This window comes from Duganella callida (assembly GCF_004614165.1).
In the GTDB taxonomy this organism is placed as follows: domain Bacteria; phylum Pseudomonadota; class Gammaproteobacteria; order Burkholderiales; family Burkholderiaceae_D; genus Rugamonas; species Rugamonas callida.
In genome coordinates, this window is record NZ_SPVG01000178.1 from 1 (window position 1) to 51,167 (window position 51,167).

Here is a 51,167-nt window from a genome sequence, read left to right on the forward strand (position 1 = left end):
GCGTGACGGCGGCGCCATCCCTGCCGGCGTCGCCACCGGTGAAAGAGCGCGGCAAGGCGGCACCCTTGCCATCCATGCACGAGGCGGAAACCGGGCAGCCCGGCGAAATCAAGGCGGCGGGGCAGGCGCGCAAGTCGGCCCAGGCCGCCGCCTCATCGCCGGCCCCTGGCGCGTCCGAGGAGGCGGGCGAGCCGCAGCGCATTGCCGGCGTCTGGGTTTCGCCGTCCGGCAAGCCGATCAAGGCGCCCGCCCCGGCGACGGACGCTGCGGTACCGACCAACATCGCCCAGGCGCTGATGCCGCTGGCGCCCTTGCCGCTGCCCAAGGGCGTCAAGCGGCCGGCGCCGGTATCGTGTGCGCCGGGCGGCATGCCGGCCAAGGAATGCGTGGCGCTGGACCGTCACAACGAAGAACTGACGAGCAAGCTGAGCGAGCTGGAAGGCAAGCTGAAGGCGCTGCAAGGCGCGCTGGGTGGCGCCGCCGCCGCGGCCGCGCCGGCCTCTGCCGCCAAACCGGCGACGCCATCATCCGCCCCGTCCGTCGCACCGCCTGCGGCGTCGGGCCACGGCGAGGCGCCAGCCAAGGCCGACGCGCATGACAAGGATGCGCCGGCAGGCGCGAGTACGGCGGCCAGCCTGTCCGGCCATGGCGAGCAGGAAGCCCATGCGGCCAAGGTTGAAGCTCCGGCAGGCGCAAGCGCGGCGGCATCAGCCGCAGCCGGCGAGGCGGCGAGCGCTCCCGCCAAGCCGCCGGTGCCGACCAAGCAGGTGCGTGTCCTGCCCAAATTGAAATACAAAAAGGAAAAGCCGCCAGAAGAGCCGAGCAGCATGCTGCCGCTGGCCTTGGCTGGCGCCGGCGTGCTGGCGCTGCTCGGCGGCGGCGTCTTCTGGTGGCGCCGCAAGCAAAAGCAGGCCGGCAAAGGCCCGCTGAAAATCTGGCAAGGCTTCCGCAAGAAAAAAGCCGCGGAACCTGTCCCCGCCGAAGAAGAAATCACCCCCGAATCCGTGATGCAGTAGATCGGGGGCAGAGCCGACTTGGGCATAAGCTTATAGCTGTAAGCTCTGACTCGGCGGTTGCTTCTCGGGTATAGTGTTTGGCGCCATTTTTCCCATCCTTGAAAGAGCCACAATGAGCGCAGCAGATCAGTATCAAGCATTCAAGCAACTCGGCCTTAAACTCGATATGTCGCGCGGTAAGCCGGCGCCGGAGCAGTTGAACCTGTCGAATGCGCTGCTCGACGCGCTCGACGGCTATAAGGGCGCCGATGGCACCGATCTGCGCAATTACGGCGGCACCGTCGGTATTCCCGAGGCGCGCGCGCTGTTCGCGCAGCTGCTGGATGTGCCGGCCGCGCAGGTGGTGGTCGACGGCAGCGCCAGCCTGTCGCTGATGCACGATGTGATCGTCTACCATCTGCTGAACGGCGCGCCCGGCCATGCGCCGTGGGTGCGGGAGCCGGTCACCTTCCTGTGCCCGGTCCCCGGCTATGACCGCCACTTTTCGATCTGCGAGGCGCGCGGCATCAAGATGATCAATGTGCCGATGAACCAGCAGGGTCCGGACATGGATCTGGTCGAGCAGTTGGTCGCGCAAGACGCCAGCATCAAGGGCATGTGGATCGTGCCCAAGTATTCCAACCCGGGTGGGGTGGTGTTTTCCGATCAGGTGGTCGCGCGCCTGGCGGCGATGAAGACCGCCGCGCCCGATTTCCGTCTGATGTGGGATGACGCTTACCGCTTCCATCACCTGGGCGAGCACAAGCTGGCCGTGGCCAATATCCTGGATGCCTGCGCCAAGGCCGGCAATCCGGACCGCGCGTTTGTGTTCGCGTCGTCGTCGAAGGTAAGCTGGGCCGGCTCCGGCATCGCCGCGCTGGCCGCGTCGCCGGCCAACATCGCCTGGTGGACCAAACATGCCGGCATCCGCAGCATCGGCCCGGACAAGATCAACCAGCTGCGCCACGTCCAGCTGCTGAAGGATGTGCCGACCCTGGAAGCGCTGATGGAACAGCATCGCCAGCTGCTGAAACCGAAGTTCGATGCGGTGCTGGAACAGTTCCAGCAGCATCTGGGCGAGGTGCCCGGCGTCTCGTGGACCCGTCCGGAAGGCGGCTATTTCATCGATCTGGTGACGCCGGACGGCGCCGCCAGGCGCACGGTGGCGCTGGCCAAGGAGGCCGGCATCACGCTGACTCCGGCCGGCGCGGCGTTCCCCTACGGCGTCGATCCGAAAGACCGCCACATCCGCATCGCGCCGAGCTTCCCGTCGCTCGACGAGATCACCAAGGCGGCGCAGGGCATTGCGCTGTCGTTGAAGGTGGCGCTGGCCAGCTGATAAAACAAAAGCGACCCGCGGGTCGCTTTTTTGTTGGGGCGATGATGGCTTATTGGCGCGCCATGCCGGGAATCTGGTTCATCCACGGATCGGCGATGTCGCGGATTTCGCGGTCGTTGGCCAGGATCTGTTTCAGCAGGTCGATCTTGCGCAGACGCTGGGCGCCGCTCAGGGCCGGCACGCCGGTTTCGCTGGCGCGCGCCTGGTCGGCGCACTGGCCTTCCAGTTTGCTCAGGCCATTCCAGTCTCCCATGCGCGCGGCGGCCGCCATCTGGTTGGTCAAACCGGCAATGTTTTCGTACATCGAGAGGACTTCGGAAGAGGTCATTCTGCTCACCCTGGCTTTGAGTTATCCTGCGGACGGATTACCGCATGTCTGGATTAACGTCGGCTTAACGGGGAACTTTAGGGTTTTTTGAAAAAAAATCGAAAAAAATCCGCCTGGGGCAAAACAGGCGGATTTTGATGTGGAAAAAATAACTTCAGGCGACCAGCTCATCCAGGCCGGCGGCCAGTTCGTCCGGCGGCGGCATGTCATCGATCAGGGCATCGTCGTCCAGGCCCAGTTCCTCGGCCAGATCGACCGGGTAGCAGGCTTCGATTTCCTCGTCGCTCAGATCGGCCTGGGCCACGCGCGCGCGCCAGGCCGCCAGGGCGACCACCGCGGCCAGCCGGTTCAGCTCGCCGTTATGCATCGGTTCGGGGTAGGCGGCGATGGTTTCCGAGAAGGTGGGCGGGAATTTCCAGCGTTTGGCCAGTTCGGCGCCGACGTCGGCGAAGGTATAGCCCAGCGATGCCCGTTCGGCGTCGAGGCGGCGCGAATCCATCGGCCCGGCCACTTTGTCCAGCGCCATCGCCTGTTCCGGCGCGGCCGAGTGCAGCACCAGCTGGCCGATGGCGTGCATCATGCCGATGGTGAAGGCGAGGTCAGTGTTTTCCTTGGTCTTTTTGGCAATCCACTTGGCGCACACGGCGGTGTGCAGGCTGTATTTCCAGAACTGCTTGAGGTCCAGGCCCGGCACGGTCTTGAAGCCGCTGACCAGGCCGGAGCTGATGACCAGCGTGCGGACGGTGACGAAGCCCAGCATCAGCACGGCGTCCTCGACGGTGCCGATGCTGCGCGAGACGTGGTAGTAGGCCGAATTGGCCAGACGCAGCAGCTTGGCGCTCAGCACCGGATCCGTCGACAATTTCTTCGCAATCTCTTCGGTCGAGACGCTGGCCTTGTCGAAACTGCTGATCAGCTCTTCCACGACCTTGGGCGCGGTAGGCAACGCAGTTGGATTCTGGAACAGGGCATCAAGTTTCATATTTATCTCCTTGGTGATTAGCGCGTTGCTATAGGCTAACTATATAGCGATTCCAGCGGCGATAGAAGTGCTTTGATGGCGATTCGTCGCTTTTCAGTGCTAGCCCATCCTCCTATACTGCCGGCATGGAAATCGAAAAAATCACCCAGACCACGCTCGATCATTATGAACGCACGGCCGAGCAATTCTTCGCCGGCACTATCGACCACGACGTCAGCCAGAACATCGCCGCCTTGCTGGATGCGATCGACACGCCGGCGCCTTGCACCTTGCTGGACCTCGGTTGCGGGCCGGGACGCGACTTGAAGGTGTTCCGCGAAAGGGGGCACCACGCGATCGGCATCGATGGCGCCCAGCGCTTCGTCGACATGGCCCGCGCCTACAGCGGTTGCGAAGTCTGGCGGCAGGACTTTGTGCAACTCGAGCTGCCGGCGCAGTATTTCGACGGCATTTACGCCAACGCCTCGCTGTTTCATGTGCCGAGCGCGGCGCTGCCGACAGTACTGAAGGCGTTGCACGCCGCGCTCAAGCCGGGCGGCATCCTGTTCAGTTCGAACCCGCGCGGCCACAATCAGGAAGGCTGGCATGGCCCGCGCTACGGCAGCTATTACGATTACGAGACGTGGGAACGTTACCTGACCGCAGCAGGTTTTATCCCGGTGCACCATTACTACCGTCCCGCCGGTTTGCCGCGCGATCAACAGCCTTGGTTGGCCAGTGTTTGGAAGCGCACAGAAGCTCGTCCATGAAGCGACTATAGTGAACTCCATGCATGCAGCACTTTGCTGTGTGTCCTTTAGCTTCAACACTTATCAAGGAGTTCATCATGAACAAGGACCAAGTCAAAGGTAAAGCCAAAGAAGTCGGCGGTAAAATCCAGGAAGAAGCAGGCAAGCTGGTCGGCAGCTCGGAGCAGCAAGCCAAGGGCCTGAACAAGCAGGCTGAAGGCAAAATCCAGAAAGGCTATGGCGACGCCAAGGACGCCGCTGAAGATATCGTCAAAGGCAACCGCAACTGATTGCGGCAGCGCTTAAAAAAACAGCCGCTGAGATCAGCGGCTGTTTGCTTTTTTACTTGCCCGATTCCGGCATCAGATTCTTCTTGAAGAAGGCTTCGATGTTGCCGTACACGTGGCGCTGCGGCGCGCGGCCGGAGATGCCGTGCTTGGCGCCCGGGTAGGTCATCAGATCGAAGTGCACGTTGCGCTTGACCAGCGCGTCGATCATGCGCGTGGTGTTGGTGAACAGCACATTGTCGTCGGCCATGCCATGCATCAGCAGCAGCGGCGATTTCAGTCCGTCCACGTGCGAGTATACGCCGCTGTAGTCGTAGCCGGCCGCGTTTTCCTTCGGCGTGCCCATGAACTGCTCGGTGTAGTGGGTGTCGTACAGCGACCAGTCGGTCACCGGCGCCACCGACACGCCCATCGCGATCTTGTCCGACGCTTCCGACAGCAGACGCAGGGTCATGAAGCCGCCATAGCTCCAGCCGAACACGCCGATACGCTTGGCGTCCACGAAACTCTGCTTGCCCAGCCACTCGATACCGGTCAGCTGGTCTTCCACTTCCACGCGGCCCAGCTGGTGGTAGTTGGCATCGGTGAAGGCGCGCTCGCGGCGGAACGAACCGCGGTTGTCCAGGCGCCAGACGATGAAGCCCTGCTGCGCCATGTACTGGTCGAACAGGTTGCCCCACTTGCGCGAGACGTGCTGCGAGTGCGGGCCGCCGTAGGTGGACAGGAACACCGGATACTTCTTCGACGCATCGAAGCCGGCCGGCTTGACCATCGAGTAGTACAGCGTCTGGCCATCCTTGGCCTTCATGGTGCCGTACTCGGTCTTCAAGTGCGCGTCGAGGAACTTGTAGTACGGATGGCTGGCGTTCAGCTCGTTGTGCTCCAGCCAGTCGATCATCTTGCCGTCGGGCGCGCGGATGCTGACTTGCGGCGGCGTGTCCGGATTCGAATAGGTGTCGACGAACACTTCGCCATTGCGGGCGAAGGCCGAATCGTGCCAGCCGTCGCCCTGGGTCACGCGCACCGGCTTGTCGGCGCTGCTGCCGTCCAGCTTGAGCATATAGGTCTGGCTGTCGACCACGTTGTCGCGGTTCGACTGCACGAACACGCGGCCGTTCTTTTCGTCCAGCGCCAGCAGGCGGTCGATGCCCCATTCGCCCTTGGTGACGGCGTGCTGCAGCTTGCCGTTCATGTCGTACAGGTACAGGTGCTTGCGGCCGCTGCGCTCGGACGACCAAACGAAGCCCTTGTTGTTCGACAGGAAGCGCAGGTCATCGAAGATGCTGACCCAGGTCGGCGAGGTTTCGGTGATCAGCACCTTTTGCTGCAGCGAGGCGGCATCCACCGACACCAGCTCCAGCTTCTTCTGGTCGCGGCTCTGGCGCTGGAACAGCAGCGACTTGCTGTTGCCGGCCCAGTCGGCGCGCACCAGATAGATGTCCTTGTTGGCGCCCAGGTCGACGTCGCGGATCGCGCCGGTTTCCGGCGAAACGATCTTCAGCTCGACCAGGACGTTCGGATCGCCGGCGGCCGGGTAGCGCTGCTCGACCACCTCGGTGCGGTCGGCGAAGATTTCAAAGCGGCGCACCACCGGCACCGGCGCCTCGTCATAGCGCTTGAAGGCGATGGCGGAATCGTCCGGCGCCCAGTAGTAGCCGGTGGTCTGCGCCATTTCCTCCTGTGCCACGAATTCGGCTTCACCGTTGTGGATGGTGCCCTTGCCGTCGGTGGTCAGCTGCTTTTCCTTGCCGGTGTTCAGGTCGATCACGAACAGGTTCTGGTCGCGCACGAAGGACACGTAGCGGCCTTGCGGCGAGATTTTCGGATCGAACACGTTGCCGGAAGCGACCATGCGCGCGCTGTCCGGTTTGGCCACGTCGATCAGGTACAGATTGCCGGCGATCGGCACCAGCAGGCGCTTGCCGTCCGGCGACCAGTTGTAGCTGAGGATGCCCTTGAAGGCGGCGATGCGCTCGCGCTCGCGGCGCGCCTTCTCGGCGTCGGACAGGTTTTCTTCCGGCACCAGCGTCTTGGAGTCGACCAGGCGGTGGGTGCTCTTGTCCTTCAGGTTGAATTCCCACAGGTCGAGCTGGAACTGGTTGTCTTCGCGGCCGCGCAGGAAGGTGACGCGGGCGCCGTCCGGCGAGACTTTCAGGCTGCGCACGCCCGGACCGCTCAGCGACGGATCGCTGTGGATACGGTCCAGGGTCAGTTTTTCCGCCGCGGCGGTGCCCGACAGCAGGGCGAGGAAGCAAAATATGAAGCGCATGGGGTCTCTCTCATTGGCAGAATCCGAGACGATACCAGACGCACACGGCCATGGCGAGACGGCAAGATTGGGAATCCTGCCCGGAAAACCGTTTTTCCTTCGGCGTCAGCCTTCCCGCACGCGTTCCAGCGCCAGCCGGTGCAGCGCCCAGCTGAGCAGTACGGCGGCCACCGTCAGGCCGATGGTCAGGCCGATCCAGAAGCCGGCCGCCGCCATGTCGTGGCCCAGGCCCAGCCAGCAACCGAGCGGCAGCGCGAAGCCCCAGAACGCCAGCAGCTGGATCTGCATCGGCTGGCGCGTGACCTTGTAGCCGCGGATGGCGCTGGAGGTGGCGACCTGGGTGGCGTCGGCCAGCTGGAACAGGGCGGCGAACAGCAGCAGGTAGACGCACAAGGTCTGCACCGCCAGGTCGGACGTGTAGGCGGCGGCGATCTGGTGGCGGAACAGCACCACGCCCAGCGCCGACAGCACCCCGAACGCCATCGCCATGCCGACCCCGACCCAGGCGACGAAGCGCGCGCGCACCGGCTGGCCTTCGCCCATGGCCTGGCCGACGCGGGTGATCAGGGCGATGCCGAAGCTGAGCGGCACCATGAAGGTCAGCGAGCTGAAATTCAGCGCGATCTGGTGCGCCGACACCTCCACCACGCCGTAGCGCGCCACCAGCAGGCTGACCGCGCCGAACGCGCTGACCTCGGCGAAATAGGTGACGCCGATCGGCAGGCCCAGGCGCAGCATGGAGCGGATCTCCGGCCAGTGCGGGCCTTCCCAATGCGTGAACGGATAGGTGGCGCGATACTGCGGCGCCACGCGCATCCAGAACAGCATCGCGCCCAGCATCAGCCACATGCACAGGCCGGTGGAGACGGCGCAACCGACCCCGCCCAGCGCCGGCAGGCCCCAGTGGCCATAGATCAGCAGCCAGTTGACGAAGATGTTGAAGCACAAGCCCATCAGCGCGATCACCATCACCGGCCGCGTGTAGTCGATGCTGGTGCTGTAGCCGTACAGCGCACGGTAGGCGGCAAACGGCGGCAGGCCGATGCTGATGATGTGCACGAACAGCGCCGCCTGCGCGTGCACGTGCGGCGTCAGCTGCAGATGGTCGAACACCAGCGTCGCCAGGTTGGCCAGCAGCGCCGCCACCAGGCCCACGCCGAGCGCCTTCCACAGTGCCTGGCGCACCGCGTGCGGCACCCTGTCCAGCGCACCGGCGCCGACATCGTGGGCGACGATGCTGTTGGTGGCCATCATCACCCCGGTGACGGTGACCAGGATGATGGCCCACACCGAGGCGCCCAGCGACACGGCCGCCAGCTCGTCGGCGCTGGTGTGGCCGGTCATGGCGACGTCGGCCACGCCCATGCCCACATTGGCCAGCTGGCCGATCAGCACCGGCCAGGCCAGCCGCCACAGGGAACTGACTTCGCGGCGGATGTTGGGCAGGGTGAAGGTGTGCGGCATAAGGACGTAACTAAATGTAAAGCTTGAATTTTACTGTGTTGGCAACACTTTTGCGCGGTATGATGCGCACTGCCACCGTACCGGAGCTTGTCCCATGAAAAAAGTGTTAGCCGTCGTCTGTCTGATGTCCTGCTCTGCCGTCTGGGCAGGTGACATCACGCTCTACACGCGCGACCATTTCGGCGGGCCGGCCATCACCCTGCATGAAACCGTGCCGGACCTGGATCTGCAGGGCTTCAACGACAAGACTGCCAGCGTGGTGGTGCAGAAGGGCACCTGGGAAGTCTGCGCCGAGAAGCATTTCAAGGGCAAGTGCATGATCCTCAAGGAAGGCCAGTACGCCGAACTCAAGGATTTCAGCAACATGATGTCCTCGGTGCGCGAAGTCGAAAATGCCAAGGAGAAGCGTCCGGCCGCAAAGTGAGGAAGCGAACCACGCCGCGGCGCGTTTTTCGCTAGACTGAGGACATCGCCAAACGGGAGCGTGCAACGTGGAATACAAGGATTACTACCAGACCCTGGGCGTGGCCAAGACCGCGTCCGAGGATGAGATCAAGAAGGCTTACCGCAAGCTGGTCCGCAAGTACCATCCGGATGTCAGCAAGGAAGCCGACGCGCAGGCGAAAACCCAGGAAATCAACGAAGCCTACGGTGTGCTCAGCGATGCTGAAAAGCGCGCCGCCTACGACGACCTGGGCCGCGGCCACCAGTACCGTGCCGGCCAGGAATTCCGCCCGCCGCCGGACTGGGGCCGCGGCTTCGGCGGCGGCGGTGGCGGCGCGGGCGGCGGTTTCGAAGACGCCATGGGCAGCGATTTCTTTGCCGACCTGTTCGCCAATCTCGGCGGCGGCCGTCGGCGCCAGGCGCCGCCGCAGCGCGGCGACGACCGCCATGCCACCATCAGCATCGATCTGGCCGACGCCTACAACGGCGCCACCCGCACCATCAATATGATGGTCGCCGATCGCGACGCCCAGGACCGCATCGTCACGCGCGAGCGCAACTTCAGCGTCAACATCCCGAAAGGCGTGATGGCCGGCCAGCAGTTGCGGCTGGCGGGACAGGGCCAGGCCGGCCCGGCCGGGCCGGGCGACCTGTATCTGGAAATCCAGTTCAACCCGAATCCGCGCTACCGCATCGACGGTCGCGACGTCTACCAGACCGTGCCGGTGGCGCCGTGGGAGCTGGCGCTGGGCGGCGAGATCGAGGTGACCACGCCATCGGGCAAGGTCAATGTCACGGTGCCGGCCGGTTCGCAGAGCGGGCGCAAGCTGCGCCTGCGCGGGCGCGGCATTCCGGGCAAGGAGACCGGCGACCTGTATCTGCTGCTGGAAGTGGTGCTGCCGCCGGCCACCAGCGACAAGGCGCGTGAACTGTATCAAACCATGGCGCGCGAGCTGGCCTTCAATCCGCGCGCGGGAGGATAAGCATGGGACAAACGATCATAAGCGCAGTGCTGGTCGATGACGCCGCACTGACGCTGGAAGAACTGGCGCAAGCCTGCGCCGTGGAGCCGGACTGGGTGGTGGCGCGCGTGCGCACCGGGATCTTGCTGGATGCCGGCGGCGGCGCGGACGACAGCGGCGGCTGGCGCTTCACCAGCGCCGACCTGGTGCGCGCGCGCCGGCTGTGCCAGATCGAGCGCCAGTTCGAGGCCAATGATGACGTGGCGGCGCTGGTGGTCGACCTGTCGGAGGAAATCCGCCGCCTGCGCTGCAAGCTCAGCGCGGCCGGAGTGAAATAGGCGCGGCCACTGCCAGCCCGGCCGGTGCGTCGGCCGCCGGCGGCCGGGGACCACGTTCGCTCGCCGTTGCGCGGGTGGCCTTGCCGGCCGCGCGGCCGCTGATGCCGCCGCTGGCGTTGGCTTCGGCCGCGGCTTCAGCATCGCCATGCTTGCCGATCAGCGCGTGATAGGCGTGCGCCTGCGCCGCCATCTGTTCCTTGTGCGCGGCCAGTTCCGCCGCTTCGCGCTCGCTCATCGGATGCAGATCGGACTGCGCCAGATCGAGGAACTGCTGCATCAGCCAGCGCGTGGCCGGTCCCGGTTCCTCGTCGCCACGGCGGATCACGTACAGCGGGAAGCTGAACGAGCTGCCCTCGGCGATTTCCAGCTGCACCAGCCGGCCCGCGTCGAGGTCCCATTGCACGAATTCCAGTGGCATATTGCCCCAGCCGATGCCGTTGCGCAGCAGCGCATGTTTGGACGACAAATCGCCCAGGCGCCAGTCGCGCAGCGCCAGCACGCCGAAATCCTGGCCCTTGGTCAGCGGACTGCGGTCGGTCAGCACCAGCTGCGTGTGTTCGCGTAAAATCGCGCTCGGCACCTGGCCCTCGATCTGCGCCAGCGGATGGTCGGGCGCCACCACCGGCACCATGGTGACGAAGCCGCAGGCCTGGCGCTCGATCACGTCGGGCGTGCCCGGCATCCAGCCGCTGATGCCGATGTGACATTCCTTGTTCATCACCAGCTGGGTGACGGCGCCCAGCGCCTCGGTGCGCAGGCGCATGGAGACGGTGGGGAATTCCTTCTGGAACGCGTGCAGGATGCGCACCAGTTTGCAGGTAGAGAACATCACGTCGACCACCAGCGAGACCTCGGCCTCCAGCCCGGCCGACAGGGCCTTGGCGCGGGCGCGCATGCCGTCGACCTTGAGCGAGACGGCACGGGCGTCGGCCAGCAGCGCTTTGCCGGCCTCGGTCAAGGTCGGCTTGCGCTTGCTGCGGTCGAGCAGGGCGACGTTGAGCTGTTCTTCCAGGTTGGCGATGGTGTAGCTGATCACCGACTGGGTACGGTGCAGGGCGCGCGCGGCATGGGCAAAGCCGCCATGGTCGATGACGGCAATGAAGACGCGCAGCTGGTCGAGGGAGGGGAGGCCGGGATCGCGCATGATCTAAAAAATCGATAGATAAAATTGAAATTTCCTGTATTCCATCGATATTAAACCCGTTCTATGATGCCTGCAACTTCCCTCACACCCAAAGGATAGCATCATGGCAAAAGTTCTCCACATCGACAGCAGCGTACGCAGCAGCGGCTCCCTGAGCCGTCAACTGGGCGGCGAATACATCGCCAAGTTGAAAGCGCGCGATCCATCGACCACCGTGGTGACCCGCGACCTGGCCGCCAATCCGGTGCCGCATCTGACCGAGACCATGATGGGCGCCTACTTCACCCCGGCCGAGCAGCGCAATGCCGAGCAAGCTTTCGCCATCAAGACTTCCGACACCCTGGTCGACGAACTGCTGGCGGCCGACACCATCGTCATCGGCGCGCCGATGTACAACTTCTCGGTCACCTCGGCCCTGAAAGCCTGGATCGACCACGTGGCCCGCGCCGGCCGCACTTTCCAGTACGGCGCCAACGGCCCTGAAGGCCTGGTCAAGGGCAAGAAAGTCGTGATCTTCGTCGCCAGCGGCGGCGTCTACAGCGAAGGTCCCGCGGCCGTCTACGATCACGTGACCACCTACCTGCGTTCGGCGCTGGGATTCCTCGGCATGACCGACGTGACCTTCGTGGTCGCCGAAGGCGTGGCCATGGGCGAAGAAGCCGTCAATAACGCGCTGAGCAAGAGCCGCGCACAGATCGAAGCGATCGCCGCCTAAATTGCGCCTTCGTCTGGCAAAGCCCCGCCGCCGCGCGGGGCTTTTTGCATTTGCGCGGTGTATCATGAAGGCCTACAGCCCTGGAGCCCTACATGAAACGGAATCTGCATCTGTTGATGATCGATCCGCAAAACGATTTTTGCGACCTGCCTGACAATTACCGTCCGCTCGACCCGGTCAGCGGCAAGCCGCTGGCGCCCGCGCTGCCGGTGCCCGGTGCGCACCAGGACATGCTGCGCCTGGCCAGCCTGATCAACCGCGGCCGCGCCGGCCTGACCGCCATGAGCATCACCCTCGATTCGCACCACCGCTTCGACATCGCCCACCCGACCTTCTGGCTCGCCGCCGACGGCGAGGCGGTCAAGCCGTTCACCGAAATCAGCGGCGCCGACGTGCGTGCGCAAAAATACCAGCCGCGCCATCCGGCCGGCCTGCCGGTCGCGCTCAACTACCTGGACCGGCTGGAAGCGGCCGGCCGCTACAAGCTGATGGTGTGGCCGGTGCACTGTGAAATCGGCAGCTGGGGCCATAACGTCCATCCCGACGTGCGCGCCGCCTACGGCCACTGGGAAGAAGCCTCGCTCGGCATCGTCGCCAAGCTGGCCAAGGGTTCCAACCCGTGGACCGAGCACTACTCGGCGGTGATGGCGGAAGTGCCGGACGCGGACGATCCCGACACCCAGTTCAACCACAAGTTCGTGCGCGGCCTGGCCGAGGCGGACCAGATTTACATTGCCGGCGAGGCCGGCAGCCACTGCGTCAAGGCCACGGTCGAACACATCGCCGACTACTTCGAGCAGGAATACGGCGCCGCGTCGCTGGCCAAGCTGGTGCTGCTGACCGACTGTATCAGCCCGGTCACCGGCTTCGACGCCCAGTACCAGGCCTTCCTGGCCGCCATGCAGGCGCGCGGCGTGCAGCTGATGCAATCGGCCGACGTGCTGCCTGAGCTGCTGGCCAACGCCAGCCGTCCGCTGGCCGCGGAGCCCGCATGAAGCCGCCCATCGTCCGCAGCCTGCTGGAAACCGACCTGTACAAATTCACCATGTGGCAGGCGCTGCTGCATGGCCATCCCAACTCGTACACCGAATACGAATTCGTCTGCCGCAACACGCCAGCGTTTCCGCTGACCGAACTGCTGCCGGAGATCGAGCGCGAACTCGATCACCTGTGCTCGATGAGCTTCACCGACCAGGAGCTGAGCTATCTGCGTTCGCTGCGCTACATGAAAAGCGACTTCGTCGACTTCCTGACGGTGTTCCGCTTCCAGCGCAAATTCATCGAGGCGCGCGCCGAGGGCGAGCGACTGATGATCCATGCCTCCGGCCCGCAGGTGCACGTGATGGGCTTCGAGATCTACGTGCTGTATATCGTCAACGAGCTGTATTTCCGCCGCTTCGACCAGGAGGCCGCGCTGGCGGAAGGGCGCGCGCGCCTGGGCGCCAAGATCGCCCGCTTGAGAAAGTTTGGCCGCGACGAGCCGGCGCGCTGGTATCCGTTCGAGTTTTCCGACTTCGGCACGCGGCGCCGCTTCTCCAGCGCCTGGCATGACGAAGTGGTGCAGCGCCTGGCGCGTGAAGTGCCCGAGTATTTCCGCGGCACCTCCAACGTCTACCAGGCCATGCAATTCGGCCTGATCCCGATCGGCACCATGGCGCACGAATACATGCAATCGTTCCAGGCCTTCGGCGTGCGGCTGCGCGATTTCCAGAAGGCGTCGTTGGAAGCCTGGGTGCAGGAATACCGGGGCGACCTCGGCATCGCATTGACCGACGTGGTCGGCATGGACGCCTTCCTCGACGATTTCGACCTGTATTTCGCCAAGCTGTTCGACGGCCTGCGCCACGATTCGGGCGATCCGGTGGTGTGGGGCGAGAAGGCGCTGGCGCACTATGCGGCGCTGCGCATCGACGCCAGGACCAAGCGGCTGGTGTTTTCGGACGGTCTCAACTTCGAGATCGCGCTGCAGCTGTACCGTCACTTCGCCGACCGCATCATGACCGGCTTCGGCATCGGCACCCACCTGACCAACGACATGGGCCTGCCGACGCTGAACATCGTCATGAAGCTGGTGTGCTGCAACGGCCAGTCGGTGGCCAAGCTGTCGGATTCGCCCGGCAAGACGGTGTCGCGCGACGAGACCTTCCTGGCCTATCTGCGCCAGGTGTTTCACCACCCGGCGTAAAGGCTGCGGTCAGGCTTCGGTGGCGCCGTAGCCGCCCATGATGGAATCGGCCTTGTCGTGATCGTCGTCATCGTAGACGTCGACCGACAGCATGGCGCCGGCGCGGTGGCGCGCCGCCGCCGCCGCGGCCGGACCGCCCGGCGTCAGCGAATCGAGCAGATTGCCGACCGTGCTGGTGGCCACGCTGGGCGGCAGCTCGGCATGCTTGGTCAGCTTGACGCTGGACTGCGGAAAGCCGCTGGACAGCAGCGCGCTGCGGGCGCTCTCGGCATCGGACATCTGCGGGAAATTGCGGTGAATGGTGCGGGTCATGATGGCCTCCTTTGTTATGGAGTGGCGGCGTCTCAGAAGCCGGCCACCACGGTTGAGAAATGCTCCACTTTCGGCGGCTGGGCGAAATACTGCCCGACCAGCGCGCGCCAGTCCTGGAAGCCTTGGCTGCCGCGGAAATCGACCGTATGGTTTTCCAGCGTCGCCCAGCCCACCACCAGATGGTATGTGTTTCCCGATTCGATGCCGCGGTCCAGGCGCATCGAGACGCAGCCCTTGGCAGCCTTGAAGATGGATACCGCCTGATCGACAGCGGCCTCAAAGGCCGAGTGCGCGTCGGGCTGGATGGTGATTTCGGCGATCTCGTAAATCATAAGGGCGATCCTGTGCAGTGGAGATGGCCCTATTGTGCCTCAACTGCGGAAGGCTTGCGCAGGATGAAGCGCATCGCTTGTGCGGCCAGCTGCGGCACGTCGGCGCCGACGCCGGGCTTGTACCATTGCACGGTCCAGTTCAGCGCGCCGAAGATCAGCAGGCGGTCGAATTGCGAGGGCATGTCCCAGTCGCCGGAATGGTGCAGGGCGGCGATGGCCTCGTCCCAGACATCCTCGTAGCGGTCCTTGAGCGCGATCAGACGCTCGCGCGCCGGGGCATCGAGCGAGCGCCATTCGTACAGCAGCACCGCGATGAAATGGTGATCGGGCGCCAGCAGCGTCTGCAGATGCGCTTCCACCAGGCGGTGCAGGCGGGCGCTGGGCGACAGCGGCGCGGCGGCGATGGTCTCGACCTCGGCGAGGGCGCGCTCCATGCCCTGTTCCATGATCGCGGCGAGGATTTCCTGCTTGGTCTTGAAGTGGTAAAACCAGCTGCCGGCCTGGATGCCGGCCGCGGCGGCGATATCACGCACGGTGGTGTTTTCGTAGCCCTTGGTGCGGAACAAGCGGGCCGACTTCTCGATCAGCTGCGCGCGCAGACCGCCGCCTTCGCCCTTCTGAGGGCGCCCGCGTTTCTTCGCGTGAGGAACAGCATCAACAGCGGCATCGGACATGGCGGCGACGGACGTGAGTGATGATAGTGTCATTCTAATCCAGCGCCGCTTTAATGGCGGCAACAGCACACAAACTGTGCTGCGGCGCAACAACATCCCCCTTGCGCACGTTTGCGTGGAAGCAGAAAAGGGTGTAATCGGCGGCTTAAGTTGGGCCGATATCGGGAGGCGGCCAGCAACGCGCAGCTGAAGGAGGGCGGTATGGACAACACGGCAGTGGAACTGCTCCGCAGCGAGATGGACGTTGCATTCCGCGAAGTCAGTGTCCGCATCTCTGTGCCCACCACTGCCCTGATATCAATGTGCACTGAAGGGAATATGGTGCCGGTATATTTCCCGACCGCCGGCGCCGGTAGTAGCCGCCGCTGAGGACGGCTAAACAGGTGGTTCTATGTGAGAACTGGCGTCATCTTATCGCCCAAATGTGACGGGCGTTTGACGTCCGGCACATCCCCATGGGGAGTGCGCACCGCCTCTTGTGCGCCGGCGGGTCCCCGACAGCGCGTTCCTCGTCTCTGGCGCCCGATTGGTGTTATACTGCAGTTCTGTGGGGACGACCTGGTTTCGACGTGGGTTGCAAAGCAGAACAGGGCATACCGAGGGCTGGTTACCTCGTAAATACACCCAGAAATCAATAACTGCAAACGATAACTCGTACGCACTGGCAGCCTAAGGGCTGTTAGCTCCTAAACGCTTCTTCCCTGGGGCGGGCCGTTAAAAGCTATGGAGTCATTTACAGGGAATCGCGCTGTAACGGGTCACTTGAAGCAGCGCTAAATCTAAGGTGAATCGCCTGTCCAAAACGTGCACATCCGTGTTGTACAGGTTAAATTAAATGATAGTGCTAAGTATGTAGAACTGTCTGTAGAGTGCTTGCGGACGCGGGTTCGATTCCCGCCGTCTCCACCACCGAACACTGCAATACCATCCAACGCCGTCCAAGTGACGGCGTTTTCTTTTGCGCTCCCTATGAGCAGCCCTCCAATCCAGTCTTGCCAACTCCAATGCCATCCAATCATACTGGGGGTATTAACGGGGGATTCCTGTAGAAACGAACGGAAAGGGAAATGATGGCTGGGGGTATTGGATTATCGAAGCTGACGGACAAGGCTGTAAAAGCGTTTGCAGCCAAGGCAGAACGGGGTAAGAAGCTCGCAGACGGCGGCGGCCTGCATATGTTCATCACACCTGCTGGTGGTGCTACATGGCGCATCAAGTATCGTGTGGACGGCAAGGAAAAACTTTATTCCATAGGCCCATATCCGCTTGTAACGCTCGCCGCAGCTCGGATTGAGCATGGAGAAGTTAAGAGCCTGCTGCTGGAAGGCAAAGACCCGGTAATCAATCGACGACTGAACAGGGCAGCTACCGCCGCCGCCAGCGACAATACATTTGAAGTAGTGGCTGGTGACTGGTTTGCAATGAAGAAGAAGGAATGGAGCAAGACCCACTTCGACAAGTCGTTACGAGCATTTGAACGCGACGTTTATCCATCGCTAGGCAAGTTACCCGTTGCCAACATCACGCCCGCTATGGTGGCCGTGACAGTGCAAACGATCCACAAGCGTGATGTGCTGGAAACGGCCACACGTATCCTTCAACACATGAACGGAGTATTTCGGTTTGCGCAAGCGACCGGACATTGCCGGGACAATCCAGCGGCGCCAGTCCGTGAAGTTCTGCCTCGTAAAAAAAATGCAGGTCGGATGCCTGCACTGCTGGACTACGCATCACTCGGAGATCTTCTTCGCCGTGCCGAGATGGCCCGACTGTCGCCCGCTGTTCTTATGGCGCACCGGCTTTGTGCGTTCACCGCCGCCCGCATCGGAAACATCGTGGATGCAAAGTGGAGCGAATTCGATTTAGACGCGGATCAACCATTGTGGACGATTCCCAGGGAGAAAATGAAGGTGAAGGAACGTGAAATGGATCACCGCTTGCCACTTTGTGAAGAAATCGTAACGGAGCTTCGCCGCTGGCGAGGAATGGTCGGTGGTCGGGGTTACGTATTCCCATCTCCCCAAGATAACGGCAAACACATTACCTGTGAGTCCATCGAAAAAGTGTACCGGGTGACGTTGAAACTAGCGAAGAAGCATACTCCGCACGGCTGGCGAAGCGCTTTCACCACACTGGCCCGCGATGCTGGTTTTGATCGTGATGTGGTGGAACTGGCACTGGATCACGCCCACGATAACGAGGTTGTCCGAGCCTATGACCGGGGGGAGCGCTTTGTCCAGCGAATTGAGTTGTATGACTGGTGGGGCGCACAGCTAGTCGCTGCAAAATCAGGAGCCAAGATCGTACCTTTTGGAAGTCCGGTATTGCCTGTCGCGGCGTAGAGGGCGTGCCCCTTATGTGGGAGTCATCGCATTCCAGGTGGTGACTCCTTTACACATTCATCGGCAGGATCACTAGTAGGGCCATTTATTTCCCCTTGATCTCCGCAATCAATTCCGCTACGGCCAAAGCGGGAGTGACGCGATGGACCATAGCATGACAATTTGCACATAAAGGAATTAGATCCTTAACTGGATCGACGACATAACTTTCCTTGATTTCTGCCAAGGGCTTCACGTGATGTACATGAATAAACGCCTTGCCCAGTTCACCGTACGTTTGCTCAAAGTTAAAGCCGCAGCACTTACAGGAATAGCCGTGATACTGAATGCATCGCTTTCTGGCGACAGCATTGCGCTCGTATGCGTTGACAGAGATAACTTTTGTTGTGCCTTCAGTTAGTCCATCCGTTGCATCAACCTCCTCAATTGCAGGAAAGTCTTTTTGATTTGCACCAGCCGCGTGCTTATATATCCCGTGTCCTGTGCGAACAAACTTGGCCTCCCGCTTGGTAGCATCAAAGCCTTCGGCTTGCGGGCAATAGTCCTCCATCTTTCGCTGGATAGTTTGTCGGAACGACCTCTCGTGCTGATAATTCTCCGGCAGAGATCCGCCGCAATAGATTCGAAGTACATAGTCTTGAATTGCCTTCGCCCGAGCCTCCCCGCCCAATGCGATCAATGCGTGCTCAATATGTTGAATATTGACTGTGTACTTCATAGTGCGGCCTCATTCTCAGTTTAGATTTTTAGCTTCAACGGCTATCACATCAAGCATCGTACAGATATCTTCACAGCAAGCAATCATCGAGTGTCAAAAATAAAAAAATGGCCTCAGATTCAAAAAAATGTGAAATCAGCTCCCTCCCAAGAAATATTTTCCTTCGTACCTGTTAATGTAGACCGGAGAGTCGTCGGTTGTGACGCGCCAGCGCGGCGGGATTTCGCTTTAGCGCCGTGGAGCCCGAAGGGGCGACATCACACGCTACGAGAGGCATGTAGGAGCGCATTGCGCCGTACAGGCGCAGCGACGATGCCGAGCTCACGCAATACGCGCATCAGTTGTTTTTGACTTGTACATAGTCCCACCAGTGGGACTATGTGGGCCTAGCGGGGGACTGCGACGACCGAGAGGGAGTCGGAGTATCTCGCTAGGCCACCCCTCACGGGGTCGACGTGCGAAGCGCGGCGGGGGTGGTTGGTGTGGTAGTCGAGCCTTCTGGCGAGACGGACACATGCAGTAGCACTATGAACATACGAGGCTTAAATGGCGAGATTCAAAACCAAAATGCGGCATCTTGCTCCGGCATGGGCTGACAAACTATGGGACGCGGCACAATCCCGCAATCGCGGCGCTGGTGCTGAATGGCTGTTACCACTCGCAGCGCTGGCGGTAACGGGTGTCAGACCTGCGAGCCTTGAGCGAGGGATCACATTTGACCTCGTTCATGACCGTAGCGGCGCAGAATATATTCGGGCCAGAAGCTTCGGTGCAAAAATCCTGAAGGACTTTGACGGCACTACGATTCGCGGCCAGGACGAAGTACAAGTCTGTTGGCGGATATGCCCGCCGGCGGATACGCCGCATCGCCCCCAAGAGTTATCGGCTATCTTGCATGCACTTCAGCGCAACGAGCAGAAGCGAATCACGGTCACCTATGATGCCGAGGGTATATCGACACGGATTCGCGAACTTTCCAAAGAGATTTGGCCTCGAAAACAGTATCAGGTATCAGCGATCTGCTACCGCGAGCTACTTTCTCGTTGCTGTAAGGACGCGGGTATGTCAGCCAGCGACATTGCAAAAGTCATGGGGCATCTGAGCACTGAAAGTCAGGGGCGCTATTCATCTGGCACACGCCGTTCGTCGCTGCCACCGGGACAGCGAGCGCGTTTGTTTAGCCATATTGCAGCTTCGAACGCTGTTCGCACACATCGCTCCCCTATGCAGAGATTCAAAAATGCTGCTGCGAACATCAAACGAAAAAAACTGGCCCTATCAACTCCTTGCTGACGGAATCCGATGCCATGCGAAAACTCAAGAGACCAACCAATCACGCGAGACGACAGAGTCTATTCACGATGTACCAACACGACTCAGCAATGATCGACAGTATTGCTGACGTGGCGAGTAAGCGGCTCCAGATCAGCGATCCGGAAAAACTGGCGGCATGGGCCATGCAACAGAAAGAGCAAAAGCTACTTTGGTTATCGTACGACGAAGAGCGCTTGGCCTTCGATAACAGATATGATCTCACCTGTGAGGGGGCAGCAATGCCAGAGGAACCTGTGCAGCCACTAGATGGCACCGGAAGACTGCTAAAGCGAAATGCCGAGCTAGCATCGCCGCTTGGTGCTGTGGGAACGGACAACTACGTTTTTCTTAAACTGATTGTTGAGATATGCGCTTTATCTGCGAAGTCCGCAGCCCTCGAAGTCAGGGCCGATTTCAGCGACCTCTTGCTGAAAATCTTTGATGAATTCAGCGGCAAGCACTCATCGTTTTTAACTACCAGTTCGCCCGTGCCTTCTACCGGAAAATCGACCCGGGAGGGGAAGATTAGTGGCGGCCTTACGCCGAAGCCTTCTAAGCCGCACTGATAGAAATGCTGCGCCATGAAACAAGCCAGGCGCAGCTACAAGGTGAAGGCTTTCTTAATTTTGCGTGGTGAATGTCCACTCTTTGGAAAACGCTATGCCGTTATTTGTACCAACGAACTTAACCCGGTACGCCGTACCAGGCTGAAAAGGGGCATTGCCAATAGCAAATGCAACGTTCCTATCCAAGTAAGCATTAGGGTCATTCGAACGGGTCATAACACGAGTGCTCAACGGCGTGTTCTGCCCTACTTGAGTAATCGTAAAGCTGCTTACTGCAAGGGTATTGCCGCTGACAATGGAGACGCTGATCGGGAATGCAGTTTTAGTCGGGAAGTCGCTATTCGAAGTGGACAGCTCCGGGAATGGGTTCGGGGACTCGACGTAGGCGTGCAAGGGAACACCGATCTGATCTGGGCTCGGATAGACACCAACATAGTCGGAGCTAACGGATTGTGCGGTCTTCAGTCCCATCTCAAGCACGGCCGTCTGGGACCGATCGGCTCCTACTGCTATTCCTAATTCGCGAACATTTTGAAGCATCAATCCGGCGCGGTGATATACCGTCTGCGTCAGCGTACTCAATGCCGCTGCTCCTCCGTGGCCGCCGCCAAACGTTACCTCCTCTCCAGTATAAGTACCCGTGTAACCAGTCACTTTTGAGCGATCCTGTTCTTGGATGCCAGTAAATTTTGGCAAGTTTGCATTTTCGATATGCAGGGCGGAACGTCCTGTTGATGCGTCGATCGCGTTGAAATCAACTGTACCGCCATTGTTCTTGTCATTTACCAGTAAGTAAGACAAATGATTCGCAGCAGCCGCATCCAGCGATGTGTCTTGCGCTAGCAGTCCGAGGCCGACGCTCTTGCGGAAGTCGTTTAACGCAGTCGCGAATGCACCTTCTTCTGATTTGGAAGCGTAGCTGAACGGCGGGACGCTAGTTTGCGTATCGCCTGGCGTGACTGCTGGAGCCCCTGGCGTAGCTGGGGTGGCCGGGCTGACTGCAGATGGATTAGCTGCTGAGCCTCCACCACCGCAACCACTGAGAACAACCGAAACTACGGCAGTAGTAAGTATCAATTTTTTCATTAATTATTTCCGTTCGAGTATGTCCTACACATCACAAGCTATTGCGTGCCCGTTCGAAATACCTGTACGCAGCACGCTGAGAGAATTTTTTTGAAAAAAACATCACCCATACAAAAAGTCCACCCCATATCAAGAAAATTGGGCCAAAGGCTATAGAGCCCAAAATAGTCTCAGAGAGGTCGAGACTTTTAAGCAGAAACATAATTGGCAAGCTGATGAAAAATGAAGAAAGCCATGCTATGCAACCGCAGATAAAAGCTATTGGCAGACAAATGATCATCTCAGTCCAAATCAGCGACATCCGAGGCAGTGATTGATCACGGAATATTTTTCCGGCATTGTTTTTTATGGCTGCCAAAATCAGTTCGTTTTTATTCTTTCGATAGAAAGAAAATTCGACCTCTTCTCCCATGCACCGTCGAAGATCGTCATCGAGATAGTTGGATACTTGAACCCCATCAACTCGCGTTTCATCAATCTCAATGAAAGAATAATGATTCATCCCCGAAGCAACCGTGGATGACGACACTCGCGTTAGATGTCCTTTTGATATGAAAACACTTTCCATGCTCCCCCCTAGAAAGGTGTAAATAAAACATGCAACCCAAATTTCCATGAGGAATTATAGTTAGCAAATTTAAATTTGTCACTCATAGTGCGTGTACTCAAAGTGAGTGCACCTATAGAGCGTCGCAACATAGTGGTCGAATTCTTATGATCGAGTACCTCTTCATACTTCGACGAAACCTATGGACTACGATCCTCTAAAGCTGTTTGGGCTACACCTTGTAGAACTTAGAAAGCGCTTAGGCTGGTCTCAAGAGCGGCTTAGCTTCGAGTCAGGGTTGGCAAGATCCTATGTAGGCGGAATAGAACGAGGACAGCGGAATCTTGCCCTTACAAACATCTGTAAGTTGGCAGAGACGCTAGGTGTTTCACCAAGTGAAATGTTGAATTTCAGCAATTTAGATGCCTTATCCAATGAGAATTACCCGGCGAGCTGACCGAAACTTCTCAACAGAACACCAGCTTCCATGTTGAAACTATTGCTAAAAAGTACCAATACGTTGCAGGATGAAGTAAGATGAGTCGCCTAGCCATTTGGCGTTAATTTTTGACAACATACGCCCTTGGCCCACAACCGTACCAGCCCCATGACCGCAACTGCTACCACTCAAGCTTCTCCGCCATCGCTTCTGCCCTTCCTCAAGTGGGCTGGTGGTAAGCGCTGGCTGGCCGAGCATGTACTGAACCTTATTCCTTCAAACTTTTCGACCTACTACGAGCCCTTCCTGGGGAGTGGAGCCATCTTTTTCTCCCTGCAGCCAAAGGCGGCAGTGTTGTCGGATTTGAACAACGACCTGATCAACGCCTACGTGAGTATTCGCGATGATGCTGAAAGAGTGAGCACTGTTTTACGCCGACACCACCGTCAGCATTCTAAGGATTACTACTATGAAGTCCGAGGCCAGGCACTGCGAGCACAGCACACCCGAGCTGCCCAGTTTATTTATCTGAATCGAACCTGCTGGAACGGGCTTTACCGCGTTAATTTGGCTGGAAACTTTAATGTTCCGATTGGAACAAAGACCAAGGTTATTTTAGACACGGATAATTTTCCTGCCACAGCCGAGTTGTTGAACAACGCTGAACTGCATTGCCGAGATTTTGAGGAAACTATCAATCTGGCGGGGAATAACGACGTAATTTTCGCAGACCCGCCTTATACGATCCACCATAATCACAACGGCTTCATAAAATATAACGAAAACATTTTTTCTTGGCAGGATCAGATTCGGCTACGAGACTCTCTTGTTAGAGCAGCCGCACGCGGGGCAAAGGTTATTATGACAAACGCAAATCATGAAAGCGTCCGATCTTTATATGAGAACGGATTCTTACTTACACCAGTTTCCCGCATGAGCGTTATTGCCGGTGCCTCATCTGCCAGAAAGGCATATGAGGAATTACTTATTGTATCCGAGTGAAGTAGCATGAATCTGTCGAAAGCTCGCACACTCATGGCTTACGGTCTAAGAAAAATTGCTGACGTTTTCCGCGCGATAGTTCGGCCACTACCGCTCATCGGCGGCTTAGCCGACTGCAGTGGGAAAGACCATGTTCAGGCTTTGAAAGAGTTTTTTTTCGCTTTAGCTTTCTCTACCACCACCTTTTGGGTGACGGTAGTAATCATGAGCGTCCTCATTGATTATCAAAAAGCATCCTTGCTCGACATGATCCTGAAAACGGTATCGAACGGCGAGCTTTTAATTTTTTCAGTATCTTTTGCCGGTCCGATCTTGCTTGCTGCCATGCAAGATCGCAAGGGAAAGAGTCCGTTCCCGGGGGCAATCTGGCATGTCTATGCACTGTGGGTCTTTGCAGTAGTAGCGGCAGTGATCTTCGGCCTGCTTCGCCTGCAGACCATTGCCCCAAGTCTCAATCTAAATGTAAGTTTGAACATGAACGCGATACGACAATGGTCATACTACATCTTTGGGCTTGCGTTATTCTTACGCTATACGGCAGTGGTCTACCAAAAAATGCTGGCGTCCACGGACGCGTCTGGACAAAAACAAGATAAAGCCTTCGCTGATCAGTGGGCGGCGCACGCAGAAGGACAACAATCGTGAAACAACAAAGCATCCTGACGAATAAATTCGAGGAGTCCTTTCCATGCCTAAAGCTGCGACAGCCAATCGGGGATTTTTATATCGCAACTATCGATGCGAAAACTCTTTGCCAAATAACGTATGCAGATGTTCGTCGAATGGAGCAAGAGGATCGTGAGTTTGAGCAATACCTAGGGATCCAGCGCCCGCTATCTTCTTCTCGCGTGAAAGAAATTGGCCAATACGTAAATACGGTTGACGCTTGCTTCCCTACCGCAATCATACTTGCCATCAACGGTAAATACGTTGAATATATAGAAAAAGAGAATCGTATGATTCTCAGAAATTTCGCCGATGAAAACAATGAAGATCAAAATTTGGAGTCGTCGCGTATTGCACAGGTTTTAGACGGACAACATAGAATTGCAGGTCTCCAAACTTTCAGCGGTGAGCAATTTGATGTGAATGTCAGCATCTTTGTCGATATGGATGTTGAGAGCCAGGCTTATGTATTTTCAACAGTTAATCTCGCGCAAACGAAAGTAAACAAGAGCCTTGTTTATGACCTGTTTGAGTTATCTAAGGCAAGAAGTCCACAGAAGACCTGCCATCAAATTGCTGTCGCGCTGAACTCTTACCCAAAAAGCCCGTTCTATTCAAAGATAAAACGCTTGGGGACCGCTACCGCAGGAAAATTTACAGAAACTTTGACTCAAGCCACTTTCGTTGAGGCCCTCATTGGCTACTTGACGGATGATAAGGTTTTGGACAGAGATATTTACCGTCGCCACAAAAAACCTAAAATTGATGAGTCGAAATCTGAAAAACTGATCTTCCGCTCCCTATTCATTCAAGAAAGGGATATGGAGCTTACTGACCTTATTTCAAACTATTTTAGTGCAGTTGCCGAACGTTGGCCGACTGCTTGGGTTACAGGTGGAGAAGGACTAATCCTTAATAAGACGAATGGATTCCGAGCCCTCATGCGTTTCCTTAAACCGGCTTACTTAAGCTTGCGCTGGAAAGCTGAGATTCCGTCAAAATCGGATTTCCTAGCGATATTCAACAAAGTGAACATTAATGACGATGACTTCACTGTTGCCCGGTTTAATCCGGGCACTAGTGGCGAATCCAATCTGTTCAAAACATTTATGTCTGATTCTGGTCTTGAGCCAAACCATAAATTATTCTAGTGGGAGAAGTTGGGGGTCTTGGATAACTATGACTAACTGCATTGTTGTCTTGTTAGCCATTCTTTGGCCTAACTCCCCACTTCTTTTCACGAGTGGAGATGTCAATAAAGTCAACACGAACGCCCTTGATGAGCTTGTGGCCAGTTTCGTCCTTCTCGTACAAAATTTTGGTGCGGCCTGTTTCACTCATTGATTTCAGAATCGTCAAAAAGTTGCAGTAGTTATTGCTTACGGCGCACGCATGTAAATCTTTCCCTATTGGGGTTAAGGAGCTCCACTGTTGAGCATCGACTTTCAGCCGTCGAAGCTCATCCCATATTGTTGAACTACCCTTAAGATCTGAGATCTGAATCATTCGCCCTCCCCATGTTGCACGATGAGCGTCGGCAAGCTCGGCGGTCTCTGCATGCATCGCAGAACCGGTGCCAAGGGTTGCCAAGACGTACTTAGACAAATAGCTTGTACCGGTTCCTTTCGATAAGTCGATCTTACGGATATCGGCAGCCGGGGGCATGCCGAAATGTTGAGCGAACTTCTTGAGAAGCAGAGCTTCATCTTCCGGCTTAATCCAAACCAAAATATGCCAATGGGGTGTTCCGTCTTCATGCTGCTCTTCTACGCGAACAAACATCGTTTTACCAAAGACGACCTGCCAGTTTCGCCACTTCCGTTGCAACTCCCGGTGCCCATCTCCAGGGCTGGCCCCTTCCCATGAATTGTTTCCATTTTTAGGATTGGGATGCCACTCAGGCGGTAAAGTCAACGTCAGAAAGTAGCCAATCAACGACTGTTCTAGGCTGAACTTCTCAAGGCCCTTCATTCGGACATAGTGCTTTCCAAATATTTTGCGTGGCGTCTTATAAATATCCGCGCACGTAATCGCAAGTTCCTCTCCATCGGCTCCGACAACGAAAACCTCGGTATTTTCCAGGTATGCCATCTGCTTTGCGCGTTGATACCGACGTGATGCCAATACCGGGCTAGAAACGATGCGGCTTTTCTCTGCGCCAATTAAGCGCTGCTCGTGATGGGCGTAGTCCAATCGCTGCCGGGCGTCACGCAACAAGCTACGACGATACCAGCGCGGCACATTTTTTACCTTCGAGTTTGGAAAGCCGACACGCTTGAACTGCCGCGAAAAGGCTGTCAGCTCTGGCGCAAAGACTTCCCCCTCGGCCTTGGTATTCAGGTAGAGCCGCGCCATCGCATTCGCCTGGATTTCAATCATTGCGTGATTGATGTACCCGTTCTGTATCGCATCGGTGGTTGGCATTCCCTCCGACTTCGGGGTAGGCCATTCATTCTCCATGAGCCAAGCTTCAGGAATCTTTTCCTGAGGTTTCCGCTTGTGTGCCATGATATGCGGCACTTATTTTGCCGTGGCCAAAAGGGCACGGATATCTTCAACCCTGTAGAAAGTTGACCATGCGCCGAACCGAACTGGCTGTGGAAATTTCTTTGCTTTGACACCTGCAAACCACGTAGATTTGGATACAGGAATGATTGGAGGGATAGGTGGGGAGGCTTTCAGATCACCTAAGATTTGGGAAAGTTTAAGAAAGCCGGTTTCTGGAAGTTCGTTCATTGATCTGCATCCTCTTTCGTTGGATCCCGTTGGATCGAGGAGTGCATCTTATTTTTCTGAGAGGCAACTTGGAACCATGATGCTGAGCATAGTTCCCACCCTGCTGAGCACAGTTCCTACCCTGCGTAGCAGGAGGATTTCTATGTCATCAAATTCTAGGACAGTTGCCTTTTCCACTTTGGTAATAGCCGCTTGAGCAATGTATCGAAGGCGTAAACTGGCTCTCCGTCGCTGTCGGTAGGGATTTTGTTAAACATATCTTCAGCAAATGCGGAATCGCCCCTATATAGACTTGGATTGGCGCGCCATTTCTCCAACAATTCGACACATAACTCCGTTGCCTCTGCGCGGAGCGCTGTCAAGGGATGACGCTTCCATTTTGCGGCGGCTCCGGCCTTACAACGCTCAACAATTTTTTCGTGTTCATCCGCCCGGCGATATGCTTCCTCGCGTACCGCAGCGTCAAATCCTCGACGATGATACTTGTCAAGTAGTGCATTCAACTCCGACTCGCTCAGCAAGCTTTCGGCCTGGCAGATAGTCTGCATAGCGCTTGACAGTAGTTCCGAAACGATAAGGGCACATCGGAGATCCTGTTCGTTGGTATCCAATTTGTCTTGGATGCAATGAGAGTCATCCTCCAGATCGACGTCATTTGGATCACTCATCAAATGAATGAACATTGCCGCATCATCAAGAATTTTAAGTGACCAGATAGCAAAAAGTTGACTTGCATTGAGAACGATGCCCTCCGATGTTTCAAATTTCGCCCCATCCCTAATCACTTCCTTTAACCACATGGCCTCTGAAAAATCGCTGCGGCGTAATGGCGCGTTCTGAGCAGATTCGGTGGATAGTTCATGAAATTTTTGGCCGATGGACTTGTCAATCTGATACGCAATGGCTGCGATATTCTGATATCCAACGGTTAAGGCGATTGTGTCTGCACGCCATTTTATGTCTCGAAATTGAGGAAAACGGCTGGCCTTCACAATAAGCGTTGCTATGTTTTCAAAATTTTGAAAGTATTGATTTGTTTGCATCTTACGGGCTAATACTCAGTTAAGTTTGGTTGCTTTTGGGAATCTGCATTATGGGCCGCCCCTAGTTTGCTGTATAGGAGTGCTAGACAGCCAACTTCCGAGAAGGTGTCAGATCATGTTTCCGCTGGGAGGAGTGAGGAACGAGAAGTGAAAGGCTACAAATGTCGTAACCCTGCAACGAAGTTTGCACGATTTTTCCAGCTAAAAAAACGCTAACGGTCAAACAATCTGCATCTCAATTGCAAAGAGTCGAGTGTATAGGTGGGGGTGTTATTGGGGGTGGTGTAAGAAATCAAACGAATGAAAACCTTCGTAAGTTACTGATATTTATAAAAAATAGTAACTTGGTTTGATTGCCGCCGTCCCACCAAAAATCACATAAGCCGTTGATTCGTCAACGGCTTTTTCTTTTTTCCCTGTCCGATTTGGCTTTGAACCCCAAATCAGAACCCGAAAACGGATCAGGCATGGCAATCAAGCTCCCCTCTCACCTTCACCGCAGCCGGTCAGGAACTTTACATTTCCGCATTGCTATCCCGCGCGACCTTCGCCATCATTTCGCCTCTCGAGAAATTTACCGCAGCCTGCGGACCCCAAACGTACGCGAAGCCGCCAGCGCTGTCCAAGCGTTATCAGCCGTGTTCAAGCGCGTGTTCGAACGCCTGCGACAAGAAAGCATGTCCAACAAAAGAATGCCCAACGACGGTATCGCCAAAGTCGGCCTGATCATGGAACTCAACTTTGACGAGTTCATGAAGCCCAAGAGCGTCAAACTTCAAACCGAACCTCATGACACGCCAGAGTCAATCCGCGCAGCAGTAGAGGGGCTGACAGCCGCTGGCTCTGGCGGGCTGTCATCACGTGCCGAATCTGCCAGAAAGCCCTCCCTGCTATTCTCTGAATTGGTTCAAGATTACAGGCGCGACCGACTTGCCAAAGGCCGTTGGCTTGCATCAAGCGAAAAGGAGTATATGCCGATCTACAAGCTATTCATTGAGATCGTTGGGGACCTTCCGCTTAGCGAGATTAATGACGACGTGGCGCTGACCTATGTTGAAACCCTGAAAAAGCTTCCCGCCAACATGAACAAGATACCGGCATATAGAGGAAAGACTATAGAGCTGGTGGGGGCCATGATGTTGGAGCAGAACGACGAATGGTCGCTGCAGCGGCGCTACATGCAGCTTGAAGGATTACTGAGCTTGAGCGACAATCAGTCCGCACGGCTCTCTGCCGTGATCAACTAACCGGGGACCCAGCCCTTTAGAATCACTTCTCATACACCACTTCTGGGGACACCATCCAGAAGCAATAGTCCTAGAAGCAAACGGTCCCGCGTTGCCCTATGTGAGTGCAACTGGGGAGCAAATTTGAAAATCGGGGCCAGTAGACCTGATCTTCGGCATATGGAAAGGCCGGGCAGTGGCGAACAAGCAGACGGCGGGAACACGAGAAAGTGGCGGTTTTATTTGTCGTGACGTTATCTTGGAGTTCCTTAAATAACTTTTAGGAGCAACAAATGGCAACGAACTTACCTGACCACACCATTGATCTCATGCTGGCGGCCGTGGATGATAAGGCGAATCCGGCACGGGCGGCCGCCGCGCTTGCCAAGATCGAACAATGGATTATCGAGGTAGATGCGGGCATTGTAGTTGCCTCTGCTTTGAAGGTGGCAGAGATGCGGCAATTGCTCGGCCTCTATCCTTATAGATCGGCTTCGCCCCGCGCCAAAGCGTTTGAGGATCATAGAGATGTTGACTATGGCTTGTTCTGGCTAGGAGCTGAGCGGTCAGGCACTACTGAGAAGGTGGGCTGAAGAACGGTTCTAATGATGCCTTGCCGAGCACTTTTCGCTCAAGGTGCTCGCTCATGGTTTCCGCAAAAATTGTTACGATTTTGTTGGAATCGTATTCAGGCGGATGTTCCAGTAGAACAGCATCATGCATGGGTAACAAAATCCTTACCTCCGTCTCATTACGCATATTCAGTAGTGCTTTCTTAAATATTAACGCAGCCGTTCCCTGAACTACTTGGCTTACTCCAGCTCGTTTTTCTTTCTCACTAAGAGGCCCCTCGGATTCTCGATTTTGATAATTTCCAAACCCTGAGCTGATCCTCCCTGAGGCTTGAAAATCTTCTATGGTTTTCTTTTTCCAAGATTCAAATACCTTAAATTCGGCAAAAAAATCTTTTACCTTCTTTCGATCTGCCCCTTGTTCGACAGCGGCATCGATCAATGATCTTGTTTTCATACCATACGCATAGGATAGAAATAATCTTTTGGCAATTTTTCTTTTTTCGTTTCCACCGAAAATATCCAGCGATAGTGCGGTGTATATGTCATCGGAATTATAGAGCCTCAGCAACTGTGGGTCCATTGACAGTGCCGCCATAATGCCAACCTCGAATTGATCATAGTCTACATAGGACAATGTTTTTCCGGGTGATGCGGTTATAATGTCTCGATGGCGTTTTGCTAAATTTTGAAAAACAGGATCTTTAAAGTAAATCCTAGATGTAATGGAGCCAAATATGTCAATGATCGGAATTATCCGACGTCTGGATAACGGCAATGCCGCCAGAACCAATCTCGACGCCGCAATTCGTCGCAATCTCATTATGTCGGATGCGAAATTATTTGGGGTGGATAGAAATTCCAGAACGTAGTCGATAGAGATTCCAGAGAAATCATAACCTAAGGGTTCAAGATACTCTTTAATAGAGTTATCACTTGGAACTTCCAGTGGGAGGTTGTGTTTTGCGGAAAAGTTCTTTAGTTCAGAATAATATTGATAATCTATTTGAGATTTATGCCTGCGAAGTATGTTTGTCTCAATATCTATGCCTGAGATGATATGCTTGTATAGTAAGTTGAAAACAGGTATTTCAATAAAGAATTGTCGAGAAATTTCACCGTTGGCTGCGGCTTTAGTTATTAAGTTGCCCCAAAACTCAAAAAGAAATTTTCCAGTTTGTTCATAGACGGAAGCGTCATATGCAGATATACGATAGAAGATATCTGAGTATTTCTTTGCCAGCTCTTTGCTCTCAACAATATCTGCCATAGCTTCTGGAATGCCTCGTCTATCCCTATATCGCCGGGCTTCCCGAGAGCCACTTGTTCCTGCTTTAAATTCGTCAAGATCCATTACGCAAGGAGGTAACGCGCCTGCCGTTGCATGAATTGACGGAGCAATTAGCCAATAATCATGACACACCAGTAGACCTTTGGTCGCTACTAGCTCCGCAGCGGAAATTTCTGTCAATGCCTCATCTCTATACAGAAAGTATCTGTCTACGCCAGTTTCCGAATAATCCTTCAGGAATAGAAATATCGATGTGACTTGATTAATCATAAGGACTTATATGCTGGTAAATGTGTGAGACCGAAGATCTTTCTCGCCGCCCCAGAGGTTGTCCGTCTGGCGCAAAGTGCTGCGCGGCGCGGCGAACTGTTCCTTTTACTTTGGTGCCGAGAACGGCATAAAGCGGCTTAAGTTCCTCAGGTGAGAAATTTTTGGTTGCAAACAGGAAATATCTCTGATGCATATATGGCCAAGTAGGTTTGAGCTTTTCTATGTAGGGCCTGAGTAAATCTGTTTCATCGACGCAGTAGAGATATATAAATATCGCAGGAGTTTCATTTGATAAAATGTTACTCTCCATTTTTCTTTTTGCTGTATTTATGAGGTTATCGGTTTTGTATTTTTTTCTGGCTAACACGAACCACAAGTGATAGTTTTGCCACTGATATATGGATTGCTCTTCGTCTGAAAGATAATTTTCGATGCTTGTGAGAGCTTGAGGAGAAAGCTCAAACATCGATAGAAGTTTACAATATTGATCAGTAGAGGCGGCCTGCTCCTGCAGGGTATTTAAAAGTAGTTGAACCAAGTCCGCTGATAGAGCCGATCCGACGTCAAAAAGATCAGCGTCGATTAACATTGTTAGTCGGTTGACAGAAAAACGGAATTGCCTAGATTGAGTTTCACCCTGCTCAATACAAGTCTTAAGAATTTGATGAATCAAAGGAACTGATCGTGCTATCACGCGCCTGCTTCGTGATTTCCACATCATATCGATAGCTGAGGTTCTGTCATCATTGTTCGGAAAGAATTCAGCTATGGTCTCTGGAATATCTTCTGCGCTGAGAATCCTGGTCTTGGCTGAATTAATATTCATGCCAACAGTGCGTAGCTCTGCAATTAATTGATGAAGTGCTTTCCTAGCTTGTTGGGGATTGTCACAAATAATTCGTATGTCATCCACGTATCGGTAGTAGTCGTAGCCAAGATCTACCATTTTACGATCAACTTCGGAAAGAACAACATTCGCTATAAATGACGATGCGTCACGATTTTGTGGCAGTCCATGTCTATCGCTAAAACTCCAACGTGTTAAGAGATCACATAATGTGTCGATTGCATTCCTTATTTGAAACCTTTCTTTTCCGTTGCCTTTTACCTTGTCCAATTTACTTTCGAAGGCTACACGGATGGATTCAATAGTAATATTTTCAAAATAATTGATAAGGTCCGTAGTAAGTAGAACTTTTTTATCTTTAAAAGCAGTAAATGTAACTCCTTCGAACGTTTTCCATAGATCAATTCTATTTTTGAAAAGATATCTATTATCTTTGCTCTCCCTGTTGTAGCGATGACCCAAGGCTCTGTGCGAAAGCAAGGGATCATAGTGCTTGATAAGGAAAGAACAAATTGCTTGATAAATGAATCGATCATAAAAGTCAGTTTCAAGGGAATAGCGTATTCCCAGACCCTTCTTCGGGATATCGCATATCTGGCGGGAGCTGGCACTGTAGCGACCGTTTCCTTCAAGCAGAAGTTCGGAGATTAGAGTCTTCAGATCGTGTTTTCCAGCGAAGAGGTCTTTGTAAAGAATGGTGTCAAAGAACCAATCGTCTCGCATGTCCTGGCCCAATTGCGCAAGCACGTCGTCACAGTTGATTGGAAAGCTGAGAATGCCGTCTTTGCCCCACACATCCTGTTCTTCGTCGGCCATGGCTTCCCTTGTTGTCAATTTATAATTCGATAGGACCATAGTAGCTTATCGAGTTATTCCTGATCAACAAATGATGCAATACTTGTAATTTGGAAGTTACCCTGCTTGCGCCTAATCAACGGAAGCTGCAATGCGGTTGTGAACTGTAAGGTGAGGGACTGATATAATCCCCGCTCGGGCACCCCAAGTGGGATGTGCCATCGAGCCAAACTGATGTGACGACTATAGAGAAATCAACAGCTTAGGAATGTTGATGGTGGAGATTGCAGATTCCCGCCGTCTCCACCACCAATTCGGAAAGCCGCTGATTCCTCAGCGGCTTTTCTTTTTTGCCCGTCCGGTTTGGGACGTGTAGCAGCGACGCCGTCTCCGCCATCCGAAGGCAACAACAAAGGCTCCGACGCCTACGCGCCGGAGCCTTTGCATTTTCAATTACGCCTGACGTTGCTGACGACGGCGGGCCATGGCGCCGACCAGGCCCAGGCCGCCCAGCAGCATGGCGTAGGTGGACGGTTCCGGCACGGCGGCGACCGACAGCTGGAAGTTCTCCACCGTCGGCCAGACATAATCCGCGTCGCCGTGGATGGAGCTGACCGACACCGAGATCATGTGGCCGGTGGTGACGAAGCCCAGGAATGAATTCACCTGAGAATTCTTGATCTCGTAGCTCAGCGTGGCGCCGGTGCTATCGACGCCGGTCACGAGTACCGAGAATCCCGGTTCGGAATAGCCGCCCATGTCGGTAGTGAAAAACTGGCCGCCGGCGCCCTTGATGTTGCTGCCGAATTGGCTCATGGTCAGGGCGTCACCGTCATTGCTGGTGGTCAGCCACCAATCGCCATCGATGTCGCCGCCAGGATACATGTGCGGGTTTTTCGGACCGGCGCTGACGCTGTAGGCGTAGTCGCCCGCCATGCGCGCCATGGCGGAATCGTAACGGTCAAAAATGTCCAGATCGTTGAAGGTATCAACGCCGGTTTTGCCCACGGCCGCCTGGTAGGAAGCCTGGCTCGTAAAAACGGTGAGTTCCGCATGGGCCGCGGTGGCGGCCAGCAACATGACGGCGGATGCAAAAACGGATTTAACGGATGGAAACTCCATGTGAACAAACTCCTCATAACTAGGATTAAGTGAAAGTCGGTTTGTTCAGGCCTGAAGCTCAAATGTATCTTGTCTGCGACAGTGATGCAACAATTATGTCAAAAATATATTAATTTTTGTGCACTGCACTGGAAACCTCTTGTATATAAGACTATGGGGAGTTGTGGCCTTCGTCACCGATGCAAGCCAGCTCGGCGGCTGTTTCCACCAGTAATTGCCGGAACCAGCGGTGCGCCGCGTCCTGGCGGTAGCGGACGTGCCAGGCCATTTGCACCGGGAATGTGCCGAGGTCGGCGGGCGAGGGCAGAATTTTCAGCCGCGTGTCTTTGGCGAGATGATTGCAGATCAGCCGCGGCAAAGTAGCGCAGTAGTCGGTGATGGCGATAATTTCCGGTACGGCAAGAAAATGGGTCACGGAAATCGCCAGCTCGCGCCGCAGTCCCTGCCGCTCCAGCGCCTGGAACAAGCCGGCCTTGAGTCGTCCCGGCGGCCGCACGTTGACGTGGCGCAGCTGTTCGTATTGCTCGCGCGACAGGCTGTCGCCGATCCCGGGATGGTGGGCGCGCACCACGCAGGCCAGGCCGTCGTCCATCAGGTGCTGGACGATCACGTTTTCCGGCGGATCGACGATGCGGCCCAGCGCCATGTCGGTCATGCCGGAAATCACGCCGGCTTCGGCCAGATCGTTGCCGAACGGCGCCAGCGAGACCTTGATGCCCGGCGCCAACTGGTGCAGTTTGGCCACCACGCAAGGTATCAGCACGAATTCGACGTAGCTGTTGGGCGCGATGTTGAACTGGCGGGTGGCGGTGGCCGGATCGAATTGCTGCCGCCCGAGGATGACGTCGTCCAGCCGGGCCAGGGTGTCGGCGATCACCGGCGCGATTTCTTCCGCCAGCTGGGTGGGGCGGATGCCGTAGCGCTCGCGCACGAACAGCGGATCGCGCAGGGTGTCGCGCAGCCGGTTCAGCGCGTTCGACAGCGCCGGCTGGGTGATGCCGAGCCGCGCCGCGGCCCGCGTCACATTGCGCTCCTCCATCAGCGCAACAAACACCGGCAAGAGATTCAGGTCATATCGCATGCCTGCATCATGCCAGATGCCTGTCGGGATGCAGCAAAAAATCGCGGCATCCCGTCCCACTTCAGCGGCCTGCCTTGCGCTGCAGCAGGCTAAAGATGGCCAGGCCGGTGGCGGTCAGCACGAAGCCGGCCCAGGCGGGCGACAACAGGCCGAAGCCGGCGTCGATGGCGCCGCCGCCGGCCCAGGCGCCGATGGCGTTGCCCAGGTTACAGGCGGCCAGGGTCATGGCACCCATCAGCGACGGCGCTTCCGGCGCCAGCCTGGTCAGGTGCACCTGCATGGTCGGAATGGCCGCCATCAGGCCGGCGCCGAGGGCGAACAGGGCCGGAAACAACACCCAAGGCTGCTGGCCTTGCACGGCCAGCACCGTCAGCACCACCAGCGCGCTGCCGAAGCCCAGCACCAGGCCGCGCATCGGATACAGGTCGGCCAGACGGCCGCCGGCGGTATTGCCGACGGTCATGCCGATGCCGAACATGGCCAGTGCCAGCGGGATCATGGCCGGCGCCAGCCGCGCCGCGTCGGTGACGATGGGGCCGACGAAGGTGTAGATGGCGAACAGGCTGGCGATGCCGGTGCTGGCCACCGCCATGATCGCCCACACCCGGCCTTTGCGCAGGGCGGACAGTTCCTGGATGATGGGCGCGCCGTCCAGCGCCGCCGTGCGCGGCAGCCACTGGCGGATCGCCAGCAGCGCCAGGGTCGACAGCGCCGCCACGGCCAGATAGGTTTCGCGCCAGCCCAGATGCTGGCCGAGGAAGGTGGCCAGCGGCGAACCGATGATGGTGGCCACGGTCAGGCCGGTCATGACGATGGCGAACGCGCGGCCCGACTGGCCGGGCCCCATGATGTAGGAGGCGACCATGGCGCCGGCGCCGAAATAGGCGCCCTGCGGCAGACCGGCGAGGAAGCGCGCCGCCATCAGTTGCGGCAGGCTGGCGGCCAGCGCCGACAGCACGTTGCCGAGAATAAACAGCGCCATCAGCGCCAGCAGCAGGGTGCGGCGGTTCAGACGGGCGGCAGCCAGGGTGACGGCCGGGGCGCCGATCACCACGCCCAGCGCGTAGGCGGTGACGGCGCCGGTGGCCTGCGGCACGGCGATGCCCAGGCTGGCGGAGATCAGCTGGATGATGCCCATGCTGGCGAATTCCGAGGTGCCGATCACGAAGCTGCCGAGCGCCAGGGCGAACAGCGCCAGCGCGCGGCTGAGAGGGGGGGCGATGGACGTCGGCGGCGGGACCGCCTTGGCGCCACCTGCCGGCGGCAGGTGGGCAGCCTGGCCAGCCCGCAGGGCTGGAGATGCTGGAGAGGTCATGTCAATTTCCTTCTATGTGAGTTGCGCGCCCGAGGCCAGGCGTTCTGGATGACCTCACTATGGCCCGCGCTCACATATTCCGGAAATTTATTCTTTGGATTTTAGATATTCACCAAAGTTTATGACTGGTGTCAAAAGCCCGGCGCCGGCACTTCCGGAATCTGGTTGTGCAGGCTGGCGTTGATGGCGTTCCAACCGCGGATGACGGCGATGCCGTAGCTGATTTCGGCGATTTCGGTGTCGTTGAAGTGGGTCTTCAGCAGGTCGAAATCGGCATCGGTCGGCTGCTTGTGCGGCAGGGCGTTGACCGCTTCGGCCCAGTTCAGGGCGGCGCGTTCGCGCTCGCTGAAGAACGAGGCCGGAGCGTCGCGCCAGCCGGCGATGGCGTTGATGTGGCGCGGCTCCATTTCCTGCTTGATCAGATCGCGCCAGTGCATGTCGACGCACACGCCGCAGCCGTTGAGCTGCGATACGCGCAGGTTGATCAGTTCCACCAGGCGGTGGCCCAGCGAGCTTTTTTTCACCGATGCGGACAGCGCGATCATGGCCTGCAGGTTGGCCGGCGCCAGTTGGAAGAAAGGAATGCGGGCAGTTTGCGACATGATGTTTCACCTTTCGGGTTGAGACGGGAGGCGCACCATTGCGCCCTCGATACCTGTTAGACGGGCCAGCCGTTCAGCTTGTGACAGGCCGGCGGGATTTTTTTCAAGGCGCGGGCACCAGCAGGCGCACCGCGGTGCCGCCCTCGGCGCGGCGCCGGATGGTCAGCCGGCAGCCGATCAGCGCGGCGCGCTCGCGCATGCCGGTCAGGCCCCATTTGTCGCCGCTGTCGGCCAGGCCGGCCTGCTCCAGCAACGCTGCCGCGATGCCGACGCCGTCATCGGTCACGCTCAGCGCCAGCGCCCCGCCGTGCCAGTCCAGTCGTACCGCCACGCTGTCGGCCTGGGCGTGGCGGATGGCATTCGCGATGGCTTCGCTGGCAATGTTGTACACCTCGCAGATCACCGGTGGCCGCAGCCCGGCCGGCGTGCCGCTGCTGAGCACCGACACGCGCACCGGCCCGTCGCGGTGGAACAGCCGCGCGCGCTCTGCCAGGGCTTGCGCCAGGCCTGCCGCGCCGGGGCCGGCGCGCAGATCCTGCAATTGCTGGCGGCCTTCCCGCATCACGCTGGCGGTCAGGTCCAGCAGGTGGGTCAGGTCGCGTCGTTCCGCCGAATCGCTCGGCATACGCCGCACGCAGGCGTGCAGGCGCAGGGTCAGCGATTCCACGCTTTGCAGATAGGTGTCGTGCAGCACGCGCGCGATGCGTTCGCGTTCGTCGCGGATGCCGCGCAACTGTGCGCCGGCCAGCCACCGGCGATGCGTCTGCCGCAACTGGCAGACCAGGCCGAGGCACAGCAGGTACACGAAATAGGGGAGGGTGGCGCGCAGGGCGCCGGCAATGACTTCCATTGGACAAAACGAGCTGGGCCGCTCTTCAGAACAGCGTCTGCGGCACGTCGGCCAGCTTGTCCGGGTTGCGCACGATGAACACCGCGGTGATGCTGCCGTCTTCGATGCGGAACGATTGCGCCGATTCCAGCTTGCCGGCGACGTAACGCAGCAAGCCGGGTTCGCCGTTGACGTGGGCCAGGCGGTACGCCACCTGCTGCGGATACTGGTGCTCCAGCGACCAGAACGAGCCGGCCACGCGGCCGGCGCCATGCAGGATGTTGAGGTAGGCGTTGACCTTGCCGCCGCCGTCGGCCACCAGCTGCACATCGTCGGCCAGCATGGCTTTCATGGCATCGCGGTCGCCGGCCTGGGCAGCCGTCATGAAACGGCTCAGCAGCTCGCGGTGCTGCTCGCGCGGCACGCTGAAGCGCGGCTTCTCCTGCTGCACGCGCTCCTGCGCGCGATGCACCATCTGCCGGCAGGCCGCCTCGGTCTTGCCCAGCACGCCGGCGATGTCGGCGTAGTCCTGGTCGAACACCTGGCGCATCAGGAACGCGGTGCGCTCCTCGGGCGACAGGCGTTCCAGCACCCACATGAAGGCCATCGACACTTCGCTGGCGGTTTCCGCCGCGCGCTCCGGCGTGCGTTCGTCGAGTTCGACGATCGGCTCCGGCAGCCACCAGCCGACATAGGCTTCGCGCTCCGGCATGCGGCTGCGCAGCCGGTCCAGCGCCAGCCGGGTGGTGATGGTGACCAGCCACGCTTCCGCCGACTGCACCGCTGCGTGGTCGCTGTCGTGCCAGCGCAGCCAGGCGTCCTGCACCACGTCCTCGGCGTCGGCGCGGATGCCCAGCATGCGGTAGGCGGTAGCGAACAGGCGCGGGCGCAGCGCCGCAAAGGTGGTCAGCGCGTCGGTGGTGGATTGCTTGCTCATGATGGTTTCTGCGGAGTGGTCCTGCAACTTAGACGTGCCGGCAGCGGGCTTTGTGACAAGCATAGCGTATTCACGCCATTTTTTTTTCACCCGACTGTCACAGTGCGTTGCCGCCGGCCGTCTTACAGACGGGGGGCTTCGATGCCCCGCCTTTTTTCCCCTTAAACGACAAGCAAAGGCCATCATGAAACGCGCAAACTGGTTTCAACTTTCGCCGGACGGAGCAAAAGCTCTGGGCGGCGTCCATCAATTCGTCACCCATGGCACGCAGCTGCCTGGCCAGCTGATTCACCTGGTATTCCTGCGGGTGTCGCAGATTAACGGCTGCGCCCACTGCATCGATCTGCATACGCGGGATCTGATCAAAGAGGGCATGTCGGTCGATAAGCTGGTGCTGGTGCCGGTGTGGCACGAGGCCGAGTACCTGTTTTCCGAACAGGAGCGCGCCGCGCTGGCGTGGGCGGAAGAGGTGACGCGCGTCAGCGAAACGCACGCCTCCGACGAGGCTTACGCGGCGGCGTCCGCGGTATTCGAGCAGCGCGATCTGGTCGACCTGACCATCGCCATCGCCGCGATGAATGCCTTCAACCGCATGGGGATCAGCTTCCGTCTGCCGCCGGCCGCGAAGGCCTGAGCCCCGGACTTATTTTTTGGCGGGAGGCGGCGGCACGCGCCTGACCACGATAGTGCCATCGACGATGGTGCAGTCGATGATGTGGTTGCGCCCCGGCTCGACGTGGCGCGAATACAGGTCGTGGTACGTGCCGGCGTCTTCCAGCCGCAGGTCGATGCGGAATTCCTGCAGGTTGTTGCTGGCCTGGATTTCGCGCATGCGCTGCTTGCGGATGTCGGCTTCCTTGTCGGTGCGGCCGTGCATTTCCGGTCCCTCGAAATAGCGGATCAGCGCGCACTCGATGGCGTCGATGCGGTCCTTGAGCAGCATGTCGGCCGCCACCGGATTCTGGTTGACGTCGAAGCCGGCCGGGTCGCCGTCGGACGACTGCACCTCCACGTTCATACGCTGAATCATCAGCAGCATGTCGTTGTCCTCGCTGTGATGCTGATGCACGCGTTGGACCGGCATCAGGCGCGCGCGCCCCAGCCGGTTCTGCGGGTCCTTGGTCTGGCCCACGTACTGCACCTGGGTCTTGTAGTGCAGGTTGTTCTCGTACTGCTGCAGCACGTCGTGGATCGACAAGGCTTCCACCAGCCCGCCCCAGTTCAGGGTGAGGAAACGGTCGGTCAGGGCCACCGTGGGCTTTTTCAGGGTGGCGGCGAACGGCACCTCCAGCTCCAGCGTGATGCTGTCCTTTTTTTCTTCCGGTCCCACCAGCAGCGGCACCGTCAGCTTCAGCGAAAAGAAGCCCCAACTGGTGCTGCGCGCGGTGTCGAAGCGCACCCGCGGACGGTTGACGGCAAAATAGATCAGCCGCTTCTGGCTGGTCGCTTCCAGGTCGAACTGCATGCGGCGCAGATGGCGGCCGACCGGATCGCGGATGTCCGGCGCTTCCGGGAAGCCGGCGATCAGGTCGTACCAGTGGAATTTGGCCTCGGCCACGGTGACCACCCAGGTCTGCGGCGCGGCGGTGCGGCGCGGCAGCAGCGGCAGCAGTTCTTCCATTTCGTCCTGCGGCTGCGCCACCAGGTCGTGGAATGGTTCCGGCGCGTTGTCGTCGAACAGCGCGCCTATGCCCAGCTCCTCCGGCGACGGATCGGGATAATCGTCGTCGTCGTCGTTCATTGCGGGCTCCAGGGTGTCATAGTGCCGTCATTATAGTAGCTGAGGTCAAATATTTCCATGTGGAAATTAAATCAACCTGCCGGTACCAAACAATGTAACACTAGTCAGCCCTTGGCGCCCTTGGCCGGCGGCGGGAGTGGCATGGGCGCAACTTGCGCCTGGCCGTCGGCGACGTAACAGCTGAGCAGGTGGCGCGGCGCGGCGCTCACCAGCTCCGAACTCAGCGTGTTGTAATAGCCGCAGTCGGCCAGTTCCAGGTCGATGGTGTACTGCACCAGGTGATTGGCGGCCTGCACGGCGACGATGCGCTCGCTGCGCGCCTTGCGCTCGTCCGGCTTGCGCAGGCGCGGCGCGCTGCCTTCGAAATAGCGGATCAGCGCCGCCTCGATCATGTCGGCGCGTTCGGCCTGCAGCGCCTCGGCCGCCTGCGGATGAGCGTTGTGCGGCAGGGCGGCCGGATCGCCGTCGGCGCCGCTGACCGCCACCTCGGTGCCGATCACCAGCAGCAGGATGTCGTAATCCATGCCGTACTGGGCGCGCAGCTTGTGCATGGCCGGCAGTCGGCCCTTGCCCAGGCGCCGCTCGGGATCGCGGGTCTGGCCGACGTAGTGCACCACGCTGGCGTGCTTCAGCGTGTGGCCGTAGGTGCGCAGCAGGTCGTGCACCGAATACACCTCCAGGTGGCCGCCCCAGTTCAGGCTGATGAAGCTGTCGGTCAGCGTCACGGTCGGCTTTTTCATGGTGGCGGCGAACGGCACCTTGAGCTCGATGGTGATGTTTTCGCGGCTCTGGCTGGCGCCCATCAGCAGCGGCAGCGTCAGCCGCAGCGAGAAGAAGCCCCATTGCACCACGCCGGTCAGGTCGAAGCGCACGCGCGGCCGCGTCACGGCCAGGAAGATGTGCGGCTTCTCGGCCGTGGCTTCCAGCTCGAACTGCATGCGCCGCATGTAGCGGCCGATGGGGTCGTTGATGTCCGGCTTGTCGGCGAAGCCGGCGGTCAGGTCGTACCAGTGGTAGCGGGCGTCGGCCACGCGCACCATCCAGCTTTGCGGCGCGCCGCCGCCGTGCAGGGGCAGGGCGGCGAGGGCGGCGGAGGGCTGCGGGGTCTGGGCAGCTGGTTCAGAAAAACTCATGATGCTCCCGGTGGAAACGGTTGGGGTACTAAGCAATCATGTGAAGACTATACTGAATGTATCCGTGCGGCAATAAAATTATGGTGACAGGTTGCGTTTACGCCGCCAACACGCGGCCGGCCAGCGCCTGCCGCAACAGCGCCAGCAGGTCGTCCGGGTGCTGGCACAGGTAGTCGGCGTTCCAGGCCAGCGGCTCGGTGGCGCCGCAATAGCCCCAGCCGCAGGCGATGGTCGGCATGCCGGCGGCCTGGCCGGCCAGGATGTCGCGCAGATCGTCGCCGGCGTACCAGCACTGTGCCGGCGCCAGGTTGAGGCGGCGCGCGGCTTCCAGCAGCGGCGCCGGGTGCGGCTTGGCGTGCGGCGTGGTGTCGCCCGAAATCGCGCAGGCCGCGTGATCCAGGCCGATCTGCGGCAGCAGCGGATCGGTGAAACGCATCGGCTTGTTGGTGACGATGCCCCACTGCAGCCCGGCCGCCTCGATCCCGGCCAGCAGCGCGGGGACGCCATCGAACAGCGCGGTATGCACGGCGATGGCCGCGGCGTAATTGCTGAAGAAGCCCAGGCGCAGCTCCTCGTAGCCGGCATCCTCCGGCTTGAGGCCGAACGACGCGCCTATCATGCCGCGCGCGCCGGCCGAGGCGGTGGGGCGCAGCACGTCATAGGCGGTGGGTTCCAGGCCGCGCACGCTGCGCAGCAGGTTGACGGCGGCGGCCAGGTCGGGCGCGGTGTCGGCCAGGGTACCATCGAGATCGAACAGGATGGCGCGCGGCGGAGGCAGCATGGTCATGGCTTTACAAAGGGCGGCGCGCGGCCACCAGGTAATTGACGCTGGTGTCGTCGTTGAGCGAATAAATTTTGGTCAGCGGGTTGTAGCCCATGCCCTTGAAGCCCTGCACCTCCAGCCCGGCGCTGCGGATGAACTGCGACAGCTCGGACGGCGTGATGAACTTGTCGTAGTCGTGGGTGCCTTTCGGCAGCAGGCGCAGCACGTATTCGGCGCCGATCACGGCAAACAGATACGCCTTCGGATTGCGGTTCAGGGTCGAGAAGAACACATGACCGCCCGGCTTGACCAGCGCCGCGCAGGCGCGCACGATGGCGGCCGGATCGGGCACGTGTTCGAGCATTTCCATGCAGGTCACCACATCGTACTGGTCCGGCTCCTGGGCCGCCATCTCCTCGGCGGCGATCAGCTTGTAGCGCACCTGCACGCCCGATTCCAGCGAATGCAGATCGGCCACCTTCAGCGCCTTCTCGCCGAGGTCGATGCCGGTGACGGTGGCGCCCCTGCGCGCCATCGACTCGCTGAGGATGCCGCCGCCGCAGCCGATGTCGATCACGTTCTTGCCGGCCAGCGGCGCGCGCGCGTTGATCCATTCCAGGCGCAGCGGATTAATTTCGTGCAGCGGACGGAACTCGGAGGTCGGATCCCACCAGCGGTGCGCGAGTTCGGAAAATTTTTGCAGTTCTAATGGATCGGCGTTCATGGTGTCGGTGATAAAAACGATGGCATATTCTACCGCATAAAAAAACCCCGCCGCAGCGGGGTTTTGCGTGCGTCAGCGCAGCCGATTACTTGCTGGTGCCGACCACTTCGATTTCTACGCGACGGTTCTTGGCGCGGCCTTCGGCGGTCTTGTTGTCCGCCACTGGCTGCTTCTCGCCCTTGCCTTCGGTGTACACGCGGTTGGCTTCCACACCTTTGGAGATGATGTAAGCCTTGACCGCTTCGGCACGACGTACCGACAGCTTCTGGTTGTACTCGTCGGTGCCCACCGAGTCGGTGTGGCCGACGGCGATGATCACTTCCAGGTTGATCGAACCCAGTTTCGAGGTCAGATCGTCCAGCTTGGCTTTGCCTTCAGGCTTCAGCACGGCTTTGTCGAAGTCGAAGAAGGCGTCGGCGGCGAAGCTGACCTTCTGTGCGGTCGGCACAGGGGCCGGCGCTGGAGCCGGGGCCGGCGCGGCAGGCGCTGGTGCGGCTGGCGGTGGTGGCGGCGGCGGCGCCACGCACTTGCCGTTTTCCAGCTTCTCTGGTTCGACGCAGATCGGCAGATCGCAGCCTGGCACGGCGTCCGCCGGGGTCCAGTAGCCGGTGCGCCAGCACAGGCCGAACGGGTCGCGTGCGATGATGCCGCGCGCATCCTGCAGGTAGGCGCTCTTCGGGGTCGGCGCCTTGATGTCCTGGGTGACTGGCGCGTACGGTGGCGCGGTAGGCGCGGTCTGGGCGATGGCCGAACCGGCAAATGCAGCCGAGATGGCCAGCATCGAAATCAGTTTTTTCATATTTTTCTTCCTTTCGGGGGTGATATCTATCTGCAGAAAACTGCGCGACGCGTTCTTTGCGTGGGGCGAATTCTACCACGCAGGGGCGTCACGGCCGTTTTCCGCTTGCGAATCAAGCAATTGACTTCTCGTCCATTTTGCCACAAGCGATTCCGGTCGTTTAAAGGGCGCCAACCGCGCGCCGTTCGGCATCCAACCAAAATGTTGTTTTGTTGCAACGTGATTGTCGATAATAATTGAGTAATGTGTCATGAATATTACAAGTTGTTACCGTGCGGCGATCCCTGCAACACCGCATGAATGCTGGCTGGGCCGCAAAATCCGCTGGTGGCCGTGCGCGCATGCTAAAATCGTACGCTTGCCTGTCTCTTGGGAGAGGCTTAATAAACCACAGTAAAACGACCCGCCAATGGATCAATTCGCAAAAGAAACAATCCCTATTTCACTCGAAGAAGAGATGCGCAAGAGCTACCTCGATTACGCCATGAGCGTGATCGTGGGCCGTGCTCTGCCGGACGTGCGCGACGGCCTCAAGCCGGTGCACCGCCGGGTTTTGTACTCGATGCATGAATCGAATTACGTGTGGAACCGTGCCTACGTCAAGTGCGCCCGTGTGGTGGGCGACACCATGGGTAAATACCACCCGCACGGCGACGCCTCCATTTACGACACGCTGGTGCGCATGGCGCAGGACTTTTCGCTGCGCTACATGCTGGTCGACGGTCAGGGCAACTTCGGCTCGGTCGACGGCGACGGCGCGGCGGCGATGCGTTACACCGAGTGCCGCCTCGACAAGATTTCCAGCGAACTGCTGGCCGACATCGACAAGGACACGGTCGACTTCCAGCCCAACTACGACGGCAAGGAAAAGGAACCGACGGTCTTGCCGACCCGCATCCCCAACCTGCTGATCAACGGCTCGTCCGGCATCGCGGTGGGCATGGCCACCAACATCCCGCCGCACAACCTGCACGAAGTGATCGCCGGCGCGCTGCACGTGCTGGGCCACCCGGACTGCACGATCGACGAGCTGATCGAACTGATCCCGGCGCCCGACTTCCCCACCGGCGGCATCATCTATGGCGTCTCCGGCGTGCGCGACGGCTATCGCACCGGCCGCGGCCGCGTGGTGATGCGCGCCAAGACCCACTTCGAGGAATACGGCAAGGACGGCGGCCGCACCGCCATCATCGTCGACGAGCTGCCCTACCAGGTCAACAAGAAATCGCTGCTGGAGCGCATCGCCGAAAACGTGCGCGACAAGAAGCTGGACGGCATTTCCGACATCCGCGACGAGTCCGACAAGTCGGGCATGCGCGTGGTGATCGAGCTGAAGCGCGGCGAAGTGCCGGACGTGGTGCTGAACAACCTGTACAAGCAAACCCAGCTGCAAGACACTTTCGGCATGAACATGGTGGCGCTGGTCGACGGCCAGCCGCGCCTGCTGAACCTGAAGGAAATGCTGCAATGCTTCCTGTCGCACCGCCGCGAAGTGGTCACGCGCCGCACCGTGTTCGAGCTGCGCAAGGCGCGCGAACGCGGCCACGTGCTGGAAGGCCTGGCGGTGGCGCTGGCGAACATCGATGAATTCATCGCCATCATCAAGGCCGCGCCGACCCCGCCGGTGGCCAAGGCCGAGCTGATGAACCGTTCCTGGGATTCGTCGCTGGTGCGCGAGATGCTGTCCCGCACCGGCGAAGGCGAGCACCCGAACAGCGTCGACGCCTTCCGTCCGGAACATCTGCCCAAGCATTACGGCATGCAGGCTGACGGCCTGTACAAGCTGTCCGACGACCAGGCGCAGGAAATCCTGCAAATGCGTCTGCAGCGCCTGACCGGCCTGGAACAGGACAAGATCGTCAACGAGTACAAGGACGTGATGGCGGAAATCGCCGACCTGCTGGACATCCTGGCCAAGCCGGCGCGCGTGACCACCATCATCACCGACGAACTGACCTCGGTGGTGACCGAGTTCGGCAACCCGGAAAAGGATCCGCGCCGTTCCTCGATCGAGCACAACGCCAGCGACCTGAATACCGAAGACCTGATCACGCCGCAGGACATGGTGGTGACCCTGTCGCACACCGGCTACATGAAGTCGCAGCCGATCTCCGAGTACCGCGCGCAGAAGCGCGGCGGCCGCGGCAAGCAGGCCATGGCCACCAAGGACGAGGACTGGATCGACCAGCTGTTCATCGCCAACACCCACGACTACATCCTGTGCTTCTCCAACCGCGGCCGCCTGTACTGGCTGAAGGTGTGGGAAGTGCCGCAAGGCTCGCGCAACTCGCGCGGCAAGCCGATCGTGAACATGTTCCCGCTGGCCGACAACGAGAAGATCACGGTGATCCTGCCGCTGTCCGGCGACAACCGCACCTTCCCGGAAGACCACTATGTGTTCATGTCGACCAGCCTGGGCACCGTCAAGAAGACGCCGCTGAAGGACTTCAGCAACCCGCGCAAGGCCGGCATCATCGCGGTCGACCTGGACGAGGGCGACTTCCTGATCGGCGCCGCGCTGACCGATGGCGAACACGATGTGATGCTGTTCTCCGACGCCGGCAAGGCGGTGCGCTTCGACGAGAACGACGTGCGTCCGATGGGCCGCAACGCCCGCGGCGTGCGCGGCATGAACCTGGACGAGGGCCAGCGCGTGATCGCGCTGCTGGTGGCCGAGAACGAGCAGCAGTCGGTGCTGACCGCGACCGAGAACGGCTTCGGCAAGCGCACCCCGATCATCGAGTACACCCGTCACGGCCGCGGCACCAAGGGCATGATCGCGATCCAGACCTCCGAGCGTAACGGCAAGGTGGTGGCGGCGACGCTGGTCGATTCGACCGACGAGATCATGCTGATCACCACCGGCGGTGTGCTGATCCGCACCCGCGTGTCGGAGATCCGCGAGATGGGCCGCGCGACCCAGGGCGTGACCCTGATCGCGGTGGAAGACGGCACCAAGCTGTCCGGCCTGCAGCGCGTGGTCGAAACCGACATCGATGAAGTCGAGCTGGAACCGGGCCCGGATTCCAAGCCGAACGACGCAGCAGAGTAAAGCGGCGGACGCCAGTCCGTCAGCGCGGGGCCAGGTTTGCCGTACCATACGGCGGGACTGGCCCCGTTTTTATTTGGAGGTGTTCAAGATGAAGAAAATCGTAGCCTCGTTGTTCACTGCGGTGGCCCTGGTCTGCGCCGCGCCGGCCATGGCGCAGCAAGCGCAGCCCGATCCGGCCGCCGTCGCCGCCGCCAAGGACTTGTTCGACTCGATGAACTACCGCGCCGTCATGCACGGCATGATGCAGCAGATGGCGCAGGGACTGGCCGGCTCGATGCGCGCCGGCGCCACCGCCGCCATCAACAACAACGCCAAGCTGAGCGCCGAGGAAAAGCAGAAGGCGCTGGCCAAGATGGAAGCCGACCTGCCGGCCGCCGTCAACACCATGCAGACGGTGATGAACGATCCTGGCATGATCGACGAGATCATCGACCAGACGGTGCCGATCTACGCGCGCAATTTCAGCGCCGATGAGCTCAAGCAGATCGCCGCCTTCTACCGCACGCCGGTGGGGCAGAAGATGCTGGCCAACATGCCCAAGCTGATGGGCGAGGGCATGCAGGTGGGGCAGCAGATCGTCGCGCGCCGTCTCGGTCCCATGCTGCAGAAGGCGCAGCAGGAACAGAAATAATCACACTCAAGGAACGCAATGACTCAGATCTACAATTTCTCCGCCGGCCCTGCCGTCCTGCCGAAAGAGGTGCTGGCGCAAGCCGCCGCCGAAATGCTGGACTGGCACGGCAGCGGCATGTCGGTGATGGAGATGAGCCACCGCGGACCGGAATTCATATCGATTTACAAGGCGGCCGAGCGCGACCTGCGCGAGCTGCTGGCAGTACCGGACAATTACAAGATCCTGTTCATGCAGGGCGGCGGTCTGTCGCAGAACGCCCTGATTCCGTTGAATCTGCTGGGCCACAAGCCCGACGGCGCGACGATCGATTTTATCCACACCGGTTCGTGGTCGGACAAATCCATCAAGGAAGCGCGCAAGTACGCGCATGTGAACGTGGCCGCCTCGTCGACCACGGCGGTGCCGCCGCAGGCCGAATGGCGGCTCACGCCCGGCGCGGCCTACCTGCACATGTGCACCAACGAGACCATCGGCGGCGTCGAATACGATGTCAGCGGCAATCAGCCGGATGCCGGCGACCCGCGCCTGGCCGGCGTGCCGCTGGTGGCCGACATGTCCTCGCACATTCTGTCGCGCGTGATCGACGTGTCGAAATTCGGCGTGATCTTCGCCGGCGCGCAGAAGAACATCGGCCCGGCCGGCGTCACCATCGTCATCATCCGCGACGACTTGCTGGGCAAGGCGCTGCCGGTCTGCCCGTCGGCCTTCGACTTCAAGCTGGTGGCCGACAACGAATCGATGTACAACACGCCGCCCACCTACGGCATCTACATCGCCGGCCTGGTGTTCCAGTGGCTCAAGCGCCAGGGCGGCGTGGCCGAGATGGAGCGCCGCGCCATCGCCAAGGCGGCGCTGCTGTACCACGCTCTGGACCACAACGACTTCTACGAAACCCGCGTGGCGAAATCCAGCCGCTCGCGCATGAACGTGCCTTTCTACCTGAAGGACGAAAGCAGGAACGAAGCATTCCTGGCCGGCGCCAAGGCGCGCGGCCTGCTGCAACTGAAGGGCCACAAGTCCGTCGGCGGTATGCGCGCATCGATTTATAACGCGATGCCTATCGAGGGCGTGCAAGCGCTCGTAGACTACCTGAACGAATTCGCTGCCCAACAAAGATGAACGACAAACTGAAACCCTTGCGCGAAAAGATCGATGCCATCGATGCGCAAATCCTCGACCTGCTGAACCAGCGCGCGCAAGTGGCGCAGGAAGTGGGTCACGTCAAGGCGGAAACCGGCGCGCCCGTGTTCCGTCCCGAACGCGAAGCGCAGGTGCTGCGCGGCGTCGCCGAACGCAATCCCGGCCCGATGGGCAATGCCGAGCTGCAGACCATCTGGCGCGAAATCATGTCCGCCTGCCGCTCGCTGGAAAAGCGCGTCACCGTGGCCTTCCTCGGCCCGGCCGGCACCTACAGCGAACAGGCGGTGTACCAGCAGTTCGGCACTGCCGTCGATGTGCTGCCTTGCTCGTCCATCGACGAAGTATTCCGCGCCACCGAGGCGGGCACCGCGGAATTCGGTGTGGTGCCGGTCGAGAATTCGACCGAGGGCGCCATCGGCCGCACGCTGGACCTGCTGCTGCATACGCCGCTGACCATCAGCGGCGAGGTGTCGATCGCCGTGCGTCACAGCCTGCTGACCGCCACCGGCAACATGGACGGCGTGAAGGTGATCTGCGCCCACGCGCAGGCGCTGGCCCAGTGCCAGATCTGGCTGAACAACAATTACCCGGACATCGAACGCCGCGCGGTATCGTCGAATGCGGAAGCGGCCATCATGGCGCGCGACGACAAGACCATCGCTGCGATTGCCGGCGAGCGCGCCGGCGTGCGCTACTCGCTGGGCACGGTGAAGGCCAACATCCAGGACGACCCGCACAACCGCACGCGCTTCGCCGTGATCGGCTCGCTGCAGCCCGGCCCGTCGGGCGACGACCGCACCTCGCTGGCGCTGGCCGCGCCGCACAAGGCCGGCTCCATCTACCGCCTGCTTGGATCGCTGGCGCAGCATGGCGTGTCGATGACGCGCTTCGAATCGCGGCCGGCGCGCACCGGCACCTGGGAATACTACTTCTACGTCGACGTGCAGGGCCACATCCAGGATGAGGCGGTGGCCAGGGCGTTGGCGGAATTGCAGGGCAACGCCGCCTTCTTCAAGATGCTGGGCTCCTACCCGGTGAGCCTGACCTGATAACAAAGAGAGACACTATGAGCAAGAACTACGGTCCGGAATACGTCCGCGCCATCGCCCCTTACCAGGCCGGCAAACCGATCGCGGAAGTCGCGCGCGAGTTCGGCCTGGATGAGGCCAAGATCGTCAAACTGGCATCGAACGAGAACCCGTTCGGCGTGCCGGAATCGGCAAAGCAGGCCATGGCCGCCGCCGTGGCGGAGCTGGGGCGCTACCCGGACGCCAATGGCTTCGACCTGAAAGGCGCGCTGTCGCAGCGTTATGACGTGCCGGCTGACTGGATCACGCTGGGCAACGGCTCCAACGACATCCTGGAAATCGCCGCGCATGCCTTCGTGGAGCGCGGCCAGTCCATCGTCTATGCGCAGTATTCGTTCGCGGTGTACGCGCTGGCGACGCAGGGCATCGGCGCGCAGCACATCGTGGTGCCGGCCAAGGCGCACGGCCACGACCTGCCGGCCATGCTGGCGGCGATCCGCGACGACACCCGTCTGGTGTTCATCGCCAACCCGAACAACCCGACCGGCACCTTCATCCCGGCGGCCGAGATCGAAGGGTTCCTGTCCAAGGTACCGGCCCATGTGGTGGTGGTGCTGGACGAGGCCTACAACGAATTTCTGGCCGAAGAAAACCAGTTCGAGTCGGCGGCCTGGGTCAAGAAGTATCCCAACCTGCTGGTGTCGCGCACCTTCTCCAAGGCGTATGGCCTGGCGGGATTGCGCGTCGGCTTCGCGATTGCGCAGCCGGCGCTGACGGATCTGATGAACCGCATCCGCCAGCCGTTCAACGTCAACTCGCTGGCGCAGGCGGCGGCGATCGCTGCGCTGAACGACAGGGAATTCCTGGCCAAGGGCGCGGACAACAACCGCGCCGGCTACGAACAGCTGGTGGCGGCGTTCGACAAACTGGGGCTGGAGTACGTGCCTTCGTACGGCAACTTCGTGCTGGTGAAAGTCGGCGACGATGCCGGCGCCGGCGCGCGCATCAACCTGGCATTGCTGAAGCAGGGCGTGATCGTGCGCCCGGTCGGCAACTACGGTCTGCATGAATGGCTGCGCATCTCGATCGGCCTGCCGGAAGAGAACGAAGTATTCATCGAAGCCCTGACCCACGCGCTGGCGGAGTAAATGCTGAACAAAGTTCTCATCTTCGGCGTGGGCTTGATCGGCGGCTCGTTCGCGCGCGCGCTCAGGCAGGCGGGCTTGGTGCGGACCATCGTCGGCATCGACCGCTCGCCGGCCTCGCTGGCGCGGGCGCTGGAGCTGGGCCTCATCGACGTGGCCGGCCC

51 protein-coding genes, 1 other RNA gene and 3 pseudogenes are annotated in these 51,167 nt (G+C 59.0%); 28 read left to right on the forward strand and 27 right to left on the reverse strand.

The annotated features are described in order from the left end of the window. Together E4L98_RS17045 and E4L98_RS17050 are read left to right on the forward strand one after the other, a co-directional pair. Window positions 1-1,016 (forward strand): LPXTG cell wall anchor domain-containing protein (locus tag E4L98_RS17045; protein WP_135202744.1); only part of this gene is annotated, 1,016 nt, incomplete at its 5' end. A gap of 112 nt (window positions 1,017-1,128) precedes the next feature. Then, window positions 1,129-2,334, forward strand: coding sequence for an aspartate aminotransferase type Ic (locus E4L98_RS17050; RefSeq protein WP_135202745.1), 1,206 nt, complete (start codon window positions 1,129-1,131; stop codon window positions 2,332-2,334). 49 nt (window positions 2,335-2,383) lie between these two features. On the opposite strand, the gene E4L98_RS17055 is transcribed toward E4L98_RS17050, so the two are convergent. Further along, window positions 2,384-2,662, reverse strand: coding sequence for a flagellar protein FliT (locus tag E4L98_RS17055; RefSeq protein ID WP_135202746.1), 279 nt, complete (start codon window positions 2,660-2,662; stop codon window positions 2,384-2,386). A 154-nt stretch (window positions 2,663-2,816) separates the two neighbouring features. After that, window positions 2,817-3,644, reverse strand: coding sequence for an HDOD domain-containing protein (locus E4L98_RS17060; protein WP_135202747.1), 828 nt, complete (start codon window positions 3,642-3,644; stop codon window positions 2,817-2,819). A gap of 125 nt (window positions 3,645-3,769) precedes the next feature. Here E4L98_RS17060 and E4L98_RS17065 point away from each other — a divergent pair, with 125 nt between their 5' ends. Next, window positions 3,770-4,393: a class I SAM-dependent DNA methyltransferase gene (locus E4L98_RS17065; protein WP_135202748.1), complete on the forward strand. Its 624-nt coding sequence runs from the start codon at window positions 3,770-3,772 to the stop codon at window positions 4,391-4,393. Between the two features lie 77 nt (window positions 4,394-4,470). Further along, window positions 4,471-4,662 carry a CsbD family protein gene (locus E4L98_RS17070; protein WP_135202749.1) on the forward strand — a complete coding sequence of 64 codons (192 nt, stop codon included), beginning with the start codon at window positions 4,471-4,473 and terminating at the stop codon, window positions 4,660-4,662. Between the two features lie 52 nt (window positions 4,663-4,714). Here the strand turns inward: E4L98_RS17070 and E4L98_RS17075 are convergent, their stop codons facing one another. Next, on the reverse strand, window positions 4,715-6,928 hold the full coding sequence (locus E4L98_RS17075; protein WP_135202750.1) for a S9 family peptidase: 2,214 nt from the start codon (window positions 6,926-6,928) through the stop codon (window positions 4,715-4,717). Window positions 6,929-7,033: 105 nt separating this feature from the next. After that, window positions 7,034-8,392: an MATE family efflux transporter gene (locus tag E4L98_RS17080; RefSeq protein WP_135202751.1), complete on the reverse strand. Its 1,359-nt coding sequence runs from the start codon at window positions 8,390-8,392 to the stop codon at window positions 7,034-7,036. 94 nt (window positions 8,393-8,486) lie between these two features. Here E4L98_RS17080 and E4L98_RS17085 point away from each other — a divergent pair, with 94 nt between their 5' ends. From E4L98_RS17085 to E4L98_RS17095, 3 genes are all read left to right on the forward strand, one after another. Then, window positions 8,487-8,816: a beta/gamma crystallin-related protein gene (locus tag E4L98_RS17085; protein WP_135202752.1), complete on the forward strand. Its 330-nt coding sequence runs from the start codon at window positions 8,487-8,489 to the stop codon at window positions 8,814-8,816. A gap of 67 nt (window positions 8,817-8,883) precedes the next feature. Further along, window positions 8,884-9,819, forward strand: coding sequence for a DnaJ C-terminal domain-containing protein (locus tag E4L98_RS17090; RefSeq protein WP_135202753.1), 936 nt, complete (start codon window positions 8,884-8,886; stop codon window positions 9,817-9,819). A gap of 2 nt (window positions 9,820-9,821) precedes the next feature. Further along, a complete protein-coding gene (locus E4L98_RS17095) occupies window positions 9,822-10,136 on the forward strand; it encodes a MerR family transcriptional regulator (protein ID WP_135202754.1) in 315 nt (104 codons plus the stop codon). On the opposite strand, the gene E4L98_RS17100 is transcribed toward E4L98_RS17095, so the two are convergent. After that, window positions 10,114-11,280, reverse strand: coding sequence for a LysR family transcriptional regulator (locus tag E4L98_RS17100; RefSeq protein ID WP_135202755.1), 1,167 nt, complete (start codon window positions 11,278-11,280; stop codon window positions 10,114-10,116). The two genes, E4L98_RS17095 and E4L98_RS17100, sit on opposite strands and share 23 nt — an antisense overlap. A gap of 103 nt (window positions 11,281-11,383) precedes the next feature. On the opposite strand from E4L98_RS17100, the gene E4L98_RS17105 reads away from it, so the two are divergent. The 3 genes from E4L98_RS17105 (at window position 11,384) to pncB (ending at window position 14,180) form a co-directional block, all read left to right on the forward strand. Further along, window positions 11,384-11,995 (forward strand): FMN-dependent NADH-azoreductase, encoded by a 612-nt coding sequence (locus tag E4L98_RS17105; protein WP_135202756.1) that lies wholly within the window; start codon window positions 11,384-11,386, stop codon window positions 11,993-11,995. A 92-nt stretch (window positions 11,996-12,087) separates the two neighbouring features. Next, entirely contained in the window at window positions 12,088-12,990 is a 903-nt protein-coding gene (locus tag E4L98_RS17110; protein WP_135202757.1) for a cysteine hydrolase family protein, read from the forward strand. After that, entirely contained in the window at window positions 12,987-14,180 is a 1,194-nt protein-coding gene (gene pncB, locus E4L98_RS17115; RefSeq protein ID WP_135202758.1) for a nicotinate phosphoribosyltransferase, read from the forward strand. The genes E4L98_RS17110 and pncB overlap by 4 nt, the downstream gene beginning before the upstream one ends. Before the next feature lie 9 nt (window positions 14,181-14,189). Here the strand turns inward: pncB and E4L98_RS17120 are convergent, their stop codons facing one another. From E4L98_RS17120 to E4L98_RS17130, 3 genes are read right to left on the reverse strand one after another with little or no spacing between them, the layout of a single operon-like run. Beyond that, window positions 14,190-14,492, reverse strand: a complete 303-nt coding sequence (locus E4L98_RS17120; RefSeq protein WP_135202759.1) for a hypothetical protein — start codon at window positions 14,490-14,492, stop codon at window positions 14,190-14,192. Between the two features lie 32 nt (window positions 14,493-14,524). After that, complete coding sequence (locus E4L98_RS17125) at window positions 14,525-14,824, reverse strand: antibiotic biosynthesis monooxygenase family protein (protein WP_135202760.1); 300 nt, start codon at window positions 14,822-14,824, stop codon at window positions 14,525-14,527. Window positions 14,825-14,853: 29 nt separating this feature from the next. Beyond that, window positions 14,854-15,531 carry a TetR-type transcription factor C-terminal domain-containing protein gene (locus E4L98_RS17130; RefSeq protein ID WP_229257428.1) on the reverse strand — a complete coding sequence of 226 codons (678 nt, stop codon included), beginning with the start codon at window positions 15,529-15,531 and terminating at the stop codon, window positions 14,854-14,856. Window positions 15,532-16,047: 516 nt separating this feature from the next. Here E4L98_RS17130 and ssrA point away from each other — a divergent pair. Continuing rightward, window positions 16,048-16,407: a transfer-messenger RNA gene (ssrA, locus tag E4L98_RS17135) on the forward strand. Between the two features lie 158 nt (window positions 16,408-16,565). After that, window positions 16,566-17,840 carry a tyrosine-type recombinase/integrase gene (locus tag E4L98_RS17140; RefSeq protein ID WP_135202761.1) on the forward strand — a complete coding sequence of 425 codons (1,275 nt, stop codon included), beginning with the start codon at window positions 16,566-16,568 and terminating at the stop codon, window positions 17,838-17,840. Window positions 17,841-17,925: 85 nt separating this feature from the next. Here E4L98_RS17140 and E4L98_RS17145 read toward each other — a convergent pair whose 3' ends face one another. Then, window positions 17,926-18,558 carry an HNH endonuclease gene (locus E4L98_RS17145; protein WP_135202762.1) on the reverse strand — a complete coding sequence of 211 codons (633 nt, stop codon included), beginning with the start codon at window positions 18,556-18,558 and terminating at the stop codon, window positions 17,926-17,928. 546 nt (window positions 18,559-19,104) lie between these two features. On the opposite strand from E4L98_RS17145, the gene E4L98_RS17150 reads away from it, so the two are divergent. Continuing rightward, entirely contained in the window at window positions 19,105-19,851 is a 747-nt protein-coding gene (locus E4L98_RS17150; RefSeq protein ID WP_135202763.1) for a hypothetical protein, read from the forward strand. Window positions 19,852-19,940: 89 nt separating this feature from the next. Beyond that, window positions 19,941-20,438: a hypothetical protein gene (locus tag E4L98_RS17155; RefSeq protein ID WP_135202764.1), complete on the forward strand. Its 498-nt coding sequence runs from the start codon at window positions 19,941-19,943 to the stop codon at window positions 20,436-20,438. Between the two features lie 54 nt (window positions 20,439-20,492). On the opposite strand, the gene E4L98_RS17160 is transcribed toward E4L98_RS17155, so the two are convergent. After that, window positions 20,493-21,524 carry a CAP domain-containing protein gene (locus E4L98_RS17160; protein ID WP_135202765.1) on the reverse strand — a complete coding sequence of 344 codons (1,032 nt, stop codon included), beginning with the start codon at window positions 21,522-21,524 and terminating at the stop codon, window positions 20,493-20,495. A 31-nt stretch (window positions 21,525-21,555) separates the two neighbouring features. Further along, on the reverse strand, window positions 21,556-22,092 hold the full coding sequence (locus E4L98_RS17165) for a hypothetical protein (RefSeq protein WP_135202766.1): 537 nt from the start codon (window positions 22,090-22,092) through the stop codon (window positions 21,556-21,558). A gap of 181 nt (window positions 22,093-22,273) precedes the next feature. Between E4L98_RS17165 and E4L98_RS17170 the strand changes: the two genes are divergently transcribed. From E4L98_RS17170 to E4L98_RS17185, 4 genes are all read left to right on the forward strand, one after another. Continuing rightward, window positions 22,274-22,528 (forward strand): helix-turn-helix domain-containing protein, encoded by a 255-nt coding sequence (locus E4L98_RS17170; protein ID WP_135202767.1) that lies wholly within the window; start codon window positions 22,274-22,276, stop codon window positions 22,526-22,528. Between the two features lie 150 nt (window positions 22,529-22,678). After that, the gene (locus E4L98_RS17175) at window positions 22,679-23,512 is read left to right on the forward strand and encodes a DNA adenine methylase (protein ID WP_135202768.1); all 834 of its coding nucleotides are present in this window, start codon (window positions 22,679-22,681) and stop codon (window positions 23,510-23,512) included. 6 nt (window positions 23,513-23,518) lie between these two features. Then, window positions 23,519-24,157 carry a hypothetical protein gene (locus E4L98_RS17180; RefSeq protein WP_135202769.1) on the forward strand — a complete coding sequence of 213 codons (639 nt, stop codon included), beginning with the start codon at window positions 23,519-23,521 and terminating at the stop codon, window positions 24,155-24,157. Continuing rightward, window positions 24,154-25,329, forward strand: coding sequence for a DGQHR domain-containing protein (locus E4L98_RS17185; protein WP_135202770.1), 1,176 nt, complete (start codon window positions 24,154-24,156; stop codon window positions 25,327-25,329). The genes E4L98_RS17180 and E4L98_RS17185 overlap by 4 nt, the downstream gene beginning before the upstream one ends. A 52-nt stretch (window positions 25,330-25,381) precedes the next feature. Here the strand turns inward: E4L98_RS17185 and E4L98_RS17190 are convergent, their stop codons facing one another. From E4L98_RS17190 to E4L98_RS17200, 3 genes are all read right to left on the reverse strand, one after another. After that, window positions 25,382-26,602 (reverse strand): replication endonuclease, encoded by a 1,221-nt coding sequence (locus E4L98_RS17190; protein ID WP_167761360.1) that lies wholly within the window; start codon window positions 26,600-26,602, stop codon window positions 25,382-25,384. 96 nt (window positions 26,603-26,698) lie between these two features. Then, window positions 26,699-26,914, reverse strand: coding sequence for a helix-turn-helix transcriptional regulator (locus tag E4L98_RS17195; RefSeq protein ID WP_135202772.1), 216 nt, complete (start codon window positions 26,912-26,914; stop codon window positions 26,699-26,701). A gap of 155 nt (window positions 26,915-27,069) precedes the next feature. After that, window positions 27,070-27,957 (reverse strand): hypothetical protein, encoded by an 888-nt coding sequence (locus E4L98_RS17200; protein WP_135202773.1) that lies wholly within the window; start codon window positions 27,955-27,957, stop codon window positions 27,070-27,072. Window positions 27,958-28,424: 467 nt separating this feature from the next. Here E4L98_RS17200 and E4L98_RS31185 point away from each other — a divergent pair. The 3 genes and pseudogenes from E4L98_RS31185 to E4L98_RS17210 form a co-directional block, all read left to right on the forward strand. After that, window positions 28,425-28,616, forward strand: a pseudogene (locus tag E4L98_RS31185) (DUF6538 domain-containing protein); the annotation flags it as partial. A gap of 459 nt (window positions 28,617-29,075) precedes the next feature. Further along, a pseudogene (locus E4L98_RS17205) lies at window positions 29,076-29,204 on the forward strand (IS256 family transposase); the annotation flags it as partial. A gap of 272 nt (window positions 29,205-29,476) precedes the next feature. Continuing rightward, on the forward strand, window positions 29,477-29,776 hold the full coding sequence (locus tag E4L98_RS17210) for a hypothetical protein (RefSeq protein ID WP_135202774.1): 300 nt from the start codon (window positions 29,477-29,479) through the stop codon (window positions 29,774-29,776). Here the strand turns inward: E4L98_RS17210 and E4L98_RS17215 are convergent. The 8 genes from E4L98_RS17215 to E4L98_RS17250 form a co-directional block, all read right to left on the reverse strand. After that, window positions 29,757-31,316, reverse strand: coding sequence for a DNA polymerase (locus tag E4L98_RS17215; RefSeq protein ID WP_205746759.1), 1,560 nt, complete (start codon window positions 31,314-31,316; stop codon window positions 29,757-29,759). The genes E4L98_RS17210 and E4L98_RS17215 overlap by 20 nt on opposite strands. After that, on the reverse strand, window positions 31,309-32,979 hold the full coding sequence (locus E4L98_RS17220) for an RNA-directed DNA polymerase (protein WP_135202775.1): 1,671 nt from the start codon (window positions 32,977-32,979) through the stop codon (window positions 31,309-31,311). The genes E4L98_RS17215 and E4L98_RS17220 overlap by 8 nt, the downstream gene beginning before the upstream one ends. 432 nt (window positions 32,980-33,411) lie before the next feature. Next, window positions 33,412-34,080 (reverse strand): PEPxxWA-CTERM sorting domain-containing protein, encoded by a 669-nt coding sequence (locus E4L98_RS17225; protein WP_135202776.1) that lies wholly within the window; start codon window positions 34,078-34,080, stop codon window positions 33,412-33,414. A gap of 151 nt (window positions 34,081-34,231) precedes the next feature. After that, a complete protein-coding gene (locus tag E4L98_RS17230; protein WP_135202777.1) occupies window positions 34,232-35,161 on the reverse strand; it encodes a LysR family transcriptional regulator in 930 nt (309 codons plus the stop codon). Between the two features lie 61 nt (window positions 35,162-35,222). After that, entirely contained in the window at window positions 35,223-36,476 is a 1,254-nt protein-coding gene (locus E4L98_RS17235; protein ID WP_135202778.1) for an MFS transporter, read from the reverse strand. Between the two features lie 131 nt (window positions 36,477-36,607). Next, window positions 36,608-37,078, reverse strand: a complete 471-nt coding sequence (locus tag E4L98_RS17240) for a carboxymuconolactone decarboxylase family protein (RefSeq protein WP_135202779.1) — start codon at window positions 37,076-37,078, stop codon at window positions 36,608-36,610. 103 nt (window positions 37,079-37,181) lie between these two features. Beyond that, window positions 37,182-37,928 (reverse strand): sensor histidine kinase, encoded by a 747-nt coding sequence (locus E4L98_RS17245; RefSeq protein WP_135202780.1) that lies wholly within the window; start codon window positions 37,926-37,928, stop codon window positions 37,182-37,184. A gap of 25 nt (window positions 37,929-37,953) precedes the next feature. Then, on the reverse strand, window positions 37,954-38,844 hold the full coding sequence (locus tag E4L98_RS17250; protein WP_135202781.1) for an RNA polymerase sigma-70 factor: 891 nt from the start codon (window positions 38,842-38,844) through the stop codon (window positions 37,954-37,956). A gap of 184 nt (window positions 38,845-39,028) precedes the next feature. Here E4L98_RS17250 and E4L98_RS17255 point away from each other — a divergent pair, with 184 nt between their 5' ends. Continuing rightward, window positions 39,029-39,478 carry a carboxymuconolactone decarboxylase family protein gene (locus tag E4L98_RS17255; RefSeq protein ID WP_135202782.1) on the forward strand — a complete coding sequence of 150 codons (450 nt, stop codon included), beginning with the start codon at window positions 39,029-39,031 and terminating at the stop codon, window positions 39,476-39,478. A gap of 9 nt (window positions 39,479-39,487) precedes the next feature. Here the strand turns inward: E4L98_RS17255 and E4L98_RS17260 are convergent, their stop codons facing one another. The 5 genes from E4L98_RS17260 to ompA all read right to left on the reverse strand — a co-directional run bounded on the left by E4L98_RS17260 (window position 39,488) and on the right by ompA (window position 44,004). Then, window positions 39,488-40,585, reverse strand: a complete 1,098-nt coding sequence (locus tag E4L98_RS17260; RefSeq protein WP_135202783.1) for a hypothetical protein — start codon at window positions 40,583-40,585, stop codon at window positions 39,488-39,490. A gap of 104 nt (window positions 40,586-40,689) precedes the next feature. Continuing rightward, window positions 40,690-41,718, reverse strand: coding sequence for a hypothetical protein (locus E4L98_RS17265; RefSeq protein ID WP_135202784.1), 1,029 nt, complete (start codon window positions 41,716-41,718; stop codon window positions 40,690-40,692). Between the two features lie 97 nt (window positions 41,719-41,815). Beyond that, a complete protein-coding gene (locus E4L98_RS17270; protein WP_135202785.1) occupies window positions 41,816-42,505 on the reverse strand; it encodes an HAD family hydrolase in 690 nt (229 codons plus the stop codon). Window positions 42,506-42,509: 4 nt separating this feature from the next. Further along, window positions 42,510-43,205 carry a bifunctional 2-polyprenyl-6-hydroxyphenol methylase/3-demethylubiquinol 3-O-methyltransferase UbiG gene (gene ubiG / locus E4L98_RS17275; protein WP_135202786.1) on the reverse strand — a complete coding sequence of 232 codons (696 nt, stop codon included), beginning with the start codon at window positions 43,203-43,205 and terminating at the stop codon, window positions 42,510-42,512. An 85-nt stretch (window positions 43,206-43,290) separates the two neighbouring features. Next, complete coding sequence (gene ompA / locus E4L98_RS17280) at window positions 43,291-44,004, reverse strand: outer membrane protein OmpA (protein WP_135202787.1); 714 nt, start codon at window positions 44,002-44,004, stop codon at window positions 43,291-43,293. A 409-nt stretch (window positions 44,005-44,413) separates the two neighbouring features. Between ompA and gyrA the strand changes: the two genes are divergently transcribed. From gyrA to E4L98_RS30745, 6 genes and pseudogenes are all read left to right on the forward strand, one after another. Further along, window positions 44,414-47,056 (forward strand): DNA gyrase subunit A, encoded by a 2,643-nt coding sequence (gyrA, locus tag E4L98_RS17285; RefSeq protein WP_135202788.1) that lies wholly within the window; start codon window positions 44,414-44,416, stop codon window positions 47,054-47,056. An 88-nt stretch (window positions 47,057-47,144) separates the two neighbouring features. Beyond that, complete coding sequence (locus E4L98_RS17290; protein WP_135202789.1) at window positions 47,145-47,687, forward strand: DUF2059 domain-containing protein; 543 nt, start codon at window positions 47,145-47,147, stop codon at window positions 47,685-47,687. Between the two features lie 18 nt (window positions 47,688-47,705). Continuing rightward, the gene (gene serC, locus E4L98_RS17295) at window positions 47,706-48,809 is read left to right on the forward strand and encodes a 3-phosphoserine/phosphohydroxythreonine transaminase (RefSeq protein ID WP_135202790.1); all 1,104 of its coding nucleotides are present in this window, start codon (window positions 47,706-47,708) and stop codon (window positions 48,807-48,809) included. Beyond that, window positions 48,806-49,879, forward strand: coding sequence for a prephenate dehydratase (pheA, locus tag E4L98_RS17300; protein WP_135202791.1), 1,074 nt, complete (start codon window positions 48,806-48,808; stop codon window positions 49,877-49,879). The genes serC and pheA overlap by 4 nt, the downstream gene beginning before the upstream one ends. Window positions 49,880-49,896: 17 nt before the next feature. Further along, window positions 49,897-51,006 (forward strand): histidinol-phosphate transaminase, encoded by a 1,110-nt coding sequence (hisC, locus tag E4L98_RS17305; protein ID WP_135202792.1) that lies wholly within the window; start codon window positions 49,897-49,899, stop codon window positions 51,004-51,006. Continuing rightward, window positions 51,007-51,167: pseudogene (locus tag E4L98_RS30745) on the forward strand (prephenate dehydrogenase/arogenate dehydrogenase family protein); the annotation flags it as partial.

Excerpts from the sequence above, each read along its gene's own strand:
- E4L98_RS17095 (WP_135202754.1), top strand. The coding sequence starts at position 9,822 with ATGGGACAAACGATCATAAGCGCAGTGCTGGTCGATGACGCCGCACTG.
- E4L98_RS17140 (WP_135202761.1), top strand. The coding sequence starts at position 16,566 with ATGATGGCTGGGGGTATTGGATTATCGAAGCTGACGGACAAGGCTGTA.
- E4L98_RS17240 (WP_135202779.1), bottom strand. The coding sequence starts at position 37,078 with ATGTCGCAAACTGCCCGCATTCCTTTCTTCCAACTGGCGCCGGCCAAC.
- E4L98_RS17120 (WP_135202759.1), bottom strand. The coding sequence starts at position 14,492 with ATGACCCGCACCATTCACCGCAATTTCCCGCAGATGTCCGATGCCGAG.
- E4L98_RS17105 (WP_135202756.1), top strand. The coding sequence starts at position 11,384 with ATGGCAAAAGTTCTCCACATCGACAGCAGCGTACGCAGCAGCGGCTCC.
- E4L98_RS17075 (WP_135202750.1), bottom strand. The coding sequence starts at position 6,928 with ATGCGCTTCATATTTTGCTTCCTCGCCCTGCTGTCGGGCACCGCCGCG.
- E4L98_RS17220 (WP_135202775.1), bottom strand. The coding sequence starts at position 32,979 with ATGGCCGACGAAGAACAGGATGTGTGGGGCAAAGACGGCATTCTCAGC.
- E4L98_RS17250 (WP_135202781.1), bottom strand. The coding sequence starts at position 38,844 with ATGAGCAAGCAATCCACCACCGACGCGCTGACCACCTTTGCGGCGCTG.
- E4L98_RS17255 (WP_135202782.1), top strand. The coding sequence starts at position 39,029 with ATGAAACGCGCAAACTGGTTTCAACTTTCGCCGGACGGAGCAAAAGCT.
- E4L98_RS17260 (WP_135202783.1), bottom strand. The coding sequence starts at position 40,585 with ATGAACGACGACGACGACGATTATCCCGATCCGTCGCCGGAGGAGCTG.
- ompA (WP_135202787.1), bottom strand. The coding sequence starts at position 44,004 with ATGAAAAAACTGATTTCGATGCTGGCCATCTCGGCTGCATTTGCCGGT.
- E4L98_RS17215 (WP_205746759.1), bottom strand. The coding sequence starts at position 31,316 with ATGATTAATCAAGTCACATCGATATTTCTATTCCTGAAGGATTATTCG.
- E4L98_RS17170 (WP_135202767.1), top strand. The coding sequence starts at position 22,274 with ATGGACTACGATCCTCTAAAGCTGTTTGGGCTACACCTTGTAGAACTT.
- E4L98_RS17245 (WP_135202780.1), bottom strand. The coding sequence starts at position 37,928 with ATGGAAGTCATTGCCGGCGCCCTGCGCGCCACCCTCCCCTATTTCGTG.
- E4L98_RS17195 (WP_135202772.1), bottom strand. The coding sequence starts at position 26,914 with ATGAACGAACTTCCAGAAACCGGCTTTCTTAAACTTTCCCAAATCTTA.
- E4L98_RS17050 (WP_135202745.1), top strand. The coding sequence starts at position 1,129 with ATGAGCGCAGCAGATCAGTATCAAGCATTCAAGCAACTCGGCCTTAAA.
- E4L98_RS17175 (WP_135202768.1), top strand. The coding sequence starts at position 22,679 with ATGACCGCAACTGCTACCACTCAAGCTTCTCCGCCATCGCTTCTGCCC.
- pncB (WP_135202758.1), top strand. The coding sequence starts at position 12,987 with ATGAAGCCGCCCATCGTCCGCAGCCTGCTGGAAACCGACCTGTACAAA.
- E4L98_RS17155 (WP_135202764.1), top strand. The coding sequence starts at position 19,941 with ATGATCGACAGTATTGCTGACGTGGCGAGTAAGCGGCTCCAGATCAGC.
- E4L98_RS17110 (WP_135202757.1), top strand. The coding sequence starts at position 12,088 with ATGAAACGGAATCTGCATCTGTTGATGATCGATCCGCAAAACGATTTT.
- E4L98_RS17055 (WP_135202746.1), bottom strand. The coding sequence starts at position 2,662 with ATGACCTCTTCCGAAGTCCTCTCGATGTACGAAAACATTGCCGGTTTG.
- serC (WP_135202790.1), top strand. The coding sequence starts at position 47,706 with ATGACTCAGATCTACAATTTCTCCGCCGGCCCTGCCGTCCTGCCGAAA.
- E4L98_RS17180 (WP_135202769.1), top strand. The coding sequence starts at position 23,519 with ATGAATCTGTCGAAAGCTCGCACACTCATGGCTTACGGTCTAAGAAAA.
- E4L98_RS17080 (WP_135202751.1), bottom strand. The coding sequence starts at position 8,392 with ATGCCGCACACCTTCACCCTGCCCAACATCCGCCGCGAAGTCAGTTCC.
- E4L98_RS17125 (WP_135202760.1), bottom strand. The coding sequence starts at position 14,824 with ATGATTTACGAGATCGCCGAAATCACCATCCAGCCCGACGCGCACTCG.
- gyrA (WP_135202788.1), top strand. The coding sequence starts at position 44,414 with ATGGATCAATTCGCAAAAGAAACAATCCCTATTTCACTCGAAGAAGAG.
- pheA (WP_135202791.1), top strand. The coding sequence starts at position 48,806 with ATGAACGACAAACTGAAACCCTTGCGCGAAAAGATCGATGCCATCGAT.
- E4L98_RS17230 (WP_135202777.1), bottom strand. The coding sequence starts at position 35,161 with ATGCGATATGACCTGAATCTCTTGCCGGTGTTTGTTGCGCTGATGGAG.
- E4L98_RS17070 (WP_135202749.1), top strand. The coding sequence starts at position 4,471 with ATGAACAAGGACCAAGTCAAAGGTAAAGCCAAAGAAGTCGGCGGTAAA.
- E4L98_RS17190 (WP_167761360.1), bottom strand. The coding sequence starts at position 26,602 with ATGCCAACCACCGATGCGATACAGAACGGGTACATCAATCACGCAATG.
- E4L98_RS17225 (WP_135202776.1), bottom strand. The coding sequence starts at position 34,080 with ATGGAGTTTCCATCCGTTAAATCCGTTTTTGCATCCGCCGTCATGTTG.
- E4L98_RS17100 (WP_135202755.1), bottom strand. The coding sequence starts at position 11,280 with ATGCGCGATCCCGGCCTCCCCTCCCTCGACCAGCTGCGCGTCTTCATT.
- E4L98_RS17265 (WP_135202784.1), bottom strand. The coding sequence starts at position 41,718 with ATGAGTTTTTCTGAACCAGCTGCCCAGACCCCGCAGCCCTCCGCCGCC.
- E4L98_RS17130 (WP_229257428.1), bottom strand. The coding sequence starts at position 15,531 with ATGACACTATCATCACTCACGTCCGTCGCCGCCATGTCCGATGCCGCT.
- hisC (WP_135202792.1), top strand. The coding sequence starts at position 49,897 with ATGAGCAAGAACTACGGTCCGGAATACGTCCGCGCCATCGCCCCTTAC.
- E4L98_RS17160 (WP_135202765.1), bottom strand. The coding sequence starts at position 21,524 with ATGAAAAAATTGATACTTACTACTGCCGTAGTTTCGGTTGTTCTCAGT.
- E4L98_RS17200 (WP_135202773.1), bottom strand. The coding sequence starts at position 27,957 with ATGCAAACAAATCAATACTTTCAAAATTTTGAAAACATAGCAACGCTT.
- E4L98_RS17270 (WP_135202785.1), bottom strand. The coding sequence starts at position 42,505 with ATGACCATGCTGCCTCCGCCGCGCGCCATCCTGTTCGATCTCGATGGT.
- E4L98_RS17290 (WP_135202789.1), top strand. The coding sequence starts at position 47,145 with ATGAAGAAAATCGTAGCCTCGTTGTTCACTGCGGTGGCCCTGGTCTGC.
- E4L98_RS17145 (WP_135202762.1), bottom strand. The coding sequence starts at position 18,558 with ATGAAGTACACAGTCAATATTCAACATATTGAGCACGCATTGATCGCA.
- E4L98_RS17235 (WP_135202778.1), bottom strand. The coding sequence starts at position 36,476 with ATGACCTCTCCAGCATCTCCAGCCCTGCGGGCTGGCCAGGCTGCCCAC.
- E4L98_RS17210 (WP_135202774.1), top strand. The coding sequence starts at position 29,477 with ATGGCAACGAACTTACCTGACCACACCATTGATCTCATGCTGGCGGCC.
- E4L98_RS17150 (WP_135202763.1), top strand. The coding sequence starts at position 19,105 with ATGGCGAGATTCAAAACCAAAATGCGGCATCTTGCTCCGGCATGGGCT.
- E4L98_RS17060 (WP_135202747.1), bottom strand. The coding sequence starts at position 3,644 with ATGAAACTTGATGCCCTGTTCCAGAATCCAACTGCGTTGCCTACCGCG.
- ubiG (WP_135202786.1), bottom strand. The coding sequence starts at position 43,205 with ATGAACGCCGATCCATTAGAACTGCAAAAATTTTCCGAACTCGCGCAC.
- E4L98_RS17065 (WP_135202748.1), top strand. The coding sequence starts at position 3,770 with ATGGAAATCGAAAAAATCACCCAGACCACGCTCGATCATTATGAACGC.
- E4L98_RS17085 (WP_135202752.1), top strand. The coding sequence starts at position 8,487 with ATGAAAAAAGTGTTAGCCGTCGTCTGTCTGATGTCCTGCTCTGCCGTC.
- E4L98_RS17165 (WP_135202766.1), bottom strand. The coding sequence starts at position 22,092 with ATGGAAAGTGTTTTCATATCAAAAGGACATCTAACGCGAGTGTCGTCA.